The sequence below is a fragment of the Mesorhizobium sp. P2_E7 genome (genome assembly GCF_056403855.1).
Map to the genome: position 1 here is coordinate 3,420,941 of NZ_JBFUER010000001.1, position 42,691 is coordinate 3,463,631.

Sequence of the window (42,691 nt, forward strand, 5' to 3'; positions counted from 1 at the left end):
CAGCCGCTTGATCTCGGCCCGCATTTCCTCGCGCAGCTTGGCGTCGAGCGCGCCGATCGGCTCGTCCATCAGCATCGCCTTCGGGCGTCGCACCAGCGCCCTGCCGATGGCGACGCGCTGCATGTCGCCGCCCGACAGCGCCGACGGCTTCTTGGCGAGCAGGTCTGTGATCTGCAACGTCTTGGCGACCGAGCGCACTTCCTGGTCGATCTCGGCCTTGCTCTTGCGCGTTGCCCTGAGTGGGAAAGCAACATTCTCGTAGACGCTCATATGCGGATAGAGCGAGAACGACTGGAACACCATGGCGATGTCGCGGTCGGCGGCCTTGAGATGTTGCACCGGCTTGCCGTCGATGAGGATATCGCCGCCATCGATCGTCTCCAGCCCGGCAATGGCGCGCAACGTCGTCGTCTTGCCGCAGCCGGACTGGCCGAGCAGCACGATGAACTCATTGTCGTCGATCTTGAGATTGAGGTCCTTGATGACCTGGACGGCGCCGAAGAATTTCTGGACGCCGCGAAGCTCGATCTGGGTCAATGCGGTGCTCCCGGATTTCGCGCCGGCGCGTCCGCGCCATGGCCTGTGCCGGCTTCCTCTTCCGGCGCGATCTTCGAGGTGATGTTGAAGCCGATCAGGCCGATCAGGATGATGGTCACGCCATAGCTATGCAGCAGCATGTTCCAGGGCTGGCAGAGCGCAATGATGCCGAGCACCATCAGGATCTGCGAGCCGGGTTCGAGATATTTCTGGTTGATGGCGCGAAAACTCATTTGCGGATTGCTCCGAAGGACATGCCGCGCAGCAGGTGATTGCGCAGCAGGAAGGTGAAGATTGCGACCGGCAGCAGGAACAGGAACGTTCCGGCGGCGATCACCGTCCAGTCCGGCAGGCCGGCGCCGACCTGGCTGGGAATGAAGGGCGGTGCCGTCTGGGCGCGGCGGTTGGTCATGATCAGCGCGAAGGCATATTCATTCCACGCCGTGATGAAGCAGAACACGGCTGTGGCGGCGATGCCGGTCGCGGCCTCGGGCAGCACGATCTTGAAGAAGGCCTCCATGCGCGTGTACCCGTCGACCAGGGCTGCTTCCTCATACTCCTTCGGAATCTCGTCCATGAAGCCTTTCATCAGCCAGACCGAGAAGGACAGGTTGAACGCGGTGTAGAGGATGATCAGGCCGATATGGGAATCGTTGAGGCCGACCGCGCGGTACATCAGGAACATCGGAATGGCGACGACCACCGGCGGCAGCATGCGTGTCGACAGGATGAAGAAGAGCAGGTCCGCCTCCCCCTTCACCTTGAAGCGCGAGAAGCCATAGGCGGTGAAGGTGCCCATGCCGACCGCCAGCACCGTCGAGGTGATGGCGACGATCAGCGAATTCAGGAAGCGGTTCGGATAACCGGACCACTGCACCTCGCCCTTGCCGTCGCGCACGATCTTTTCGCCGCCATCGAAGACGACGCGCTCCCACCAGGGCGCCGCAGCATACTCTTCCGGCGATGGCGGGCTGCGCAACTGCGAGCGCTTGGTGAACAGCTTGACGAAGGGCGATATCTCCGGCTGGAACACCACCGTCGGCGGGATCGTGGTGGCGAGATTGCGCGGCTTGAACGCCGTCGAGGCGATCCAGTAGATCGGGGCCAGGAAGATGATCGTCACCACCAGCACAACGACGATTGCGGCGCGGTTGAAGGCGACCTCGGAAGAAGTGCGCACAGCTGCCATCTTAGCGCTCCTTCACTTTGTTCAGATACTTCACGTAGATGTTGGTGATCGCCAGCACCATGAGCAGCACGATGTAGGCCATCGCGCAGGATCGCCCGGTCTGCCATTCCTGGAACGCCATCTTGTAGAGGCGGATCGAGATCAGCTCGGCCGTCGGCTGGCTGGTCAGGATGTAGGCGAGGTCGAAGGTCTTGAACGCTTCCATGGTGCGGAAGATGACGGCGATCATCAGGATCGGCGCGACCAGCGGCAGGGTGATGCGGAAGAAGGTGTAGAACGGCCCGGCGCGGTCGATCGCGGCGGCCTCGTAGAGATGCTTCGGCACGGCCGACAGACCGGCCAGCGACAACAGCATGACGAAGGGCGACCACATCCAGATGTCGGTCAGCGCTACGGCGTAGAGTGCCATCTTGGGATCTGCCAGCCACTCGAAATTGCCAAGCCCGAGCGCATAGTTGATGACGCCCCATGATGGGTCGTAGAGCAGCTTCCAGAACAGGCCGACAACAGCCATCGACAGCATCATCGGCAGCAGCAGCAGCGTGGTGATAAGGCCCTTGAGCGGGATATCCCGGTTGAGCAGCATCGCCACGCCGAAGCCGACCAGCAGCTGGCCGGTGACCGAGACGATGACGTATTTGGCGGTGATGGCGAAATTCGACCAGACATAGGGATCGTTGAGCAGGTCGCGATAATTCTGCAGCCCGACGAAATTGGCCGGCGCATTGGTCGAGGCGCGGAAATCGGTGAAGGAGTAACCCAGCGAATAGATCAGCGGGAAAATGTTGAAGACGATCAGGAACAGGATCGTCGGAATGATGAAGAGATTGCGGATCGACATGTCGCTGAGGCCGCGTGCGGCGGCTCGCGAGGACCTGTCCAGCGTGGTGATCATCGTGGTCGCCAAGACCCCTGCTCCCGTTTCGGAAAAAAAGAACGGAGGAGGCACGGATGCCTCCTCCGCGAGAAATGCTGCTTATTGGACGCGGCCGTACTTCTTGAACGTCGCGTTCCAGTCGGCTGCAAGTGCGTCCAGCGTTTCCTTGGCGGTGCCTTCGCCGCCAATCATGTAGGGATAGACGCGCTGGTTGAGCTGCTGCAGCAGTTCGGCATATTCCGGCACTGCCCAGAAGTCCTTCACCTTGAACATGGTCTCGTAGAAGGCCTTGTTATACGGCGTGGCGTTCTGGAATTCAGGCGATTTGAGCACGGCGGCGCTGCAGGTGTAGCCGCCGAGTGCTGCCCACTTCTTCTGGGTCTCGTCCTTGATGAACCATTCAAGGAACTTCGTCGCCTCTTCCTGCTTCTTGGAGTAGGAAACGATGGAGATGCCCTGACCGCCGAGCGCTGCGAACTGGTCGCCGCCGGGGCCGGGAGGATTTGCGAAGAAGCCGGTGTTCTTGGCGTTCGGGTTCGACGCCTCGTTGATCAGCGAGGGGAAGAACGCGAAGTAGTTCATGCTCATCGCGGCCAGGTTTTCAGTGATCGCCTGGTTGTCCTCGACGAAGAACGACTTGGCCCAGCCCGGAGGCGTGAACTTGTAGAGCTCCTTGTAGGCGTCGAGCGCCGCTATGGCCTTGTCGGAGTTGACGATGCCGTCAACCTTGTAGGTCTTGTAGTCGCCCAGTTCGCCGCCGTAGGAGAACAGCGCGTTCTCGAAGCCCATCGCCATCGCGTCATAGGAATTGTCGGTGTAGATGGCGATGCCGTATTTCTTCTGATCCGGCCGGTAGAAGAATTCGGCGATGTCGCGCAGCGCCTTGAAATCCTTCGGCACGTCGAGATCATAGCCATACTTGGCCTTGAAGGCTTCCTTCTCCTTCGGGTCCTCGAACCAGTCCTTGCGATAGGACCAGCCGACCGCGTCGCCTTCGAGCGGGATCGCCCAGTACTTGCTGCTGCCACCTGGATACTCGGCGTAGTATTTCACCGTCGCCGGTGCCATCACTTCGCCGACCTTGTGCTTGTTGAAGAAGGCGGTCAGGTCGACATAGTGGCCGCCGGTCGAGCCGGCGCCGAGCCATTGCGAGTCGCCGACGACCATATCATAGGCGTCGCCATGGGCGTTGAACTCGGTGAAGGCCTTCGTCTGGAAGTCGGACCAGGGTGTGGTTTCCACCGTGATCTTGACGCCGGTTTCCTTCTCGTACTCGTTGCCGAGTTCCTGCAGGTAATTGGCCGGATCCCATTCCGCCCAGAAGATGGTGAGCGATTTATCCTGCGCGTAAACAGACGTTCCGCAGGCAAGCACTAAGCCGATACCAGCAAGCAGGCTGGTCATTGTCTTGCGCATAATGTTTCCTCCCTTGTGCGCATTCTACCGTATCATGCGAGCCGGCAACGGGGCCGGCCCTGGTAGTTCCTCCCGAGATCGCACCTTTCCGGTTCCAAGCCTCCTCGCTTTGCCGGAAAATGGATCGCAGCTCTCACTTTCGATCCGCTTTTTCTAATCCAATCTGGTATTACCAATTTTGGATAGCCGTCAAGCTCTTTCTTGGACGACAGCCGGAGCTTGTATAACTGGATTTCTCATGTATCTGACTGTTTTACCTTAATTTTCCTACTCCTTGATATGGGCTAGCCTTGTTTCGACACCAACATCCTGGTTAGCATCAGTAGTGGTCGCTCAAATCTGGTCGAACCAGATTGGCGCTATTTCGCCGCCGCCTGCGGCCGAACCGCATCCGATTCTGTCATCGATTCCGCTATCGCGGCGCGCACCAGGGCGCCCGCCGCCCACTGCGCGACCGACCGCATGCCGCGGCTGTCGAGCCCCCATATGTCCTTCAGCACGATCAGCAATTCGACGCCGAACATCATCGACAGCGCCTGTGCCAGGCGCTTGAATTCGCGCGGCGGCAGCTGCCCCTTGAGCGGCGCAATGGCATCCTTCAACAGATCGACGCGATGACCGCGTGTGAACTGCGGCTCGCCCCCCAGCGTACCCGCCTGGCGTTGCGCCCACTGGTCGAGCGACAGTTTCAGCGCTGCCTTGAATGTCGCCTCGAAAGCCTCGATGCGCGGCATGGCGGTGTCGAACAGTTCGGCGATGCGGCGTTGTGGGTCCTTCGAGGCCGATTGCCAGGTCAGGATTGGTCCGAGCCCCTCGTCGACCACGGCATGCACCAGTGCTGCCTGGCTCGGGAAATAGCGATAGGCGGTGGCGCGCGACACCTCGGCCGCCTCCGCGACCTCGCTGACCGAGGGCGTGACGCCCGCCTGCATCAGCCGCGTCGCCGTCTCCAGCATCAGCCGTTTCGTGCGGGCACGTGGGCCGCGTTCGGACGCCTCGTTGGCGTCGTCGTTCACTGCGGCTTGTTGACGTGAGACATTCATGTCAATACGATACGCGCGTCTCAAAAAATTGCAATGGCCTTCGCGGCCGGACCCAGCACACCGAAGACGGGGAACGCGATGAAGCGCATCTATGTGGTGGGCACCGCCGACACCAAGGGCGAGGAACTTGCCTTCCTGGCCGATGCGATTGCCGCCACCGGCAGCGCCGTCGCCCGCGTCGACATCGGCACGCGCGGCGCAACCGTGCCGGTCGATATTCCTGCCGGTGACGTCGCGGCACATCATCCGGGTGGAGCAGGCGGTGTGCTCGGCATCGACGACCGCGGCACGGCTGTGGCCGGCATGGGAGCGGCCTTCACCAGCTTCATCCAGTCGCGCGACGACATATCGGGCGTGATCGGCATTGGCGGCGGCGGCGGCACCTCGATCATCACATCCGGCATGCGCGCACTGCCGCTGGGCGTCCCGAAGATCATGGTCTCGACGCTCGCCTCCGGCGACACCGCACCCTATGTCGACGTCTCCGACATCATCATGATGCCCTCGGTGACCGACATGGCCGGGCTCAACCGGCTGTCGCGTGTCGTGTTGCACAATGCGGCGCAGGCCATCGCGGGGATGGCTGCCAAGCCGGCGCCGGCCGCAACCGGCAAGCCGGCGCTGGGTCTGACCATGTTCGGCGTCACCACCCCTTGCGTGACGGCCATCGCCGATCAGCTGCGGGCAAACTACGACTGCATGGTTTTCCACGCCACCGGCACCGGCGGCCGCTCGATGGAGAAGCTCGCGGATTCAGGTCTGCTCGCCGGTGTCATCGACATCACCACGACGGAGGTCTGCGACCTGCTGTTCGGCGGCGTGCTGCCGGCAACCGAGGATCGCTTCGGCGCCATTGCCCGCACCGAGCTGCCCTATGTCGGCTCGGTCGGCGCGCTCGACATGGTCAATTTCTGGGCCCCGCCGACCATTCCCGAAAGATATCGCGGCCGGCTGTTTTACGAGCACAATCCCAACGTCACCCTGATGCGCACGACAGCAGGCGAATGCCGCAAGATCGGTGAATGGATCGGCGGGAGGCTGAGCCATTGCGACGGTCCCGTGCATTTCCTGATCCCGGAAAAGGGCGTCTCGGCGCTCGACATCGAAGGCGGCTCCTTTTTCGATCCGGAGGCCGACGCAGTGTTGTTCGATGCCATCGAACGCACCATCAAGCCGACCGCCACGCGCCGCGTCACGCGGCTGCCGCTGCACATCAACGATCCGGAATTTGCCAGGGCCGCAACCGCGGCCTTCCTCGATATCGCCAGACAGTGAGAGCCCAGACATGGCCGCTATACCGCGCAAGGACATACTGAAGAAGTTCAAGGCGATGATCGCCGACGGCGTACCGATCGTCGGCGGCGGCGCTGGCACGGGCCTGTCGGCCAAAGCCGAGGAGGCCGGCGGCATTGACCTCATCATCATCTACAATTCCGGCCGTTACCGCATGGCGGGACGCGGCTCGGCCGCCGGGCTGCTTGCCTATGGCAACGCCAACGAGATCGTCAAGGAAATGGCCTATGAGGTGCTGCCGGTGGTCAAGAAGACCCCGGTGCTGGCCGGCGTCAACGGCACCGATCCTTTCGTCATCATGCCGCTGCTTCTCACCGAGTTGAAGACGATGGGCTTTTCCGGCGTGCAGAATTTCCCCACCATCGGCCTGTTCGACGGCAGCATGCGCCAAAGCTTCGAGGAAACCGGCATGGGCTTCGGGCTCGAAGTCGACATGATCGCCGAGGCGCACAAGCTCGACCTTCTGACCACGCCCTATGTCTTCAACCCCGACGAGGCCCGCGCCATGACAAAAGCCGGCGCCGACATCATCGTCGCCCATATGGGGGTCACGACAGGCGGCTCGATCGGCGCGACGTCGGCGAAGTCGCTCGACGACTGCGTGGTCGAGATCGACGCCATCGCCAACGCCGCGCGTTCGGTGCGCAAGGATGTCATCCTGCTTTGCCACGGCGGACCGATCTCGATGCCGGACGACGCCCGCTACATCCTTGACCACTGCAAGGGCCTGCATGGTTTCTATGGCGCAAGCTCGATGGAGCGGCTGCCGGCCGAAGCCGCGATCGCCAGACAGACGGCGGATTTCAAAGCCGTCACGCTGCACGACCGCAAGACAACGCCGAACAAGAAGAAGGGATGAGAGATGACCGACAAGAGCAAGGTGTTCGTCTATCCGAAGGACGTCAGCACGTTCGGCTTCGACTGGGGCAAGCTGGCGCTGACAGTGGCGCCTGAAGTGAACGGTGCCGAGCGTTTTTCCGGTGGCGTCGTCGACCTGCCCTCAGGCAAGGGCCACACCCGCCACAACCATCCCGGCGCGGAAGAAATCATCTTCGTCATCTCAGGCCATGGCGAGCAGATGGTCGAAGACGAACAGGGCAATCCGGTCGTCGCCAAGGTCGGTCCCGGCTGCACCATCTATGTGCCGGAAAGCCGTTTCCATTCGACGCTGAACACTGGTGATGGCCCGATGCAGCTCTTCGTCGTCTACTCGCCCGCCGGACCGGAACGGGTGCTGCGGGAGCTACCGGATTTCAGGCTGATCCCGGCTGGGAAGGACTAACGTCAAAGGCTGAGGCCAATCTTCATCGCACGAGCAACCCTTGCCAGGTTGTTGGCATCGCTTCCCGCAGCGAGCCTATCCGGAAGAGTGGGGACATCGCGCTCTGATCGGAAAGCATCCGACGATTGTAGGCGCGCCACCCAGTAGGACATACAGTTTTCCGCTGCCTGTGGACCAAGCTGCCAGAACACAAATCGAACAGCATTTTGTGGCGACATGAAACCCGGGATTTCAGAATGCGCGAGCTGTTCAGCCAGTTTGCGCGGGGCGCCAAAACGCTCGAAAAAGGGCAGGACAGTCGTCTGAACGTTGGCAACGATGTTCGCGATTTCGGCCTGACGCGTAAGCGGGTTTGCGACGTTCCATGTCTGCCAATGATGCGGGATTCGCAAGTTGCCGAGCTGTCCTCCGGCTACCCAATCGCTGGCAGTGGCCGGCCAGGCGTTGCGTTCATCCCATTCTCTTATTGCCTTGTTGTAGACAGACGCATGCACGACGAGTTCGACATACTCGCCGCCGACATTCAGATAGTTTGACTGAAAGGAAATTTTGAATGTCCAGTCGCCAGCTCGGCGACTTGCATGAGGACCGCTTTTTGCAAAGCGAAATCCAACAGGTTCGAGCCGAGAAGAAATCTCGCGACATGCGTCGATAAACACCTGCCGTGGCGGTTCCTGATCCATCTTGGCGACTGCTCAGGCGATCAAACCGGCAACTACGACGTCCCACCCCTGTTCCAGCCCCTGGCCCTATCGCCAAACATCACATAACCGGTCTCCGTCACCGCAACCGTGTCCTCCAGCTTGATGAAGCCACGCGACGGGTGAAGCATGGTCGTCTCCACCGACAGCACCATGTTGGCCTCCAGCGGCTTGGCCGCATAGGTGCCTTCATAGGTCACCGGATGGTTGGTCATCAGGAACGGCGCTTCATGGGTGATCAGCCCCATGCCGTGGGCGAAGAAATCCGTATAGGGCGCGACCTTCGAGGCCTTCAGCACGCCCTCGGCATGCGAGATCATGTCGCCGCCGATGGTGCCCGCCTTGACCTTGGAAAACGCCGCCTGCTGCACCGTCTCGACCTCGGCCAGCAGATCTTCCAGCTCGGCATCCGGCTCGCCCAGAATGCCCATGCGGCAGAGGTCGCCGATATAGCCGTGATAATTGCCGCCGGAATCGATCGACAGCACCTCACCCTTTTTCCACGCCTGCGGTGACGCCGCGCGGTTGTGGCTGGCGCCCAGTGTCAGCAGACAATATTCGAAATGCGCGCCGCGATTGGTTTCCTCGCGCCGCAGATGCTCGATGATGTCGGTCTTGGTCGTGCCCTCGCGCGCCCACTGGATGGTCGCCAGCATGGAATCGGTGATCAGCTCGGAAGCGATGCGCAGCTTTTCCAGCTCGGCCTCTGTCTTGATGGCGCGCATGCGCTCCAGCATGTCGGTCGCGTCGATCAGCTTGGCGTCCGGCAGCGCCTTGCGGATCAGCGCATAGGCGTCGGATGGCAGGAAGGCCGGCTCGATGCCGATGCGCGCGCCCGCCTTGCCGATCTTGCGCACATGCTCGACGGCGAGGTTGGCGGCGTCGAGCGTGCCCCAGCAGGCGGCGTGCAGCGTCGGCGTCCAGAATGGATTGTTCTGGTGTTCGGCGCCCTCCATGCGGTTGCCGATATAGGCGGCATGGTCCGGCCCGCCTTTTTCGTAGACGACAACGGGCAGATAGCGGCTGTGGCCGATCGCATCCATGGCGGCAAAGAAGATGAACTTGTAGCCGCCGAGCAGATATTGCGTGTTGTGCTTGGACGTCGCCAGCATCACATCGATGCCGGCCTCCTCCATCAGCCGGTCGACCCTTGCCTGGTCGAATGGGATATTGCTGACGGCGCTCTTGCCCGGGGCGATGTTCATTGTTCTCTCCCTGATTGCTTGGGATCGTCGGTCGCGCTGCGCCCGATCCGCTGGCTGTTGGTCAAATCTGCACCATTTTGCCCACTCTGGTCCAGCCAGAACACAGCAAATAGCATCGCTCGCCGGTCACCAAGTCGTCATTCGATAGGCATCGGCCAAATCTGGTCCTACCAGAATAGCTCGATGGAACCACTGCTTCTAACTGGTCCAGCGGACGAAAATTTCAAAGCCAAGCAAGGATGCGCCAATTCCGTCTCTGGCGAAACCCTTGGCAAGGGCCATAATCGCCGCAAGGATGCTGGCGGGCCGCCGGCATCAAGGGGCGCGCCCAACCGGGTCGCGGAGAGGACGGAGGTTGATCATGTCAGATTTCACCATTTCCAGGCGCACGCTGCTTTCGGGCTCAGCCCTGTTGCTGGCCTCCACCGCCATGCCGGCATTGGGCTGGGCGCAGACACCGAAGAAGGGCGGCCGCCTCGTGCTTGCCGCCGATTCCGAGCCGCGCAACCTCAATCCGGCGATTGTCGCCTCCAACGGTGTCTTCTTCATCTCCAGCAAGATCGTCGAGACGCTGGCCGAAGCCTCGTTCGACGGCAAGGATGGACTGCAGCCGCGCCTGGCACTCTCCTGGGAAGGTGCCGTCGACGGGCTGTCCGTGACCTTCAAGCTGCGCGAGGGCGTCAAATGGCATGACGGCAAGCCGTTTACCTCGGCCGACGTCGCCTTCTCGGCGCTGCAGATCTGGAAGCCGCTGCAGAATCTCGGCCGCACCGTGTTCAAGGACCTAGCCGCTGTCGACACCCCTGACGACTTCACCGCCGTATTCAAATTCGCCAAGCCGACGCCGTTCCAGCTGATCCGCAACGCCCTGCCCGCGCTGTCGAGCGTCGTGCCGAAGCACGTCTATGAGGTTGGCAAGATCGAGGACAACCCGGCCAACAATGCACCCATCGGCACCGGCCCGTTCAAGTTCGGCGAGTACAAGGCCGGCCAGTATTACAAGCTGACGAAGAACGCCGACTATTGGGGCAAGGACGAGCCCTATCTCGACGAGATCATTTATCAGGTACTGCCCGACCGCACCTCTGCGGCGGCCGCGCTCGAGGCCGAAGAGATTCAGCTTGCCGCCTTCTCCGCCGTGCCGCTCGCCGACCTTGACCGCATCTCCAAGGTGCCGGGCCTGAAGGTCATTTCCAAGGGCTATGAAGGGCTGACCTATCAGCTGGTCGTCGAGATCAACCATCGCCGCAAGGAACTGGCCGACGTGAAGGTACGCCAGGCGATCGCGCATGCGATCGACAAGGACTTCGTCGTCAAGACGGTGTTCCTCGGCTATGCCGCCACCGCCACCGGTCCGGTGCCGAAAAACGACCCGCAATTCTACACCGCTGACGTGCCGACCTATCCGTTCGACGTCGCCAAGGCCAACGCACTGCTCGACGAGGCCGGCTACGCCAAGGCCGATGATGGCAAGCGCTTTGCGCTCAGGCTTTTGCCGGCACCTTACTTCAACGAGACAAAACAGTTCGGCGACTATCTGCGCCAGGCGCTGGCGGCAATCGGCATCGACGCCGAGATCGTCAACAACGATGCGCCGGCGCACATCAAGGCGGTCTACACCGACCACGCCTTCGACCTCGCCGTCGGCCCGCCGGTGTTCCGCGGCGACCCGGCGATCTCGACCACCATCCTGGTGCAGAGCGGCATTCCCGACGGCGTGCCGTTCTCCAACCAGGGCGGCTACAAGAACGAGGCGCTCGACACTCTGATCGCCAAGGCATCGGAAACACTCGACCCCACAGCGCGCACCGAGCTGTACAAGCAGTTCCAGAAGGAGGTCGCCGCCGACCTGCCGCTGATCAACGTGGCAGAGTGGAGCTTCATCAGCGTCGCGCGCGACACGGTGGGGAATATCGCCAACAATCCGCGCTGGGCGGTTTCGAACTGGGCGGACACGTATCTGGAATCGTGACACATTTGCGCGGATGAGAGTTCGCGAAATCATCGTAGGCGTTGAGTTCTACGAGGCCCCCCTCTGTCCTACCGGACATCTCCCCCTCAAGGGGGGAGATCAGCAGCTTGTCTGTCCCGCCAGTTCTGCAGCTTTGGGGATTGGCGAAACCAACGGTGACAGCCAATCTCCCCCCTTGAGGGGGAGATGTCCGGCAGGACAGAGGGGGGTGCACGCGCGGGACGTTTCTTTCACTTGTCTCGCGTCATCGACGCCGCCATGACCCGCGCCCTCACCCTCATTCGCCGCCGTCTCGTCGGCAGCGTCTTCGTGTTGCTGATCGTCATCATCGGCACCTTCTTTTTGCTCGAAGCCGCCCCTGGTGACGCTGTCGATGCCTACATCGTCTCGACCGGCGGCGATGCCGGCATGATCGAATTGCTGCGTCATCGCTGGGGCCTCGACCAGTCCGAACTGACCCGGCTCGCCAACTATCTCTGGGCGCTGCTGCATCTCGATCTCGGCCAGTCCGTCACCTTCTCCAGGCCGATCCGCGACGTCATTTTCGAGCGCCTGCCCACCACGCTGCTCCTGATGGTCAGCGCCACAGCGCTTTCCTTCGGCTTGGGCTCGGCGCTCGGCATCTATGCCGGCGCCAGACCCGGCAGCTTTCGCGACCGCTTCCTGTCCATCGGCTCGCTAGCGCTCTATGCCGTACCCGGCTTTTGGCTCGGCCTGGTGCTGATCGTGATCTTTGCCGTCGACCTGCGCTGGCTGCCGATCGGCGGCATCGAGAGCCTCGCCTCGGACAAGACCGGGCTCGCCCGCGCTGCCGACATCGCCACTCACCTCGTGCTGCCGGTTTCCGCCCTCGGCTTCATCTACCTCGCGCTCTATCTGCGCATGATGCGCGCCGGCATGGCCGAGGCCTGGCGGCAGGATTTTGTCCTTGCCGCCCGCGCCAGGGGCCTTTCGCGCCGCCGGATTGTGCTTGCCCATGTCGCCCGCAACGCGCTGTTGCCGCTCATCACCATGCTCGGTCTGCAGTCGGCGCAGATGCTGGGCGGCAGCGTCGTCATCGAGAGCGTCTTTGCCGTGCCCGGCCTCGGCCGGCTGGCGCAGGAAGCGGTGGCGTCGCGCGACACGCCGCTGCTCCTCGGCATCATCCTCACCAGCGCCGTTCTGGTCATCGCCATCAACCTTGCCGTCGACATCGCCTATGCGTTTCTCGACCCGCGCGTCGGCGCCAGCGAGGCCGCCGCGTGAGCCCGCTCAACCGGTTCCTGCGCCGACCGGAAGCGGTCGCCGGCGCGATCATCCTGAGCGTGCTTTTCGCCATGACGCTGTTTGCCTCGCTGCTGTTCCCTGGCGACCCGCAGGCGATAGCCGGCCCGGCGCTGCTGCCACCCTTCGAGGACTGGTCGCTGCCGCTCGGCACCGACAGGCTCGGCCGCGACGTGCTGGCAGAACTGTTCCACGGCGCCCGCACCTCGCTGGCGGTCGGCCTGGCCGCGGCAGCGGCGGCACTCTTCATCGGCGCGGTCATCGGCACGCTGGCCGGCTTTGTCGGCGGCCTCGTCGACGAGGTGCTGATGCGCATCACCGATGCTTTTCAGACCGTGCCTAGCTTTCTCCTGGCGCTGGCCTTCGTCAGCGTCGTCGGCCCGTCGCTCGGCATCGTCGTCGCGGCGATCGCGCTTGGCGCCTGGACCGGGCCGGCGCGTGTGGCGCGGGCCGAAGTGCTGTCGATCCGCGAGCGCGATTTTGTCGCCGGCGCTCGTGTCATCGGCATGCATCCACTGACAATCGCTTTCCGCGAGGTGCTGCCCAACGCTTTGCCGCCGGTGCTGGCGCTGTCCTCGGTCATTGTCGCCGCCGCGATCCTCACCGAGGCAGCGCTGTCGTTCCTCGGCCTCGGCGACCCCAACCGCGTCACCTGGGGCGGCATGATTGCCGAAGGCCGCACCGTGCTGCGCACCGCGCCCTTCCTGTCGATCGTCCCGGGCGTAGCGCTGGTGCTGACCGTGCTCGGCATCTATCTCGCCGGCGAAGGCGTGGTCGAAACGACCGCCGTGCGGAGGAGCCTGTCGTGACCGTGCTGACTGAGATCCGCGATCTCTCGGTTCGCTATCGGCGGGATGGGGCCGAGGTGGCGGTGCTGAAAGGCATCAGCCTTGATGTTGTTGCCGGCGAGCGGCTGGCGATCATCGGCGAGAGTGGTTCGGGAAAGAGCACGCTGGCGCTGGCGATTGCGGGGTTGCTGCCGGGTGGCGCAAGGATTGAGGGGCGTATTGGGTGGCAATTTCGGGCGCCGCGATCCTTCACACCCCCCTCTGTCCTGCCGGACATCTCCCCCGCAAGGGGGGAGATCAGCAGCTTTGCCGACAGCTTCCCTTCTGCAACGTTCGTGATTGGCGAAGACGGAGATGAGAGAGCAATCTCCCCCCTTGAGGGGGAGATGTCCGGCAGGACAGAGGGGGGTGTGACGGAACGCCAACCTTCAACGATTGGCGAAACCCAAATCCCCCTTCCCGGCCGCGACATCGGCTTTGTCTTCCAGGATCCGTCCGCCAGCCTCGACCCGGTGATGCCCATCGGCAAGCAAATCGCCGAGGTCGCGCGCACCCATCTCGGCCTCGACTGGCCGCAAGCCTATGCCAAGGCAAAGCACCTGCTCGAACGCGTCCGCCTGCCCGATCCAGACTCGGCCCTCCGTGCCTTCCCGCATCAACTCTCCGGTGGCCAGAAGCAGCGCGTGGCCATCGCCGCTGCGATCGCGGCCGGACCGAAACTGCTCATCGCCGACGAGGCGACCAGTGCGCTGGATACCATCGTCCAGGCCGAGATCGTCGCACTGATCCGGCAATTGGTGGCGGAGGACGGCATGACGTTGTTGTTCATCAGCCATGACATCGCCCTGGCCGCCGAACTCGCCGAGCGCATCGCCGTGTTCCGGCATGGCGAGTTGATCGAGATCGGCCCGACGGGGCAAATCGTCAATGCCTCGCGCCAAGACTATACGCGTTCGCTGCTCGACGCCCATCTCGGCCTCGACGCCGAACCGTTGCTGCGACGGGCGCCTGCATGAGCCTGCTCGCTGTCTCCGATCTGAGCAAACGCTACCGCCGGGGCGGCAAGACCATCGCCGCCGTCGACGGCGTTTCCTTCGCCATCGAACCCGGCGAGACGCTGGCGCTGGCCGGGCCCTCCGGCAGTGGCAAGTCTACGATCGCGCGGCTGGTGCTGCGGCTGATCGAGCCCGATGCCGGAACCATCCAATTCGAAGGCGGCGATTTCCTTGCGTTGAAGGGTGCCGCGCTACGTGCGCGCCGCGCCCGCCTGCAAATGGTGTTCCAGGATCCGCTCGCCGCCTTCAACCCGCGCGCCACCGTGGCGCGCGTGCTCGACGATCCCTTGCGCATCCATGCCATCGCTTCCCGCGCCGAGCGGCCGTCCCGTATCGCTGCCTTGCTCGAGCGTGTTGGGTTGACGGCCGACCTCGCCAGCCGCGCCATTCACGAAATCTCCGGCGGCCAGCGCCAGCGGGTGGCGATCGCCCGCGCCATCGCCACAAACCCGTCGCTGATCGTGCTCGACGAGGCGGTATCGGCGCTCGACGTTTCGGTGCGCGGACAGATCCTCGAACTGCTGCTCGACCTCCAAGCCAGGGAACGGATCGCCTATCTCTTCATTTCGCATGATCTCGGCGTGGTGCGGGCCATCGCCCACCGCGTCGTCCTTCTCGACGCCGGGCGGATCGCCGAGAGCGGCGATGCCCGCGCCGTCATCGACGCGCCGCAATCGGCAATCGGCAAGGCACTGGTTGCGGCGGTACCAAGACTCAATCGAACACAGGACGCATTATGACCGACGCCGAGACCCGAGCCGAAAAGCTCTCCCGCGAACTCGATTCCGCCTTCCGCAACCGCGCCGATCTCTACCGCCTGCTCCTCGACGAACTGACCGGCGAACTGGGTGCTGAGAAGGCCGAAGCGATCATGGTCCGCACCATCGAGCAGCGCGGCAAGGAGGTGGCAGCAGCTGCCTTCGCCCGCTTCGGACCCAATGACGCGCCGGCCATCGGCGAAGCGTTCCTGGCCGTCAGCCCGGATGGCGGCCTGATGTATCCGACCGACGTCGAGCGCGGACCGGACCACATCGCCTTCAAGGTGAAGCGTTGCCCGCTGAAGGACGCCTGGGTCGAGGCCGGTGTCGGTGATGAAAAGCTCGCCACACTCTGCCGCATCGCCGGCGCTTTCGACCGCGGCCTGTTCGAGGCGACGGGCGTGCGCTTCGACAATGTCACTTGGACGCCGGGCCACGGCTCGGGCTGCTGCCACATCGCGCTGACCAACCGGGATGCTGCTGGATAGGCCGCAGCTATTTGCCTCGGTCAGTCCGCGGCAAACACATGCAGTTCCGTGCCCGCCTGTTCTGCAGCAGTGCGCAGGTCGGCCTTCGGTTCGCTGTCGGTGACGATATCGGCAATGTCGTCAAGTCCGCAGATGCGTTCCAGGCTGGAGCGGCCGAACTTGTCGTGGGTCACCACCAGCACCGTCGACAGCGATCGCGATATCATTGCGCGTTTGACCGCGGCAGCGCCCGAGATCATGTCGCTGGGACCGTCCGCGCTTAACCCAGAGGCGCCGATGATGGCGACGTCGGCATTGTAGCGGCGCACGAACTCGACCGTGTCTTCGCCCATCACGCTGCCTTCCCGGCTGTCATAGGTTCCGGGGCAGAGCAGAACGCGGAAGGTCGGATTGGCGCCAGCCACCGAGGCTACGCCGGTGGAATTGGTGATGATGGTCAGATCGCGCTTCAGCTGCGAAAGGTTGCGCGCCACCTCATAGGTGGTCGAGCCGCCATCGATCATCACGATCTGGCCCTTCTCGACCAGGCTTGCCGCGCCGCGGCCGACGCGGGCGCGCTCCTCGATCAGGGTCAGGCCGCGCTCCGAAATCACCGGCTCGGATGTGACCAGCGAGATCGTCGCGCCGCCATAAGTGCGGTTGATGAGCCCGGCATCGCCGAGTTCGATGAGATCGCGGCGGATCGTCTCGCCGGCAACGCCGATGCGCCGCGCAAGCTTGGAGATGCGAATGGACGCCGACCGGCGCACTTCCGAAAGGATAAGCGCGTGCCGCTCCTTCTTCGTCAGTCGGCCTTGATCCATGGCTATTCCATTCCCTTTGCAGCAATCAACGCGTCGGCAAGCTCGGCAAATCCTTGCGCGCCGCGCCCGCTTGTGACGAAGGCAGGAGATGCCGGAAGTTCGCCGGCGAAGTCCAGCACATTAGCGACACCGACGCTGTTGGGGAAGAAGCCGAACATTGGCGCATCGTTTGGACTATCGCCGACGAAGACAATGCTGTCCTTGTCGTGGTCTATGTCTATACCAAAACAGTCGCGCAAGAATAGCCGGCTTGTTGACAGTTTGTCGTATTTGCCGAACCAGCCATTGATATGGATGGACGAGATTTTCGCCGTCGCTCCATAGCGCTGGAATATCCCGACGATCTTCAGCACTTCGGTTTTGGGCAGCGGCGCGACATCCTCGCGAAAATCGATCGCTAGATCGGCTTCGCGATAGGTCTGGTCGGCGGCGACCGCCGCACCCGGAATTTCCGCGAGCACGGCGCGTTCGATCTCGAGCAGGCGCGCCGCGTCGGCCTGCCTTTCCCCGGCACTCCTGGCATAGTGGCGAACAATCCGCTTGGCCGTGTCGTCATAGCGGAAATAGAAAGCGCCGTTCTCGCCGATCACGCCATCCACCGGCCATTGCCGCGCGATCAGGTCACACCAGCCGGCCGGCCGGCCGGTGACCGGCGCAACGATGAATCCGGCCTGCTTCAGCCGCTCCAACGCCGCATAGGCCTTGGCCGGCAGCCGCCCTTTGTCGGTCAAGGTGTCGTCTATGTCGGTCAGCACGACGGCGATCTTGCGCCGGTCGAGCGCGGTGAAGTCGGCGAGCGGACGCAGCACCGCTCAGGCTCCCGCCGCAACCGTTTCGAGCGAGGCGGCCGCGACGTCGAGCATGGTGAACCTGTCGCGGATCAGCCGGGCATTGGCGACCGCCTCGTCGTAGAAGGCAGCCGGTATGGCGACCTCTTGCGGCGTGGTCGGCGCACCGGCGGCACGCAGTGCTGCCGCGATCTCACGTGCCGGGCGGGCCACGCGGGAAAGCCTTTCGCGATGCGAGCGCCAGTGCTCCGCCAGCACGGTGTTGAGGGCGGTCGCCCGCTCACGGTCAAGCAGCTTGGGTTTGAACGCAGCCCAGCATGAGCGTCCGAGCGTTTCACCAAAGATCTCGATGAAGCGGTCCGGTGTATCGGCAGACGGCGCAAGCCGCAGCTCCGGCAGCGCCAGCACGCGCTCCTGCAGCCGCGCCATCGTCAACGTCGTCACCGCTATGTGTTCGCCGTGATGCGCCTCGGGCAGTCCCTGGCCGCGCATGTCGATATAATGGGCGATCAGATGTTCGCCCTGGCTGGCAGGATAGGAGCCACCGCACAAGGTCATGCCGAGGCCGGACATGACCAGCGTGCGCACCAGCACTTCCATTGCCAAGAGGTCGCCGGTCCTCAGTTCGCCGGCCTTGGCGATGAGCGCCTTCTCGTCCTCGGCCAGAAGCATGAACGGCGCCTGCCTGTAGGGCGTACCGAGCAAAAGATGCGCCATCAGCCAGTCGGTCTGCGCGGTCGGTCGCGCCATCGAATCGCCGAAGCCGGCGGCGATCAGCCGGTGCGGCGCCCGCGCCATCACGTCGAGGTCGAGGAATACACCGACCGGCAGGCTCGCCGTCAGCGATTTCTTCAGGCCATCCTCGGTAATCGCCGCCGACACCGAGGTGTAGCCGTTCATCGATGGCGCGGTGCCGAACACCGCATAGGGTTTCTGGGTGAGATGCGCGGCATATTTGGTGATGTCGTTGATCGAGCCCGATCCGACCGCGACCAGGCCGCTGGCGTCTTTCGTGCGGGCGATCACCGATCGCACGGCGTCCATGTCCGGATGCGGATGGCGCGGCAGGATAATCTTGTCGACATCGCTGCTGCCACGCAGTGCGATCGACACCCTCTCACCCAGCGCCAGCCTAGTGTCGGGATCCATGACCACGGCGAGCTTGCGGCCGAGCGCCAGCGGCCTGACCAGCGCATCGGCCTCGTCGCCGAGACCGCGCCCGATGACGATGGTCTTCAGCGGCACCGACAGCATTCCCTCGCTATCCGGGTCAGGCAGCGTGCCGGCAATGAGACTATCGAGCATTTCCTTGGACATCGGGATGCCGTCCAATCAGTCAGCATGGAGCGGGGTCAGGGCATCGAACAGGGTCCGATACCGGCGGTAACTTCTGTCGTAGGCGGCCTTGGCCGACGGGTTGGGGTCGATCGTCTCGATGCCACCGCTCAACCTTTCGGCCGCCTGCTGCACTGAAGACGAAAGGCCGATGGCTGTGGCGGCAAGGATTGCCGCGCCGATCGGCGAGGCGTCGGCGGCATCGGCAATTTCCACCTGCCTGCCACTGACATCGGCGCGGATCTGCGCCCACACCCGGCTGCGCGCGCCGCCGCCGGAAAGCCGGATACGATCCGGGGCGATGCCAAGCTCGTCCAGCCGGTCGACCACGTCGCGCATGGCGAAGGCGCAGCCCTCCAACACCGCGCGGGCGCAAGCCGCTTTGCCGTGGAAAGACGTGAGGCCGTAGAAGGCGCCCCGCGCCTCGGCGATCCAGCGCGGCGCCATGGCGCCGGACAGTGCCGGCAGGAACAGCAGGTCGTCGCTGCCGGCAACGACCGTCGCCGCCAGCTCCGACATTGCCGCCGGAGAATCGACGCCGAAGGTGGATAGAAACCAGGTCACTGCACCGCCCGAAAGCCATCCGGGATTGGAGACGAAATAACGGTCGTCGAGAAAACCATGCGTCTCGACCAGGCCGCCGGGGTCGAGGCGAAGCGTATCGGACACCGCGCCGACCACCTCGGCGGTGCCGAGATTGCAGGCAACGGCACCGGGCAAGACGACGCCAGCGCCGATGGCGGCGGAAAAATCATCGCCGGTGCCGACCGCCAGTGGAGTGCCCACAGGCAGGCCGGTCAGCTCGGCGCCGGCGCGGGTCAAGGCGCCGGCGACCGCCGATGCATCGTCGATGCCGGGCAATTTATCTGCATCGATGTCGAAGGCGGCGAGCAGATCGCTGGCATAGAAGCGCTCCTTCAGCCCATAGAGCATGGTCGTCGAGGCCAGCGCGTGGTCGATGACGGCACGGCCGCACAGCGCCACGACCACGAACGATACCGGCTGGTGCCAGAGCGCCACCTGAGACGCTTCGGGCAGGTTGCGCGCGGCCCAGCGGATCTTCGCCGCCATATGCGTTGCGTCCAGAACGAGACCGGTGCGCTCGCGGATGAAGTCCGGGTCGATGCCGGCGATCTCCCTCGACGCCCGCCTATCCATCCAGATGATGCACGGCGCCAGCGCCCGGCCGCTGCTATCGACAGCGACACAGCCGTCGAGCTGCCCGGCAAGGGCGATGCCTTTGATGTCGGAGGGCGCCAGCCCGGCCTTGTCGAGTGCGCCGGCAATGGCGGGCTTCAGCGCCGCCAGCCACAGCGCCGGGTTCTGTTCGGCCCAGCCCGGCGCCGGGAAGGTGGGCTGGTAAAGCACACCGGCCTCGCCACGCAGCCGCAATTCGTCATCGACGACGATTGCCTTCAGGCTCTGTGTGCCGAGATCGATGCCGATGACGGCCATTAGACACGCTCGCAATCCGCGAGGACATCCCGCAGTTGCGAGAGGATAGAACCTTTCGTCGGCGAATAGGAACCGTCGAAAACCGCTGTGCCAATGGTAAAAGCGTTGGCGCCGGCCTGCTTGATTGCCTTGATCCGGTCGGCCGAGGCCACAGCGCCGGCAACAATGAGATGCCCGTCCGGACCAAGCCCCCGCCGGGCGGCGCGTATCAGGTCGGCCGGGTCGGCCTCGGTGGCGCGATAGGCGAGGATGTCGCATCCCGCACAACCCTTCTCGGCGAACGCGCGGCAATCGGCCTCGACGTCTCCCGGGGAGCCGCCGAGCTTGGTCGGATGGCCGACCGGCCGACCCGGAAAAGGGTAGTATTCGGTCTCGCTTCCTTCGAGCAGCGCCATGATCTCATCGATCTGGGTGCCGCCAAGCAGCCGCTGGATGCCGAGGTCCCGGGCGATGCGCGCCGAGTTGAGACAGGCCTCCGCTGTCGTCGACACCACCTCCATGTAAGTGGTGGCGCCTGTCCGGCGAATGGCGGCGGCGAGCCTGCGCAACACATCCGGCGTAACGCCGATGTCTTTGAAGCCGACATGCTTCAGGCCGACCGGCTCGATCAGCTCGACCAGGTCGAGACAATCTTCGACCGTGCGATCGTTACGCGTCAGCATGAAGATGAAGTCCATCCGAAGGTCCCTCGCCTGGTCGGGAAAGCCGGGTTACTGCCGGTCTGTTAACACCCCCCAACCATTTGTTGCAAGGTGCCACATTTTGATTTGCAGTACCACACATTTTATGACAAAACGGGCGCTGGCCCGCCAGGCACGACTTCTAGGGAGAGGGAAGAATGCTCAAGCCGCTGATACGTGGGAGTACCACATCCGGACTCCTCGTTCTCGCCGCCCTTATGTGGCAAATCACACAGGCTGCGGCGTGGGATCTGACGGAGGCGTCGAAGCCCTACAGCGGCCAAACCATCCGCATGGTCGGCGAGGCGCTGCCGCCGCTCGAGGCGCTGAAGAAAATGGCGCCGGAGTTCGAAAAGCAGACCGGCATCCATGTCGAAGTCGAGATGTACGAGCACTCCGAAGCCGTCAACAAAGTGCAGCTCGACCTCAACTCGCACCGCGGCCGCTACGACGTCATCATCCAGCCGCATCGCGAACTCGGCAAGTTCGCCACCAACAACCATCTGGTCGAAATCGCCAAGATGATGGCCGATCCGGCTTTGCGCGATCCGACCTTCGAGCCGGAAAAGCAGCTCTACCAGACCGCCTGGCACGAGATCTCCTGGTATGACGGCAAGGAGTACGGCTTTCCCTTCACCGTGCTCAACATGTTCATGTGGTATCGCTCGGACCTGCTCGCCGATCCCAAGGAACAGGCAGGCTTCAAGGCCAAGTATGGCTATGACCTCGCGCCTGCCAAGGACTGGAAGCAGTACCGCGACATCGCCGAATGGTTCTACCGCCCCGACCAGGGCTTTTACGGCACCGCCCTGCAAGGCAAGCGCCACGAGGCGCTGTGGTATGAGTGGCTCAACTTCCTCTACTCCTTCGGCGGCGACGTGCTCGACGTGAAGAGCGGCTCGGCCTGCGGCCCGGTGATCGTCAACAGCCCCAAGGCCGTTGCCTCGCTCGAATACTACAAGAGCCTGCTGCAATTCTCGCCGCCGGACAGCCTCAACTATTTCTGGGACGACGTCATGGCGCTGATGCAGCAGGCCAAGGTCGCCGAGCTGATCATGTGGAACGACGCCACCTACGCTGTGTCGGTCGACACCACAGCCTCCACCGTCGTCGGCAAGGTCGGCTTCGACCTCGTGCCGCAAGGCGACGGCGGCAAGATCGGCCAGGTCGAGGGCTGGACCTATCTCATCCCCGTCTATTCGAAGAACCAGCAGGCCGCCTTCCTCTTCGTCCAGTGGATGATGGGCTATGATCGCCAGCTCGAACAGCATCTCAATGGCGGCGCCTCGGGCCGGCCCGATGTCTATGCCTCGGCGGAGGTGCAGAAACTGCCCTATGCCAAGGCCTCGATGGAGGCCAACGAGCACGCGGTGCCGAAGGCGACACTGCCGCAATCGGCCGAGATGACCGACATACTGGTGCGCGAGCTGTCGTCCTACCTCGCCGGCGAGAAGGAGGCGCAGGCCGCCCTCGACACCGCCGCCACCGACATCTCGACATTGCTCGGTTCTTGCGCACCCATGACCTATCCGGCACGATAGGTCGCAAATGTCGCGCAGAGGCTACCCGCACATGCGGGTAGCCATTCTTGTCCGCAGGAAACGCCCGTGACGAACCGCACTCCATCGCCGCGCGGAATGCCGCTTCTCGACCGTGGGGTGGGACCGCTGCTGATGCTGCCGGCGACGCTGCTCGTCGTCATCTTCCTGGTCGGCCCGTTCTACTACATGGTCTACACCGCGCTGACCGATCTCAGCTTCGCCGATGCCAGCCATTCCGGCGCCTTTGTCGGCTTCGACAATTTCCGCAAGCTGATGCGCAACGATCCGTTCTTCTGGGCATCGTTTGCGTTGACCTTGAAATTCGTCGTCATCGCCGTGAGCCTCGAATTCCTGTTCGGCTTTGCGCTGGCCTTCCTGATCTTCCGCTTTGTCGCCAGCCAGCGGCTTTTGACCACGCTGCTGCTTATCCCGATGATGATCGCGCCGGTCGCCGTCGGACTGATCTGGCGCCTGCTTTTGCAGGGCGATTTCGGCATGCTCACCTTCTACATGCGCAAGGTCGGCCTGCTGGCGCAGAATGCTGCCGTGCTTTCGGCGCCCGACCTGGTCTTTCCGACCATCGTGGCCATCGACGTCTGGCAGTGGACGCCCTTCGTAACCTTGATCATGCTGGCCGGCATGATGAGCCTGCCGCGCGCGCCGTTCGAGGCGGCGATGATGGATGGCGCCAAACCGTTCCAGATCTTTCGCGACGTCATGCTGCCGCTGCTGCGGCCCGTCATCGCGCTGGTGCTGCTTTTGCGCGGCATCGATGCCTTCAAGGAATTCGACAAGGTGTTTTTGATGACCGGCGGCGGACCGGGAACGCTAACCGAACTGGTCTCGATCTACGCCTACCGCGTCAATTTCCGCAACTGGGATCTCGGCTACGGCGCCGCGGTCGCCTTCATGATCTATCTCGTCGTGCTGATCCTGTGCTCGGTCTTCTACAAGGCCGTCTACTGGTCGAGCCGCAAGACGGCGGCCGCGTTTTGAGGTCGCGGCGATGATCGACCAATCCACAAACCGCGCCTGGAAAAGCTTTGCCTGGGCCGTGCTGCTGGTCGCCGTCGTGGTCGCCTTGACACCTTACGTCTGGATGGTGCTGGCCTCGTTCAAGAACCGCGTCGACCTGTTGTCGTCGGTGCCGAAATGGGTCTTCACGCCGACACTCTCCAACTATCCAGCCGTCTTCATCGACAAGGAATACTGGCCGCTGGCGATCAATTCAGTGCTGATCTCGGTGTCGTCGACGGTGCTGTGCATTCTGATCGGTGCGCCGGCCGCCTATGGCTTTGCCCGCTCGGATTTTCCGGGCAAGGAAGACCTGTTCTTCTTCTTCCTGACCACGCGCATGGCGCCGCCGATCTCGATCGCCGTGCCGCTGTTCCTGTTCTTCACCTCGCTCGGCCTGATCGACACTATCTATGCCGTGGTGATCGCCCACACTTCCTTCAACCTGTCGCTCGTCGTCTGGATGATGCGCGGCTTCTTCGCCGAAATCCCCAGGGAGATCGACGAAGCCGCGATGATGGACGGCCGCTCGCGGCTCGGCGCCTTCGTCTTCGTCGTCGCGCCGCTGGCGGCACCCGGCATCGGCGCGACCGCCGTGCTCTGCTTCATCCTGTCGTGGAACGAATTCCTCTATGCCTTCATCCTCGTCGCCTTCGACGGGCGCCCGCTCACCGTCGGCATACCCGGGCTGGTGACGCCGCATGGCACGCTGTGGGGACAGGTCGCGGCGGTCGCCATCGTGGCGACGCTGCCGATCGTGCTTTTCACGTTCCTTGTCCAGAAACAGCTCGTGCGCGGCCTCACCTTCGGCGCGGTCAAGGGTTGAAGGGATCTCGCATGGCAATTGTTTTCGACGGCGTCACCAAGGCTTTCCCGGACGGGACGGTGGCGCTGCAGGCGCTGGACCTTGCTTTCGAGCCCGGCGAATTCCTTGTCCTGCTCGGGCCCTCGGGATCCGGCAAGACGACAGCCTGCCGACTGCTTGCCGGCCTCGAGCGTCCGACCGCCGGCCGCATCATGGTCGAGGGCCGCGATGTCACCGACCTGCCGCCGCGGCTGCGCGGCATGGGCATGGTGTTCCAGAACTACGCGCTCTACAGCCACAAAAGCGTCTACGAGAACATCGCCTATCCCTTGCGCATCCGGAAGATGCCGGCCGCCGAGCTCGACCGCTGCGTGCGCGCCATGGCCGAACTCTTGGAAATCACCCGATACCTCGGCCGCCGGCCCTCGCAATTGTCGGGCGGCCAGGCGCAGCGCGTCGCGGTGGCTCGTGCGCTGGTCTGGCAGCCGAGCCTGTGCCTGATGGACGAGCCGCTGTCCAATCTCGACGCCTTGCTGCGGCTCCACATGCGCACCGAGCTGAAGCGGCTGCATCGCGAACTGAAGAAGACCTTCGTCTTCGTCACCCACGACCAGGAGGAGGCGATGACGCTGGCGACCAGGGTCGCGGTGCTGCGCGAAGGCGCGCTGATCCAGTACGACGACCCGCGCGAGATCTATCGCCGGCCGGCCAACCGCTTCATCGCCGAATTCATCGGCCGTCCGGCAATGAACACATTCGACGGCGATGTCCGCGACGGCGTCTTCCACGCCAGCGGCTTTACCTGCCCGCTGCCGGGAAAGCCGGACGGTCCGATCGTGCTCGGCATCCGCCCGGAACAGATCCAGCTCGTCGACGCCTCCGCCGGCGATGCCATCCGTTTCGCCGTCGATGTCGTCGAACCGGTCGAGCCGGACGTGTTGATCTTCGCCAAGAGCGAGGCTAACGCGCTGATCGTCAGGACAGCCAACGATGACAGCGCCTACAATCCCGGCCAGCCGTTGCATCTGCGCTTTCCGCCGGCAGCGCTGCACACCTTCGATGCGGTGTCGGGAGCGCGGCGGCCGTGAGCACGCTGCTCGCTCTGGTGCCGCTGGCCGCCGCCGCTCTGGTCTGGCGGCTGTTCTACAGCTTCAACAAATCGAAGCGCTGGTTCTCGACCGGCGAACTCATCTTCTGGGACGCCATCGCGCTGGTGATCCTGCAGCTTGTTTGGTTGATCTGGTTCTGAATACGCGTCGAGAGTAGCCGAGCGCAGTCGTCCTTGCGCGGATACGATGTCGCCGCCATCGCTTCCGTGGCGCGAATCGGCGAGCGGCCGGGGAACTGAAAATCACGCATGCAATCCTCCGATGATCCCCGCCCGCCAGCGGCAACGTCAGTGCTTGATGCGGTCGCGCATGGCGTACCAAAGCATGCCCAGCACATAGAGCGGACCGCGCAGCGCCGTGCCGCCCGGGAACGGCATCGGCGTCAGCGTCGAGAACAGGTCGAGCCGCGAAGCATTGCCCGTGATCGCTTCGGCGAGCAGCTTGCCCGACAGCGTCGACAGGATGACGCCCTTGCCGGAATAGCCATGCGCGAAATAGACCTCGCCATAGTGCCCGACATGCGGCAGCCGCGACGTCGTCACCGAGACCAGCCCGCCCCAGGCATGATCGATGCGGCAGCCCTTCAGTTGCGGGAAAGTGGCTTCCATATGCGGCCGCACGAAGCCGGCAATATCAGCCGGCGGCGACGGCGTGTAGCGCTCGCCGCCGCCGAACAGCAGGCGACCGTCCGCCGACATGCGGTAGTAGTTGACGACGAAGCGTGTGTCGGACACCGCGACATTGGCCGGGATGACGTTGCGCTTGCCCTCCAGCGGTTCGGTGGCGACGATGTAGTTGCCGACCGGCATGATGCGGCTGTTGACGCGCGGCTCCAACCCGTGGAGCAGAGCATCGCCGGCCAGCACGACATGTTTTGCCCGCACCGAACCCTTCGATGTCGAGACCCGGATCGAAGGCTCGCGCTCCAGCTTCACCGCCACCGAATTCTCATGGATGACGACACCGGCGGCCACGGCGGCACGGGCAAGGCCGAGCGTGTAGTTCAGCGGATGCATGTGGCCGCCGAGCGGCTCATACATCGCACCGTGGTAAGGCGTGTCGACCTTGGCCCGCGCCTCCGCCGCCGACAGGATCTCGACGTCGCGAAACTTCATCACGCTCTCGAGGCATTTTGCCTCGTCTTCAAGGTCCTTGAGATCAGAGCCGTTGACCGCGCCGACCAAATGACCGGTCAGCCTCAGATCGCAATCGATGGCGTTCCGCTCGATGATGTCGAGCACCAGGCCGCGCGCCTCGAAAGCGAGATCGAACAGCACCTTCGCCCGCTCGGAGCCGTAGAGCTTGACCAGCCCCTTGGCGCCCTTGCGCAGGCCGGGGATCATCTGGCCGCCATTGCGGCCCGATGCCCCCCAGCCGATCTTGCCGCCTTCGAGCAGCACCACCTTCAGGCCGCGCTCGGCGGCATGAAGGGCGGCCGACAGGCCGGTGCAGCCGCCGCCGACCACCACCAGGTCGGCGTCGACATCGCTCGCCAACGCCGGATGATCCGGCGCCGGATTGGCGGTGGCGACATAGTAGGATTTGCCGATATCGAGACCGGAATTGAAACCCGTTGAGCTGGAAGCCATGATCACACCTTCAACAGCAGGTGATCGCGTTCYCAGCTCGTCACCACGCTCTGGAACAGGTCGAGTTCGACGCTCTTGACGCGCAGATAGGTCTGGAAGAAATCCTCGCCGAGCAGCGCCCGTACCGGCTCACATGCGGTGAAGCGGTCGAGCGCCTCCTCCATGGTTTTCGGCAGCGTGCTTTTGATCTTGTAGGCATTGCCGGTGGCTTCGGCCGAGCGCGCCAGCTTCTGCTCGATGCCGAGATAGCCGGCGAGCAACGAGCCGGCGATTGCCAGATACGGATTGCAATCCGCACCCGGTAGACGGTTTTCCACCCGTCGCGCAGAGCGCCCGCCGGCCGGCACGCGCAGACCGCAGGAACGGTTGTCATGGGACCATTCGATGTTGGCCGGCGCGCTGTGGTTGGGCCTGATGCGGCGGAACGAGTTCACGTTCGGCGCAAACAGCGGCATGATCTCCGGCACGTATTTCTGCAGGCCGCCGATGAAATGTCCGAACATCTCGGTGTCGGCATCGTCGGTATCGGCAAACAGCGCAGCGCCCGTCTTCTCATCGACGACGGACATGTGCAGGTGCATCGAACTACCCGCCTGTGCGGCAATCGGCTTGGCCATGAAGGTGGCATGCATGCCGCTCTGTTGCGCCGCCTGGCGCGTCAGCCGCTTGAACAGCAGCACCTGGTCGGCCAACGGCACCGCGTCGCCATGCAGCAGGTTGATCTCCAGCTGCGCCGTGCCGGATTCATGGATCAGCGTGTCGAGCGGCAGGCCAGCGGCTCCGGCATAGTCATAGACGCGGCGGATCACCGGCTCGAATTCTTCCAGCGCCACCATGTCATAGGGATGCTGAGAACCTTCGGCGCGGCCATTGGCGCCGACCGGCGCGGTCAGCGGCAAATCGGGATTGGGATTGGGCGCGGTCAGATAGAATTCCACCTCCGGCGCCACCACCGCCCGCCAGCCCCGCTGGCGGTAGAGGTCGAGCACGGCGCGCAGCACATGGCGCGGCGACGCCATCCATGGCTTGCCGTCCATGTGGAAGGCGTCGGCAAAGACATAGGCTTTGCCGGCGCCACCGCCCGGCGCCAGGCAGAGCGTCGAGACATCCGGCACCATGCGCATATCAGGGTCCTGATAGGCGAAGCCCTCGTCGATCGAACCGGAATAGCGGCCGTCGATGCTGACCAGGAAAGCGCTGCTCGGCAGGAACAGCGCGCGATCTTCCAGCGCCTTGAGGAGTTTTGCCGTCGGCAGCGCCTTGCCGCGCAGCACGCCGTTCATGTCGGGCACCAGGCACTCGACTTCGGTGATGCCGTGCTGGTTAAGCCAGCTCTTTGGATCGTTGCCGGTGAAGAGAGCGGTGTTGGTATTTTTGTCCTGCATTTTGGTTCACGTACCTATCAGAGAGAGTATGGCTTGCGCGGCCACATCCGTTCCAGGGGTCAGCGCCATCCGGGCTGCATTCTCCCTGAGGCGGGCGCGCATCACATCGTCGGCCAGCAGGCCGAGAATGGCTCTCTCCAATCCCCCTTCGGTCCAGGCATCGCGGCCGATATGGTCGCCGACGCCCGTCTCTCCCGCGCGTTGCGCATTGTCATGTCCGTCCCAGCAATAGGGCATGATCAGCGACGGCACGCCAAAGCGCAGCGCCTCGCAAAAGCTGTTGTTGCCGCCGTGGTGAATAAACAGGTCCGATTTCGCCACCACCGAAGGCTGCGGAAACCAGGCGTCGAGATAGACATTGTCCGGCACCGCGCGATAGGCGTCGCGCAGGCCACCGACGTTGACGATGAAGCGCGCCGGCAGCCTGTCGAAGACGGCGAGCATGCGCTCGATCAGCCCGACATCCATGGCGCCGAGGCTGCCGAAGCTGACATAGACCAGCGGCCCGCCATTGCGCGGAAACACCGGCACCTCGAACGGCCCTTCCGAGCGTACGCAGCCTTCGAGATAGACGAAGCGCGCGGGGTCGAGCGGCTCGGCGCGCTCGCGCCGCACGATCGCCGGCGTCAAAAGCAGGTTGAGGTCTGGGGACGTTTCGAGGAACAGCCCTTTGGGCAGCGGCGCCATGCCGGCATCCGCGCGAAAACGGTTGAAGCGGTCATGTGCCGGCGCCGAGGCTGAGAGATAGCGCGCTTCGAACGCCGCGCGTTGCGGGTCGTCGGCACCCATTCCGGAAAGATAGGGCGGCACTTCGGCATCGGGGAGTTCCGTCTCGGCGCAGGAGACGACGCGCACCCACGGGCAACCGGCGGCTGCGATCGCCGGGAACATGATGACATTGTCGAGCACCACCGCATCCGGCTTCAGCCGCGCCAGCAATTGGCGCAGCGGCGCCTCGGCATTGACAGCGGTGTCGACGATCGCCTGCCAGGTCGGCGCGACATAGGTTTCGAGCTGGTCGATCGGGCTCAGCCGGAAATGCGGCAGATGCCGGCGCACGAAGGCCTGCCAGTAGCTCTGGCGCTCACTGTCGCTCAGCGGCTCGTCAGTCGGCAGCTGGTATTCCTGGAAACCATAGTCGGCAAAGACGCCGGAGAAGCCGGCATGGCAAATGAAGACGGGGCGGGCGCCCCTGGCGCGCAATGCCTGTGCGATACCGACGCAATTCAACGCGGCGCCGAAACTGGCTTCGGGAAACAGCGCGATGGTCGGGCTGGCTTTACGCGTCAATTATTCCTCTTCAGTCCGGCCGGCTGATCATGCCGAACAGTGCGGGCGCGCCGCGGCTGGCCGCCTGCGGTCGCTGGTTGCGGGAGAGCCGCAGGTGGATGCGAAGCAGATCGGCAGCCACCTCATACTGCCGGCTTTCAAGATAGTCGAGTATGCCTAAGTGTTCGCGCAGCGATTGCCGCAGCCGAAACACGTTGACCCCCGCGTAAATACCCGGCAGCCGGCGCAGGCGCAGATGATCGGCCAGCGCATCCGACACAAAGCGGTTGGCGCAGCCCTCGGCGATCATGCCGTGGAAATCCATGTCCAGCCGCTGGAACTCGCGCGTGTCCAAGGTCGCGTCCGGCAATGCCGAGAGCGCTTCCATGCCCTGGCGCAACGCCGCCGCCCGCGCACCGTCCAGCCGGAAGCCGGGCGTCAGGATCGCCGCCGGCTCCATCAGCAGCCGGAACTCGTAGCTTTCGCCTTGCGCCTCCGGATCGTCCGGAGCGCGGCGAAACAACCAGGACTGGCCGGGCGCGCGGTCGAGCAGATTCTCTTCCGTCAGTTTATTCAGCGCTTTTAGTACCGTCTTTCGATTGGCATCGTACCGCCGCATCAATCCCGCGACGGTCACCGTCTGGTCAAGCCTTCGCGCCGAGCGATCGCGCAGGATCGCTTCGGCAAGCTCGTCTTCCTCAGCACTGGGAAGCTCCGCGGCAATGGCCGGCTGCGCAGCAAGGTCGATCGCCAGATGATAGCCGGAATCGGCCTCCCAGCGCACGACACCTCGCTCTGCGAGCAGGCTGAGTGCGGCACGAACCGGTGTGCGCGAGACATTGCACAGCGAGGCGATCTGCTGTTCGGGCAGGCGGGAGCCAGGCTCGAAGCCGCGCTGGCGCGCGACATCGAGGATGCGCTGCGCCAGATCGAGATGGTTGGTGCGAGGTCGTCGGGCTGCGGCTTGCATGACAATTCTCGAATACCGAATGTGACCGCATTGGTTTGGCCGATCGCCAGTACGAGCACAATCGGTCAGATTCCTCGGTCGGGTGACAAATTATGGATTGACGTACTTTTTTCTGCAATAGTACTGTCAGCACAATCGGCAAGAAAGACCGAGGGAACAGGATCGATGCAGCGGCGCGGGTCGCCGGCTTTGGTCCGGCGAATGATTTCGACGATCAACCGAATGGGAGTCTGCCATGACCGCTACCAGCCTGCGGCGCCGTGCGCTCAAAACATCTTCAATCGCTCTCGGCCTTGCCATGGCGCTGTCGGCGCCGGCGACGGCCGCCGACCTCGTCATCTCCAACTGGGACGGCTACATGGCGCCCGACGCCATTGCCGCCTTCAAGACCGCGACCGGCGTGTCCGGCGAAGTGGTGGTGCACGCTACCAATGAAGAGATCATGGGCAAGCTGATTGCCGCCGGCGGCAAGGGCTATGACGTGGTCTTCGTCTCCTCGCCCTTCGCCGAGGTGCTGAACAAGCTCGGCCTGACCGAGCCGGTCGACCACGCCAAAATCCCCAACCTCGCCAACCTCTATCCGGAAGCGACCAAGCTGCCGCATGATGTCGGCAACGCTTTCTCCGTGCCCTACACCTGGGGCACGACCGGCCTTTGCTACCGCTCGGACCTGGTCAAGACGGCGCCCACCAGTTGGAGCGACCTGCTGGCGCCTTCCGACGAGTTGAAGGGCAAGACCACCATGCTGGCGACCGACCGCTGGCTGCTGGCCGCCGGGCAGCTCGACAAGGGCTATTCCGTCAACGAGACCGACCCGGCCAAGATGGCTGAGGTCAAGGACCTGCTGATCTCGGCCAAGAAAACCCTGCTCGCCTATGACGACACCACCTTCTACTCCAAGCTGGTTTCCGGCGAGGCGTTGATGGTGCAGGCCTGGGACGGCTGGTGCAATTACGGCATCGCCGACAAGCCCGAGATCAAATACGTCATCCCCAAGGAAGGCTCCGACCTTTGGGTCGACACGATGGTGGTGATGAAGGCCTCCGAGCACAAGGACGACGCCTTCAAGTTCATCAACTTCATGCTCGACGCCAAGAACCACGCCTGGGCGGCGCAGAACATCGACTACAAGGTGCCGAACAAACCGGCGATGGAAAGCCTGCCGGCCGACTTCCTGGCAAAGTTCCCAAACATGGCGATGCCGGTGGCCGACCTCGTCAAGTTCGAGCAGTTGCGTGACGTCGGCGAGGCCCAGCGCGACTATTCCAAGATCGTCAGCGAGATCAAGGCCGCGCAGTAAGCGGCGCGCCACTTCGGTACCTGGAAATAAGTTTGCGTTCCTTCGCGCCCCCCTCTGGCCTGCCGGCCATCTCCCCCTCAAGGGGGGAGATCAGCTGTGGCATCGCCTTCGCTAATCTTCGACACCTGAAGGCAAGCGCGAGGTTGGAACTGCTAATCTCCCCCCTTGAGGGGGAGATGCCCGGCAGGGCAGAGGGGGGTGCCTCATGAAGCATCTACCCTCCCGCTCTTCCCTGCTGATGGCTCCTGCGCTGGTCTGGCTGACTGCGCTGATGGTGGTGCCGTGCGCATTGGTGCTGGCGCTCGCCTTCTTCCGGCGCGGCATCTATGGCGGCATCGACTACACCTTCACGCTGGAGAATTTCGGGCTGGTCTTCGACCCGCTCTATGCTGGCATCTTCCTCAAATCGGCGCGCATCGCCGGCACCGCGACGCTGATCGCCGTGGTGATCGGTTATGCCGCCGCCTATGCTATCGCGGCCGCCCCGCGCCGGTGGCAGCCAATTTTCCTGTTCTTCGCCGTGCTGCCGTTCTGGTCCAACTACCTGATCCGCACCTATGCCTGGATCGTGCTGCTCAACCGCGAAGGCCTGATCACCCAATTGTTGCGCTGGTTCGGCTACACCGGCGAGCCGCCCTCRATGCTCTACACCGAAGGCGCCGTCATCGCCGGCCTCGTCTACAACTACCTGCCTTTCGTCATCCTCGCCTGCTACGCGCCCTTATCGCGGCTCAACCCGGAACTGGCCGAAGCCTCGCGCGATCTCGGCGCATCGGCCGCCACCACGTTCCGCCGTGTCATACTGCCGCTGACGGTGCCCGGTATCGCCGCAGGTGCTGTCTTCGTCTTCGTGCTGTCGATCGGCAATTTCGTTACTCCGGCGCTGCTCGGCGGCGGCCGCTTCCAGATGATCGGCAATCTCGTCTACGACCAGTTCCTGACCGCCAATGACTGGCCATTCGGCGCAGCCTTGGCCATGGCGCTGATCGCCATCATGCTCCTGGTGCTGATGGCGCAGGCGTTGGCCGCCGACCGCGCCGCGGGGCGTGCGGCAGAGGCAAGGGGTGACGCCGATGGCTGAGCGCTCCCTTGCCACGCGGCGCACGCTCTGGTTCGTGCTCAGCCTCGTCTTCGCCTTCCTCTACATCCCGATCGCCGTGCTGGTGGCGCTGTCCTTCAACGAAGGCGGGCTGCCGACGGCGTGGTCGGGCTTTTCACTGAAATGGTACGCTTCTCTTGCTTCCAACAGCGCCATTCTCTCGGCTGCGCTCAACACGCTGATCGTGGCGCTGGTCTCGACGGCCATCGCCACGCTGCTCGGCACGCTGCTGGCGATCGGCGTCGAGATGCGCCGGCAATACGGCAAGGGGCTCGAAGCCCTGATCTTCGCGCCGATGATCATCCCCGACATCGTGCTCGCAATCGCGCTGCTGTCGTTCTTCTCCATGCTCAATTTGACCATGGGCCTGCACACCATCATCCTCGCCCATGTCGTCTTCAACCTGGCGTTCGTCTGTTCGGTGGTGCGTGCCCGGCTGAAGAGTTTCGACTGGTCGATTGTCGAGGCCTCCGCCGATCTCGGCGCCTCCGCCATCACCACCTTCCGGCGCGTGACCTTGCCGGTCATCCTGCCGGCGGTTATCGCCGGTGCGCTGCTCGCCTTTACCCTGTCGGTCGACGAGTTCATCATCGCCTTCTTCACCGCCGGCGCCGGCCGCGCATCGACCACGCTGCCGATGCAGATCTACGCCATGATCCGCTTCGGCATCACGCCGGAGATCAACGCGCTGGCGACCATCGTCATGGCGGTCTCGATCACTGCGCTCACCCTGTCGCAGCGGCTCAACCGTGGGATCATCGGCCAATGAGCGAACCGCGCACGCTGCTCGCCATCGACCATGTGTCGAAGAATTTCGGCCGCGTCACCGCCGTCGACGGCATCTCGCTCGATATCCGCGAAAACGAGTTCTTCGCGCTGCTCGGCCCCTCCGGCTGCGGCAAGACGACTTTGCTGCGCATGCTGGCCGGCTTCGAGACGCCCAGCGACGGCCGCATCCTGCTCGACGGCAAGGACATCGCCCGCACCCCGCCCAACAAGCGGCCGGTCAATCTGATGTTCCAGTCCTACGCGCTGTTCCCGCATATGAGCGTCCGCGCCAACGTCTCCTATGGCCTCGAGATGGAGCGTTTGCCGAAGGCTGAAATCCGCTCCCGCGTCGATTCCATCCTGGCCACGACCGAACTCGTTCCCTTCGCCGACCGCAAACCCGAGCAATTGTCGGGTGGCCAGAAGCAGCGCGTTGCGCTCGCCCGTGCACTGGTCAAGCGGCCGCGGCTGCTGCTGCTCGACGAACCGCTCGGCGCGCTCGACAAGAAACTGCGCGGCGCCATGCAGCTGGAGCTGAAGCGGCTGCAGCACGAGGTTGGCATCACCTTCGTCATCGTCACCCACGACCAGGAGGAATCGCTGGTCATGGCTGACCGCATGGCGGTGCTCAAAGACGGCAGACTGCTGCAGTGCGACACTCCGCATACCATCTACGAACATCCGGCCGACCGTTTCGTCGCCGACTTCATCGGCGTCATGAATTTCGTGCCGGGCAAGGCGTCAGCCGATGGCGTGATCGCCACGAACGGCGCGTGCATTGCCGGCAAAGTTCCCGCAGCGCTTTCGCCTGGCGCGCCCGCCGTCGCCTCAGTGCGGCCCGAACGCATCCGGCTGTTCCCGTCACCCGGCACCGCCAACCGCATCACCGGCACGGTCGAGGCGCTGGCCTATCACGGGCTCGACCTGCAGCTGCATGTCCGCACGCCCTTGTCGCCAAAACCCTTCCTGGTGCGCGTCACCGCCGATGCGGCCGACCGCCGGCCGGTCTCGTCGGGCGACCAGGTCGAGCTCGGCTGGGATGCCGCCGATGTCAGAATTTTCGCAGAATAGGAGAAGCCTGATGGCGCAGAAGACGATCGCGTTTTTTCCCGAAGCAGCCTACGGCCCGGCGCTCAATTCCGTCGGTATCGCGCAAGCCGTCGAGGCGCGCGGCCACAAGGCGGTCTTCCTGTCCGACCCTGGCTTCGTCGATGTCTACAAGGGCTACGGCTTCGAGGCGCATCCGGTGAACCTGTCGGAGCCGATGCCGCCCGAACAGATGGCGAAATTCTGGGAGGATTTCATCAATGGCCACATCCCGAATTTTCGCAAATCGCCCTACGACCAGGTCGACAATTATGTGAAGGATTGCTGGACCGCGATCGTCGACAGCGCCAAATGGGCGCAGAAGGATTTGCCACGCGTGCTGGCCGCCATCAAGCCGGATGTGATCTGCGTCGACAACGTCATCCTGTTCCCGGCGATCAAGCAGTTCGGCAAGCCCTGGGTGCGCGTCATCTCCTGCTCGGAAAACGAGATCGAGGATGAGGACATCCCGCCGCATCTGTCGGGCTGCGGCGAGAACGACCATGTCGGCCACCAGCGCTACCGCGACCATTTCAACGCCGTGATCAAGCCGATCCATGACGACTTCAACGCTTTCCTCACCGCCAACGACGAGGCACCCTATCCGGTGGGCCAGTTCTTCGAGGCCTCGCCCTATCTCAATCTGCTGCTCTATCCCGAAGCGGCAAAATTCAAGCGCCGCCATCCGCTCGACCCGGCAAAGTTCCAGTATCTCGAAGGCTGCGTGCGGCAGGAGAAGCCCTATACCGTGCCGACCTTCGCCGAGAACAATGGCGGGCCGCTGCTCTATGTCTCTTTCGGCAGCCTCGGCGCCGGCGATGTCGATTTGCTGAAGCGCATCATCGCGACGTTGGGCAAGACCCGCTATCGCGCACTGGTCAATGTCGGCGGCTACAAGGATCAATATACGGATATGCCGGGCAACGTCATCGTCGAAAGCTGGTTCCCGCAGCCTTCGGTCATCCCGCAGGTCGATGCCGTCATCCACCATGGCGGCAACAACTCGTTCACCGAGTGCCTCTATTTCGGCAAGCCGGCCATCATCATGCCCTATGTCTGGGACGGCCACGACAACGCCACCCGCGTCCAGGAAACCGGCCACGGCTTCGGCATGCCGCGCTACGACTGGAGCGATGCCCAGCTGATCAGCAGGATCGAGACCTGCCTGACCGATCCGAAGATGAAGGCAAAGCTGGCGAAGACCTCGGCGCAGATGCAGGCGCAGAACGGCCCGGAGAAGGCTGCGGTTTTGTTGGAGACGTTGCTGTGAGTGCGATGCTTGAGGTTCTGAGCCAAGGCACCCCCCTCTGGCCTGCCGGCCATCTCCCCCTCAAGGGGGGAGATCAGCTGCCACCAATGCTTTCGCCGATCCCAGAGATCACAAGGAATGCGCCGTCATTGGAGCTGCCAATCTCCCCCCTTGAGGGGGAGATGTCCGGCAGGACAGAGGGGGGCCTCGTAGAGCGGCAACGCATCGCGGTTGAGCATCATGACCATGGAGCACGCCCATGACCTCCTCCGCCCCGCATCTCCACCAGGCCTCCACCCGCACCGATCTCGTCGACTGGGGCGCGCAAGCCGATGCGCTGGACGGCGCGTCGCACTCGACCGGCAGGCTGGTCCACAAAGGGCCGAACAACCAGCCGGAATCCGGCATCTGGGTCTGTACGCCCGGCCGCTGGCGCCTCTCGATCCCGCGCGATGAATTGTGCCATTTCGTCGCCGGCCGCGCGACCTACCGGTCGGATGTCGGCGAAGTGATAGAAGTCGCGGCCGGGACCGTGGTGATGTTCCCTGCCGGCTGGACAGGCGAATGCACCGTGCATGAGACCATGCGCAACGTCTACATGCTGGCCTGAAAGCATGATCCCGAAAAGTGGGAACCGGTTTTCGGACAAGATCATGCTCAACTAGGACCCCAGCAACGGAGCTTCGCAATATGCCGACACCGCACTGGCCAAAGGCCTCGACCGTGAAACTGGAGGACTGGGGCGCAGGCAGCAACACGCTTGCCGGCGCGCCGCGCGCCTCAGGCAAGATCCTGTCGCAGAACCCGGACGGATCGAGCGAATGCGGCCTGTGGGCGTGCACGCCCGGCTCGCGAAAAGTCACCTTCGCCGCCGACGAGTTCTGCTATTTCCTGTCGGGTCGCGGGACTTATGTCCACGAAAATGGCGAAGAGATCCCGGTCGAGGCCGGCACGCTGGTTTTCTTCCGCGCCGGCTGGAGCGGCACCTCCACCGTCACCCAAACGCTGACCAAAGCCTTCATGTGCCGCTGAGCACTTTATTCAAGGAAATCGCTATGACCACGCCCATCATGCAATCCCCGCTTGCCATCACCGACCTCGTCGACTGGGGCGTCATCCCGACCATGATCGAGGGGCAATCCCACACCTCGGGCAAGCTGCTCTACAAGGGGCCGGAAGGCCGCTCCGAATGCGGCCTGTGGGTCTGCACTCCCGGCAAGTGGCACTGCCACGTCACCCGCGACGAGTTCTGCCACTTCCTCGAAGGCCGCTGCACCTATGTCCACGAATCCGGCGAGGTCATCGAGATCGAGCCGGACACGGCAGCCTTCTTCCCGCAGGACTGGAGGGGCGTCTGTACTGTCCATGAGACGATCAAGAAGGTCTACATGATCCGCTGAGCGGGTCTCGAGAGGACGTCCATGCATTTCTCCCCCGACCGGCCGACCTTCTTCGTCAATCCGGACTACCGGCCGATGACCGGTGCGGCAAAACCGGTGATCGATCCGGCGACGCTGGAAACCGTCGGCGCTATCGCTGCCGCCAGCGACGGCGAGATCGACGCTGTGCTCACCGCGGCGACCACGGCGCAGGCCGCGTGGAAAAAACTCGACGCCAAGAGCCGGGCAAAGCACCTGCATGCCGTCGCCAACGCCATCGAGGCGGCCGACTTCACCCGCTGCGCCGAGCTGATGGTGCGCGAGATGGGCAAGCCCTATCCGGAGGCGATCGGCGAGATTGCCAATTGTGCGCCGATCTTCCGCTACTATGCCGAGATGGCGCGCGACGATGCCGGCAAGGTCGCCGGCACGACACAGGCCGGCTCGTTCCAATATGCGCGCTACGAGCCGTATGGCGTCTCCGTCCATATCATGCCCTACAACTTCCCGATCCTGCTGATGTGCTGGACGGTCGCGGCATCGCTTGCCGCCGGCAATGCCTGCATCATCAAGCCGGCCGAGGCGACGACGCTGTCGACGCTCGACTATATGAGCGTATTCCGCTCCCTGCCGGAAGGACTTGTCTCCTGCCTGCCGGGCGCAGCCGCCACCGCACAGGCGCTGATCGCATCCGACCGCACCCACGCGGTTGCCTTCACCGGCTCGGTCGCCGCCGGCAAGGCGGTGGCGGTAGCCTGTGCGGAACGCATGAAGCCTTGCGTCATCGAGGCCGGCGGCAGCGATCCGCTGATCATCAGCGAACATGCTCCGCTCGACGTGGCGGCCGCCGGCAGCGTTACCGCCGCCTTCCACCTGACCGGCCAGGTCTGCACGTCGGCCGAGCGCTTCTTCGTTGTCGACTCGGTGCACGATCGCTTTGTCGAGCTGTTCGCCGAGAAGACGCGGGCCCTGCGCATCGGCAACGGCATGGACAAGACCGAGATCGGCCCGCTGGTCAGCGAGGCCGCGCGGGCGAAAGTGATGCGGCTGATCGACGATGCCATTCGCAGCGGCGCCAAGGCCGTCACTGGCGGTCGCATCCCGCCGGCGCACAACACCGGCTGGTTCTATGAACCGACCATCTTGACCGGCGTCACCCCCGATATGGCGATCGTGCGCGAGGAGTGTTTCGGGCCGGTCGCCGCGATCTGCCGGGTCAAGGATTTCGACGAGGCGATCCGGCTTGCCAATGACAGTCCGTTCGGGCTTGGCGCCTCGGTGTTCACCACCGACCTTGCCGAAGCGCATGAGGCGGCAGAGCGGCTCGAAGCCGGCATGGTCTGGGTCAACAACCCGCTGATCGACAATGACGCCCTGCCCTTCGGCGGCTGGAAGGCATCAGGCCTTGGGCGCGAGCTCGGCCGCCAGGGGCTCGACGCCTTCCGCCGCTCCAAGATGGTCATTATCGACCACAGACCGGCGATCCAGGACTGGTGGTATCCCTACCCCGACAGCTGGTTCCGGGAAACCGGTGGCCGCAAGCACGTATGAGATGATCCGGCAGGGCTTTGCATCCGCCGATGCCATGCCGCTCGCTCGCCTGAATTGCCTGCCTAGCCAGCCAATGGCGCCGCTCGCCGACAAGCTGTCCACAGGCGCCGGCTGCACATTGCACCCTGGCGGCTGCAGGCTTAAACCCGGGGTGGGCGCAAGAGGAGAGAACAGCGACAATGACCGATGCGAAACAGGAAACGGCCCCGGTGGTCAACGCGCTGCCATTGTTCTACGCAAAGCCCGAGGCGCTCAATCCGCTGCGGCACGGCTCGCTTGGCCTGACCGCGCGGGCCGATTTCTCCTTTGCCCGCACCGCGCACGCCATCCCCGTGGTCGCTTCGGAAATGCCGGCGGCGATGCGTTCTTACCCCATCGTCTTCATCGGCGACGCCAAGGCGCCAGTGATCATCACCGGCCTGCGCCAGGACCAGAACCTGTTCGTCGGCGCCGACGGCAAATGGGCGGAGCCGCATTACATTCCCGCCTACGTCCGCCGCTACCCCTTCATCCTCGCCGATGAATCGAAGACGACTGGCCGCCTGACGCTGTGCATCGATCGGGCCAGTAAACGCATTGTCGAGCAGGCATCATCGCGCGCGGGTGGCGACAAAATCGTACCCTTCTTCGACGGCAACGAGGCGGCCGAGGCCTCGAAACAGGCACTCGCCTTCTGCAGCCAGTTCCAGACCGACTTCAATGCGACGCGTGCCATGATCGACAAGATCGACGCGCACGGCCTGTTCGCGCCGCGCCAGAGCAAGGTGACGCTGGAAGGCGGCGAAACCCTCAACCTCACCGACTTCCAGGTGATCGACGAGCCGGCCTTCAACAAGCTGAGCGACGAGGCGTTTCTCGACTTGAGGAAATCGGGCGCGCTGGCGCTGCTCTATTGCCATCTCGCCTCAAGCAACAGCTGGACATCGCTGGCCTATCAGGCATCGTTGCGGCGAGCCGGCTGAGGCGCCGGCGACGAAAAGCTTCGGCAAGGCGCAGGCTGCTTAGATCAACGGCTCGCGCGTTCGCCTGACGATCTCACTGCCGTTCAAATCATGCAGTTGTCATGCAGATCGCTTGTGATGACGGGCTGGCGGACTTCCCAATGCTCGACGAGCTTGCCTTGCTCGAGCCGGAAGAAGTCGACGATGGCGAGGCCAGCCTCTTGCGGTTCACGCCTCGCGTGCATGTGCACCACGACGAAATCGCCGTCGGCGAAGATCCGTTTGACTTCGCCCTGCACCAGCGGAAAATTCTGCCTGAGCTGCCGCAGATAATCGCGAAAGCCCTGGGCGCCATCGGCGATATTGGGATTGTGTTGCGTGTAGCTCTCGCCGAAATGCGCCGAGGCGGCATCTATCTCCCCCCGGTTCACCGACTTCTCAATGAAGTCGAGCACGACGGCCTTGTTGCTCTCCTCAGCCGTCGAATTGCCGGTCTTTGCCGTGTGTACTGATTGCTGGTCGCGCATCATATCTATCCCGTTGCTGGAGCTTTGCCGCGCTGGTGATGCAGCAGCCATGGTCGAGATTCTCGCTGACAGTTGTGAGATAATCGATGGGCAGGAGTTGCATATTCGTATCGGACCGTCTCAGATTGCTTGATATGACGAGGCGGGAGTTGCTGGGCCGTGGATGTGTTGTCGGATGTTCTGGCTTCGGTGCGCCTGGGCAGCGCCTTGATCGGTACTGCTGCGTTGAGACGGCCCTGGGGTATCTCGGTCGAGCCGATGCGGAACGCCGCCATACACCTCGTGCAGCGTGGCGAATGCTGGCTGCGCCTGGCCGGCGAACTCATTCACGTGTCGGAAGGAGACGTCATCCTCGTCGGCAGCGGGGTGGGGCATACGCTTAGCGACCCGGCAGACGCGCCCTTGTCGTCCATGGCCGCGGCGCTATCGGCGAGCCCGGGCAACCAGAACCAGCCGGACAGAGAGAACAAGGGAACGACCCTTCTGTGCGCGAAATATCAGCTGGACGGGAGCGGCCCGCATCCGATGATATCGTTGCTGCCGCCGCTGATCCATCTGACCCGTGCGCAGGTAGAAGCCAATGCGCCGCTGCGCCTGGCAACCGAGCTGCTGCGGGTCGAAGCGAGCGGCCACCTCACTGGCCATGACCTCGTCGCGCCACGCCTTCTGGACAGTGTGCTGGTCTTCCTGCTGCGGGCCTGGATCGAAGGCCAGCCGCTTGGCACGGCGGGCTGGTTCGGCGCCTTGCGCGACAAGGGGGTGGCACAAGCGCTGCGTCTTATCCACGAGCGTCCGGCTGCCCTCTGGACCGTCGCATCGCTGGCCGCCGGTGCCTCGCAATCACGCGCCACGTTCGCGCGGCGGTTTACGCGACTGGTTGGAGAGCCGCCGCTGGCCTATGTCGCGCGATGGCGGATGAATCTCGCGGCCAAGGAGCTCAGGGAAACCAACCGCACTGTTGACGAGATCGGACGAGCGGTCGGCTATGAATCGGCGCCTTCGTTCTCGCAAGCTTTCACCCGGCTGATCGGCCAGTCTCCCGGTCGCTATCGCCGAAGTTTGCAGCCGCCTGGCCCGACGACCTGACCTCTCCGATATCAGCTCGCCGGGGGACCAAAAGTAAGTACAGGCTTACCGGCTTGGCTGCCTGGCGCCATGCGATCGAGGTGGATTTCCTGTCATGCTGCAGGGATGAAGCCGCTCCGGCCAGATCGGCAGATCTCGCTAATCGTGCAAATCTCGGTCGCCTGGACGTCGCGCTTAGCCGATGACCGCGATAGCATCGACCTCTATCAGGTAGCCTGGAGACATCACAGCTATCCCGACCACGACGTTTGCTGGCTTGTGATTCCCGAACAGCTCGATCTGGGCCTGTTCGATGATCGGCACGTGTTCGTCGCGTTTGTAGTCGACGATGTAGATTGTGATCTTGCAGACGTGCTCAGGCCGAGCACCGGCGGCAGCAAGCGCACGGCCCAGATTTCCGAACGCCAGGCGTGCCTGGGCTGCGAAATCGCCATGGCCAACGAGCTTGCCGTGTATGTCTTCCGGCTGCTGCCCCGAGACGAACACCAGCTTGCTTCCTGTCGCGACGACGACCTGGCTATAGATTTCCGGAACGGGCAGATCTTTGGGATTGATGCATTCGAGCGGCATTGAAGTGGTCTCCTGCTTATGGCTGACTGGCGCGGATCAAAATACGAGGGTCTGTTTGCGGATCTACGACATTGTCGTCGGAGCGGGCGCTCCGTCACAATCTCACTTGAACAACCGCTAGCGTCCACATTTCAGCACGCGGCGCACTGTTCCGTTCCGTCTCGTCGAGGAGGCAACAGGGTTAAGTCAGGCTGCCATGCGCTACGCGTCGAGCATGGTGCAGTATGGACCTTCGGCCAGACGGAAAGCCGCCGATGGGCTCAAGCAGGCAGCGGTGGTTGAACCAGCCCGGCCGACCTCCAGATACAAAAAGGCCCGCTTGTGGCGGGCCTTTTTTGATTTGGTTGCGGGGACAGGATTTGAACCTGTGACCTTCAGGTTATGAGCCTGACGAGCTACCGGGCTGCTCCACCCCGCGTCAACTTGTGTGTCGGCCGGTGCCTTTAGACAGGATGGCCTATAGATAGATAGATGGCTCACCAAATGAAAGGGCCGCTTGCGCGGCCCGACGTCCCTTGGCGGGCC

Annotated in this window: 44 protein-coding genes and 1 tRNA gene (1 of these 45 only partly in view); 25 read left to right on the plus strand and 20 right to left on the minus strand. The window is 63.6% G+C overall.

Features of this window, described 5'->3' with window-relative positions; genetic code table 11:
- The 6 genes from AC1DYC_RS16835 to AC1DYC_RS16860 form a co-directional block, all read right to left on the minus strand.
- Positions 1 to 537, minus strand: the 5' portion of a protein-coding gene (locus AC1DYC_RS16835) for an ABC transporter ATP-binding protein (RefSeq protein WP_477408023.1). Its footprint begins 567 nt before the window's first position; 537 of the gene's 1,104 nt are visible here — the first part of the coding sequence; the start codon lies at positions 535 to 537; the stop codon falls past the left edge of the window.
- Positions 534 to 770 carry a hypothetical protein gene (locus AC1DYC_RS16840; protein WP_477343889.1) on the minus strand — a complete coding sequence of 79 codons (237 nt, stop codon included), beginning with the start codon at positions 768 to 770 and terminating at the stop codon, positions 534 to 536. Before AC1DYC_RS16840 ends, AC1DYC_RS16835 begins: the two co-directional genes overlap by 4 nt.
- Positions 767 to 1,726 carry a carbohydrate ABC transporter permease gene (locus AC1DYC_RS16845; RefSeq protein WP_477408025.1) on the minus strand — a complete coding sequence of 320 codons (960 nt, stop codon included), beginning with the start codon at positions 1,724 to 1,726 and terminating at the stop codon, positions 767 to 769. The genes AC1DYC_RS16840 and AC1DYC_RS16845 overlap by 4 nt, the downstream gene beginning before the upstream one ends.
- Before the next feature lies 1 nt (position 1,727).
- On the minus strand, positions 1,728 to 2,633 hold the full coding sequence (locus AC1DYC_RS16850; RefSeq protein ID WP_477343891.1) for a carbohydrate ABC transporter permease: 906 nt from the start codon (positions 2,631 to 2,633) through the stop codon (positions 1,728 to 1,730).
- Positions 2,634 to 2,702: 69 nt separating this feature from the next.
- Positions 2,703 to 4,019, minus strand: a complete 1,317-nt coding sequence (locus AC1DYC_RS16855) for an ABC transporter substrate-binding protein (RefSeq protein ID WP_477408027.1) — start codon at positions 4,017 to 4,019, stop codon at positions 2,703 to 2,705.
- 359 nt (positions 4,020 to 4,378) lie between these two features.
- Positions 4,379 to 5,062 carry a TetR/AcrR family transcriptional regulator gene (locus AC1DYC_RS16860; protein WP_477408029.1) on the minus strand — a complete coding sequence of 228 codons (684 nt, stop codon included), beginning with the start codon at positions 5,060 to 5,062 and terminating at the stop codon, positions 4,379 to 4,381.
- Between the two features lie 78 nt (positions 5,063 to 5,140).
- On the opposite strand from AC1DYC_RS16860, the gene AC1DYC_RS16865 reads away from it, so the two are divergent.
- The 3 genes from AC1DYC_RS16865 to AC1DYC_RS16875 are packed head-to-tail and all read left to right on the plus strand — an operon-like array spanning position 5,141 to position 7,637.
- Complete coding sequence (locus tag AC1DYC_RS16865; RefSeq protein ID WP_477408031.1) at positions 5,141 to 6,337, plus strand: Tm-1-like ATP-binding domain-containing protein; 1,197 nt, start codon at positions 5,141 to 5,143, stop codon at positions 6,335 to 6,337.
- A 10-nt stretch (positions 6,338 to 6,347) separates the two neighbouring features.
- Positions 6,348 to 7,214, plus strand: coding sequence for a phosphoenolpyruvate hydrolase family protein (locus AC1DYC_RS16870; RefSeq protein ID WP_477408033.1), 867 nt, complete (start codon positions 6,348 to 6,350; stop codon positions 7,212 to 7,214).
- Positions 7,215 to 7,217: 3 nt separating this feature from the next.
- Positions 7,218 to 7,637 carry a cupin domain-containing protein gene (locus AC1DYC_RS16875; protein ID WP_477408035.1) on the plus strand — a complete coding sequence of 140 codons (420 nt, stop codon included), beginning with the start codon at positions 7,218 to 7,220 and terminating at the stop codon, positions 7,635 to 7,637.
- 2 nt (positions 7,638 to 7,639) lie between these two features.
- On the opposite strand, the gene AC1DYC_RS16880 is transcribed toward AC1DYC_RS16875, so the two are convergent.
- Complete coding sequence (locus AC1DYC_RS16880; RefSeq protein WP_477408037.1) at positions 7,640 to 8,320, minus strand: DUF4304 domain-containing protein; 681 nt, start codon at positions 8,318 to 8,320, stop codon at positions 7,640 to 7,642.
- 32 nt (positions 8,321 to 8,352) lie between these two features.
- Entirely contained in the window at positions 8,353 to 9,543 is a 1,191-nt protein-coding gene (locus tag AC1DYC_RS16885) for a M24 family metallopeptidase (protein ID WP_477408039.1), read from the minus strand.
- Positions 9,544 to 9,904: 361 nt separating this feature from the next.
- Here AC1DYC_RS16885 and AC1DYC_RS16890 point away from each other — a divergent pair, with 361 nt between their 5' ends.
- From AC1DYC_RS16890 to AC1DYC_RS16915, 6 genes are all read left to right on the plus strand, one after another.
- Positions 9,905 to 11,515 (plus strand): ABC transporter substrate-binding protein, encoded by a 1,611-nt coding sequence (locus AC1DYC_RS16890; protein WP_477408041.1) that lies wholly within the window; start codon positions 9,905 to 9,907, stop codon positions 11,513 to 11,515.
- Positions 11,516 to 11,773: 258 nt separating this feature from the next.
- A complete protein-coding gene (locus AC1DYC_RS16895; RefSeq protein ID WP_477408328.1) occupies positions 11,774 to 12,760 on the plus strand; it encodes an ABC transporter permease in 987 nt (328 codons plus the stop codon).
- Complete coding sequence (locus AC1DYC_RS16900) at positions 12,757 to 13,587, plus strand: ABC transporter permease (RefSeq protein WP_477408043.1); 831 nt, start codon at positions 12,757 to 12,759, stop codon at positions 13,585 to 13,587. Before AC1DYC_RS16895 ends, AC1DYC_RS16900 begins: the two co-directional genes overlap by 4 nt.
- A complete protein-coding gene (locus AC1DYC_RS16905) occupies positions 13,584 to 14,582 on the plus strand; it encodes an ABC transporter ATP-binding protein (RefSeq protein ID WP_477408045.1) in 999 nt (332 codons plus the stop codon). Before AC1DYC_RS16900 ends, AC1DYC_RS16905 begins: the two co-directional genes overlap by 4 nt.
- A complete protein-coding gene (locus tag AC1DYC_RS16910) occupies positions 14,579 to 15,361 on the plus strand; it encodes an ATP-binding cassette domain-containing protein (protein WP_477408047.1) in 783 nt (260 codons plus the stop codon). The genes AC1DYC_RS16905 and AC1DYC_RS16910 overlap by 4 nt, the downstream gene beginning before the upstream one ends.
- Complete coding sequence (locus AC1DYC_RS16915; RefSeq protein ID WP_477408049.1) at positions 15,358 to 15,867, plus strand: L-2-amino-thiazoline-4-carboxylic acid hydrolase; 510 nt, start codon at positions 15,358 to 15,360, stop codon at positions 15,865 to 15,867. Before AC1DYC_RS16910 ends, AC1DYC_RS16915 begins: the two co-directional genes overlap by 4 nt.
- A gap of 20 nt (positions 15,868 to 15,887) precedes the next feature.
- On the opposite strand, the gene AC1DYC_RS16920 is transcribed toward AC1DYC_RS16915, so the two are convergent.
- The 5 genes from AC1DYC_RS16920 to AC1DYC_RS16940 are packed head-to-tail and all read right to left on the minus strand — an operon-like array spanning position 15,888 to position 20,925.
- Positions 15,888 to 16,670: a DeoR/GlpR family DNA-binding transcription regulator gene (locus AC1DYC_RS16920; protein WP_477408051.1), complete on the minus strand. Its 783-nt coding sequence runs from the start codon at positions 16,668 to 16,670 to the stop codon at positions 15,888 to 15,890.
- A 2-nt stretch (positions 16,671 to 16,672) separates the two neighbouring features.
- Complete coding sequence (locus tag AC1DYC_RS16925) at positions 16,673 to 17,476, minus strand: HAD-IIB family hydrolase (RefSeq protein WP_477408330.1); 804 nt, start codon at positions 17,474 to 17,476, stop codon at positions 16,673 to 16,675.
- 6 nt (positions 17,477 to 17,482) lie between these two features.
- Positions 17,483 to 18,775: an iron-containing alcohol dehydrogenase gene (locus AC1DYC_RS16930; protein ID WP_477408053.1), complete on the minus strand. Its 1,293-nt coding sequence runs from the start codon at positions 18,773 to 18,775 to the stop codon at positions 17,483 to 17,485.
- A 15-nt stretch (positions 18,776 to 18,790) separates the two neighbouring features.
- Positions 18,791 to 20,248, minus strand: a complete 1,458-nt coding sequence (locus tag AC1DYC_RS16935; protein ID WP_477408055.1) for a xylulokinase — start codon at positions 20,246 to 20,248, stop codon at positions 18,791 to 18,793.
- A complete protein-coding gene (locus AC1DYC_RS16940; RefSeq protein WP_477408057.1) occupies positions 20,248 to 20,925 on the minus strand; it encodes a beta/alpha barrel domain-containing protein in 678 nt (225 codons plus the stop codon). The genes AC1DYC_RS16935 and AC1DYC_RS16940 overlap by 1 nt, the downstream gene beginning before the upstream one ends.
- Before the next feature lie 161 nt (positions 20,926 to 21,086).
- Between AC1DYC_RS16940 and AC1DYC_RS16945 the strand changes: the two genes are divergently transcribed.
- The 5 genes from AC1DYC_RS16945 to AC1DYC_RS16965 all read left to right on the plus strand — a co-directional run bounded on the left by AC1DYC_RS16945 (position 21,087) and on the right by AC1DYC_RS16965 (position 25,537).
- On the plus strand, positions 21,087 to 22,469 hold the full coding sequence (locus AC1DYC_RS16945) for an ABC transporter substrate-binding protein (protein ID WP_477408059.1): 1,383 nt from the start codon (positions 21,087 to 21,089) through the stop codon (positions 22,467 to 22,469).
- Positions 22,470 to 22,535: 66 nt separating this feature from the next.
- Positions 22,536 to 23,465 carry a carbohydrate ABC transporter permease gene (locus AC1DYC_RS16950; RefSeq protein WP_477408061.1) on the plus strand — a complete coding sequence of 310 codons (930 nt, stop codon included), beginning with the start codon at positions 22,536 to 22,538 and terminating at the stop codon, positions 23,463 to 23,465.
- Between the two features lie 10 nt (positions 23,466 to 23,475).
- On the plus strand, positions 23,476 to 24,309 hold the full coding sequence (locus AC1DYC_RS16955) for a carbohydrate ABC transporter permease (protein ID WP_477408063.1): 834 nt from the start codon (positions 23,476 to 23,478) through the stop codon (positions 24,307 to 24,309).
- An 11-nt stretch (positions 24,310 to 24,320) separates the two neighbouring features.
- Positions 24,321 to 25,376 (plus strand): ABC transporter ATP-binding protein, encoded by a 1,056-nt coding sequence (locus tag AC1DYC_RS16960; RefSeq protein WP_477408065.1) that lies wholly within the window; start codon positions 24,321 to 24,323, stop codon positions 25,374 to 25,376.
- Positions 25,373 to 25,537 (plus strand): hypothetical protein, encoded by a 165-nt coding sequence (locus AC1DYC_RS16965; RefSeq protein ID WP_477408067.1) that lies wholly within the window; start codon positions 25,373 to 25,375, stop codon positions 25,535 to 25,537. The genes AC1DYC_RS16960 and AC1DYC_RS16965 overlap by 4 nt, the downstream gene beginning before the upstream one ends.
- A gap of 147 nt (positions 25,538 to 25,684) precedes the next feature.
- On the opposite strand, the gene AC1DYC_RS16970 is transcribed toward AC1DYC_RS16965, so the two are convergent.
- From AC1DYC_RS16970 to AC1DYC_RS16985, 4 genes are read right to left on the minus strand one after another with little or no spacing between them, the layout of a single operon-like run.
- A complete protein-coding gene (locus AC1DYC_RS16970; RefSeq protein WP_477408069.1) occupies positions 25,685 to 26,986 on the minus strand; it encodes an NAD(P)/FAD-dependent oxidoreductase in 1,302 nt (433 codons plus the stop codon).
- A gap of 2 nt (positions 26,987 to 26,988) precedes the next feature.
- On the minus strand, positions 26,989 to 28,371 hold the full coding sequence (locus tag AC1DYC_RS16975) for a glutamine synthetase family protein (protein WP_477408071.1): 1,383 nt from the start codon (positions 28,369 to 28,371) through the stop codon (positions 26,989 to 26,991).
- A gap of 6 nt (positions 28,372 to 28,377) precedes the next feature.
- Positions 28,378 to 29,661 (minus strand): glycosyltransferase, encoded by a 1,284-nt coding sequence (locus AC1DYC_RS16980; protein ID WP_477408073.1) that lies wholly within the window; start codon positions 29,659 to 29,661, stop codon positions 28,378 to 28,380.
- Between the two features lie 10 nt (positions 29,662 to 29,671).
- The gene (locus tag AC1DYC_RS16985) at positions 29,672 to 30,610 is read right to left on the minus strand and encodes a GntR family transcriptional regulator (RefSeq protein WP_477408075.1); all 939 of its coding nucleotides are present in this window, start codon (positions 30,608 to 30,610) and stop codon (positions 29,672 to 29,674) included.
- Between the two features lie 235 nt (positions 30,611 to 30,845).
- Between AC1DYC_RS16985 and AC1DYC_RS16990 the strand changes: the two genes are divergently transcribed.
- The 10 genes from AC1DYC_RS16990 to AC1DYC_RS17035 all read left to right on the plus strand — a co-directional run bounded on the left by AC1DYC_RS16990 (position 30,846) and on the right by AC1DYC_RS17035 (position 40,004).
- Entirely contained in the window at positions 30,846 to 31,910 is a 1,065-nt protein-coding gene (locus tag AC1DYC_RS16990; RefSeq protein ID WP_477408077.1) for a polyamine ABC transporter substrate-binding protein, read from the plus strand.
- A 238-nt stretch (positions 31,911 to 32,148) separates the two neighbouring features.
- A complete protein-coding gene (locus AC1DYC_RS16995) occupies positions 32,149 to 32,991 on the plus strand; it encodes an ABC transporter permease (RefSeq protein ID WP_477408332.1) in 843 nt (280 codons plus the stop codon).
- Entirely contained in the window at positions 32,984 to 33,778 is a 795-nt protein-coding gene (locus AC1DYC_RS17000) for an ABC transporter permease (RefSeq protein ID WP_477408079.1), read from the plus strand. Before AC1DYC_RS16995 ends, AC1DYC_RS17000 begins: the two co-directional genes overlap by 8 nt.
- The gene (locus tag AC1DYC_RS17005) at positions 33,775 to 34,848 is read left to right on the plus strand and encodes an ABC transporter ATP-binding protein (RefSeq protein WP_477408081.1); all 1,074 of its coding nucleotides are present in this window, start codon (positions 33,775 to 33,777) and stop codon (positions 34,846 to 34,848) included. Before AC1DYC_RS17000 ends, AC1DYC_RS17005 begins: the two co-directional genes overlap by 4 nt.
- Before the next feature lie 10 nt (positions 34,849 to 34,858).
- On the plus strand, positions 34,859 to 36,133 hold the full coding sequence (locus tag AC1DYC_RS17010) for a glycosyltransferase (protein ID WP_477408083.1): 1,275 nt from the start codon (positions 34,859 to 34,861) through the stop codon (positions 36,131 to 36,133).
- Between the two features lie 238 nt (positions 36,134 to 36,371).
- Positions 36,372 to 36,722: a cupin domain-containing protein gene (locus AC1DYC_RS17015; protein WP_477408085.1), complete on the plus strand. Its 351-nt coding sequence runs from the start codon at positions 36,372 to 36,374 to the stop codon at positions 36,720 to 36,722.
- A gap of 80 nt (positions 36,723 to 36,802) precedes the next feature.
- Entirely contained in the window at positions 36,803 to 37,144 is a 342-nt protein-coding gene (locus AC1DYC_RS17020; RefSeq protein WP_477408086.1) for a cupin domain-containing protein, read from the plus strand.
- Positions 37,145 to 37,167: 23 nt separating this feature from the next.
- Positions 37,168 to 37,512, plus strand: coding sequence for a cupin domain-containing protein (locus AC1DYC_RS17025; protein WP_477408088.1), 345 nt, complete (start codon positions 37,168 to 37,170; stop codon positions 37,510 to 37,512).
- Positions 37,513 to 37,533: 21 nt separating this feature from the next.
- Positions 37,534 to 39,042, plus strand: a complete 1,509-nt coding sequence (locus AC1DYC_RS17030; protein ID WP_477408090.1) for an aldehyde dehydrogenase family protein — start codon at positions 37,534 to 37,536, stop codon at positions 39,040 to 39,042.
- Positions 39,043 to 39,221: 179 nt separating this feature from the next.
- Positions 39,222 to 40,004 carry a SapC family protein gene (locus tag AC1DYC_RS17035; RefSeq protein ID WP_477408092.1) on the plus strand — a complete coding sequence of 261 codons (783 nt, stop codon included), beginning with the start codon at positions 39,222 to 39,224 and terminating at the stop codon, positions 40,002 to 40,004.
- 83 nt (positions 40,005 to 40,087) lie between these two features.
- On the opposite strand, the gene AC1DYC_RS17040 is transcribed toward AC1DYC_RS17035, so the two are convergent.
- On the minus strand, positions 40,088 to 40,510 hold the full coding sequence (locus tag AC1DYC_RS17040; protein ID WP_477408094.1) for a nuclear transport factor 2 family protein: 423 nt from the start codon (positions 40,508 to 40,510) through the stop codon (positions 40,088 to 40,090).
- Positions 40,511 to 40,669: 159 nt separating this feature from the next.
- On the opposite strand from AC1DYC_RS17040, the gene AC1DYC_RS17045 reads away from it, so the two are divergent.
- The gene (locus tag AC1DYC_RS17045; protein WP_477408096.1) at positions 40,670 to 41,596 is read left to right on the plus strand and encodes an AraC family transcriptional regulator; all 927 of its coding nucleotides are present in this window, start codon (positions 40,670 to 40,672) and stop codon (positions 41,594 to 41,596) included.
- Between the two features lie 174 nt (positions 41,597 to 41,770).
- Here the strand turns inward: AC1DYC_RS17045 and AC1DYC_RS17050 are convergent, their stop codons facing one another.
- Both AC1DYC_RS17050 and AC1DYC_RS17055 read right to left on the minus strand, forming a co-directional pair.
- Entirely contained in the window at positions 41,771 to 42,166 is a 396-nt protein-coding gene (locus tag AC1DYC_RS17050) for a RidA family protein (RefSeq protein WP_477408098.1), read from the minus strand.
- 341 nt (positions 42,167 to 42,507) lie between these two features.
- Positions 42,508 to 42,584, minus strand: a tRNA-Met gene (locus AC1DYC_RS17055).
- Positions 42,585 to 42,691: the final 107 nt, after the last annotated feature.

What these genes read in the sequence shown, in the direction of transcription:
- AC1DYC_RS16840 (WP_477343889.1), bottom strand. Translation starts at nt 770, where the DNA reads ATGAGTTTTCGCGCCATCAACCAGAAATATCTCGAACCCGGCTCGCAG.
- AC1DYC_RS16845 (WP_477408025.1), bottom strand. Translation starts at nt 1,726, where the DNA reads ATGGCAGCTGTGCGCACTTCTTCCGAGGTCGCCTTCAACCGCGCCGCA.
- AC1DYC_RS16855 (WP_477408027.1), bottom strand. Translation starts at nt 4,019, where the DNA reads ATGCGCAAGACAATGACCAGCCTGCTTGCTGGTATCGGCTTAGTGCTT.
- AC1DYC_RS16860 (WP_477408029.1), bottom strand. Translation starts at nt 5,062, where the DNA reads ATGAATGTCTCACGTCAACAAGCCGCAGTGAACGACGACGCCAACGAG.
- AC1DYC_RS16865 (WP_477408031.1), top strand. Translation starts at nt 5,141, where the DNA reads ATGAAGCGCATCTATGTGGTGGGCACCGCCGACACCAAGGGCGAGGAA.
- AC1DYC_RS16870 (WP_477408033.1), top strand. Translation starts at nt 6,348, where the DNA reads ATGGCCGCTATACCGCGCAAGGACATACTGAAGAAGTTCAAGGCGATG.
- AC1DYC_RS16875 (WP_477408035.1), top strand. Translation starts at nt 7,218, where the DNA reads ATGACCGACAAGAGCAAGGTGTTCGTCTATCCGAAGGACGTCAGCACG.
- AC1DYC_RS16880 (WP_477408037.1), bottom strand. Translation starts at nt 8,320, where the DNA reads ATGGATCAGGAACCGCCACGGCAGGTGTTTATCGACGCATGTCGCGAG.
- AC1DYC_RS16885 (WP_477408039.1), bottom strand. Translation starts at nt 9,543, where the DNA reads ATGAACATCGCCCCGGGCAAGAGCGCCGTCAGCAATATCCCATTCGAC.
- AC1DYC_RS16890 (WP_477408041.1), top strand. Translation starts at nt 9,905, where the DNA reads ATGTCAGATTTCACCATTTCCAGGCGCACGCTGCTTTCGGGCTCAGCC.
- AC1DYC_RS16895 (WP_477408328.1), top strand. Translation starts at nt 11,774, where the DNA reads ATGACCCGCGCCCTCACCCTCATTCGCCGCCGTCTCGTCGGCAGCGTC.
- AC1DYC_RS16910 (WP_477408047.1), top strand. Translation starts at nt 14,579, where the DNA reads ATGAGCCTGCTCGCTGTCTCCGATCTGAGCAAACGCTACCGCCGGGGC.
- AC1DYC_RS16915 (WP_477408049.1), top strand. Translation starts at nt 15,358, where the DNA reads ATGACCGACGCCGAGACCCGAGCCGAAAAGCTCTCCCGCGAACTCGAT.
- AC1DYC_RS16920 (WP_477408051.1), bottom strand. Translation starts at nt 16,670, where the DNA reads ATGGATCAAGGCCGACTGACGAAGAAGGAGCGGCACGCGCTTATCCTT.
- AC1DYC_RS16930 (WP_477408053.1), bottom strand. Translation starts at nt 18,775, where the DNA reads ATGTCCAAGGAAATGCTCGATAGTCTCATTGCCGGCACGCTGCCTGAC.
- AC1DYC_RS16935 (WP_477408055.1), bottom strand. Translation starts at nt 20,248, where the DNA reads ATGGCCGTCATCGGCATCGATCTCGGCACACAGAGCCTGAAGGCAATC.
- AC1DYC_RS16940 (WP_477408057.1), bottom strand. Translation starts at nt 20,925, where the DNA reads ATGGACTTCATCTTCATGCTGACGCGTAACGATCGCACGGTCGAAGAT.
- AC1DYC_RS16945 (WP_477408059.1), top strand. Translation starts at nt 21,087, where the DNA reads ATGCTCAAGCCGCTGATACGTGGGAGTACCACATCCGGACTCCTCGTT.
- AC1DYC_RS16955 (WP_477408063.1), top strand. Translation starts at nt 23,476, where the DNA reads ATGATCGACCAATCCACAAACCGCGCCTGGAAAAGCTTTGCCTGGGCC.
- AC1DYC_RS16960 (WP_477408065.1), top strand. Translation starts at nt 24,321, where the DNA reads ATGGCAATTGTTTTCGACGGCGTCACCAAGGCTTTCCCGGACGGGACG.
- AC1DYC_RS16970 (WP_477408069.1), bottom strand. Translation starts at nt 26,986, where the DNA reads ATGGCTTCCAGCTCAACGGGTTTCAATTCCGGTCTCGATATCGGCAAA.
- AC1DYC_RS16985 (WP_477408075.1), bottom strand. Translation starts at nt 30,610, where the DNA reads ATGCAAGCCGCAGCCCGACGACCTCGCACCAACCATCTCGATCTGGCG.
- AC1DYC_RS16990 (WP_477408077.1), top strand. Translation starts at nt 30,846, where the DNA reads ATGACCGCTACCAGCCTGCGGCGCCGTGCGCTCAAAACATCTTCAATC.
- AC1DYC_RS17000 (WP_477408079.1), top strand. Translation starts at nt 32,984, where the DNA reads ATGGCTGAGCGCTCCCTTGCCACGCGGCGCACGCTCTGGTTCGTGCTC.
- AC1DYC_RS17005 (WP_477408081.1), top strand. Translation starts at nt 33,775, where the DNA reads ATGAGCGAACCGCGCACGCTGCTCGCCATCGACCATGTGTCGAAGAAT.
- AC1DYC_RS17010 (WP_477408083.1), top strand. Translation starts at nt 34,859, where the DNA reads ATGGCGCAGAAGACGATCGCGTTTTTTCCCGAAGCAGCCTACGGCCCG.
- AC1DYC_RS17015 (WP_477408085.1), top strand. Translation starts at nt 36,372, where the DNA reads ATGACCTCCTCCGCCCCGCATCTCCACCAGGCCTCCACCCGCACCGAT.
- AC1DYC_RS17020 (WP_477408086.1), top strand. Translation starts at nt 36,803, where the DNA reads ATGCCGACACCGCACTGGCCAAAGGCCTCGACCGTGAAACTGGAGGAC.
- AC1DYC_RS17025 (WP_477408088.1), top strand. Translation starts at nt 37,168, where the DNA reads ATGACCACGCCCATCATGCAATCCCCGCTTGCCATCACCGACCTCGTC.
- AC1DYC_RS17030 (WP_477408090.1), top strand. Translation starts at nt 37,534, where the DNA reads ATGCATTTCTCCCCCGACCGGCCGACCTTCTTCGTCAATCCGGACTAC.
- AC1DYC_RS17035 (WP_477408092.1), top strand. Translation starts at nt 39,222, where the DNA reads ATGACCGATGCGAAACAGGAAACGGCCCCGGTGGTCAACGCGCTGCCA.
- AC1DYC_RS17040 (WP_477408094.1), bottom strand. Translation starts at nt 40,510, where the DNA reads ATGCGCGACCAGCAATCAGTACACACGGCAAAGACCGGCAATTCGACG.
- AC1DYC_RS17050 (WP_477408098.1), bottom strand. Translation starts at nt 42,166, where the DNA reads ATGCCGCTCGAATGCATCAATCCCAAAGATCTGCCCGTTCCGGAAATC.